The following is a 56860-nucleotide window of genomic DNA, read 5'->3' as shown; positions in this document are numbered from 1 at the left end:
TGGTCTTATCCCTGTCAAGTAGACAGTATTAAAAAAGACTAAGCAACCATCGCGATTCGATATTCTATCGGAGCTCGGTGGTTGAGTCGTTTTTGGAACCGTTTATAGTTATAAAAATAAATATACTCCTCAATTGCTTGTATTAAATCTGTTTCTGTTTTAAAATGATGCAAATACAACATCTCCGATTTTAAATGGGAGAAAAATGACTCGATACAGGCGTTATCATGGCAGTTTCCTTTGCGAGAGTRGCTGCCAATGATACCTAAATCTAAAAGTCGTTTGTTGTAGGCATGAGATGTGTACTGGAACCCCTGATCTGAATGGAGAATGGTTCCGCGCACATCTCTTTTTTGTGCCAACATTTCAATTGTATCTAATACAAGTTCATTATCATTGCGCTTGGAAATTTTCCAAGAAACAACTTCGTTATTATAAATATCTTGTACAACAGATAGATAACGGAATCCCTCTTGAAATCGTAGGTACGTAATATCTGTAACAAGTGCTTCATTTTGTTGGCGATTTTTGAACTCACGGTTTAAAACATTTGGAAAAGTATTGGAATACTCTCCTTTAAAGAAGCGACGCTTCTTTCGAATAATAGATTGCATGTTGAGTTCACTCATTAAGCGATACACCTTTTTATGATTCACAAAATAACCCTCTTCTTGTAAAGCAACTTTCATACGTGGATAGCCATATTCCTTGTGCTTTAAATGGATAGATTTTATCGCCTTTTTTAATTGTTGATCTAATTCTAGTCGCATGTTTTTCATACATTTTGTATGAATCCACTTGTAGTAACTTGAACGATGTATACCTGCAAATTTAGTAAGCCACGTAATCGGATATTCCTTTTTAATGATTCAATGATACGATATCTCTCTTTACATTTTAGTACGYCTCCATTTACAGATTTGGATATTGCTTTTTTAAATATTCAACCTGTRCCTTATAGTAATCCCGCTCTTCTTCAACAGTGCTGAAATGAACACGTTTCCCTTTTAAAGGATTTGGAATACCTTTCATGCCACTCTTCTTCCCACGTGTATCTGTAATTTCACCGCATTCTTTATATTTTTTCACCCAATTTTTCAGTTGTGTAGAGCTCTTAATCTGATATTTTTCCGTTATCATATCGTAGCTTCCTTCTCCATTTAAATAACTTTGAACAGCTGATAACTTTAATTCTTCCGAGTATGCATTGAATGTTGAACCTTTTTTAGCCATGAAAAATCCCCTCCAAGTAATAGTGTAACACCCATGTATGTACATGGTCTTTTTACACTGTCTACCTAAAGGGGATAATATCAANACCTTTTTTAGCCATGAAAAATCCCCTCCAAGTAATAGTGTAACACCCATGTATGTACATGGTCTTTTTACACTGTCTACCTAAAGGGGATAATATCAAGAGGCGTCCATTTTGATATGAGTGCTATTTTTAAGTAAGTAAGTGTCTATTGGTTTGAGCCAGAAGGTTTCTGTACATGTAATACAGAATAATGTAAAAACGTAAATTTAGGGGTGGCGATATGAAATATTTAGAGTGTTTAAGATCAGAAAAAGAAATAAAGCAAAACGAAATAGAAGTATTGAGTATATTTATGAAGAAATTCTTGAAATGAGGAGGATGCAAAAGTGGAAGCGTTGATTAAAGAGTACGATCACGGATACGTGATGTTGCGTGAAGCCATCGAAGGATTAACCAATGAGGTACCGTCAAGGAAATATGGTTTGACAACGCGAATTGTATTTTCCTAACCACTCCCAAAATAGGAATAGGTATACTTCCTTCTTAAAGTTTGGTATCTTTTAGCTTATACATGAAAATACTGAAAATGTTCTAAAGAAGGAATTACCTGAAATATAAATATAATTGAAAGGAGTGAGGTAATAATGGAGGTAAGTACCTTTTTAGGACTATTTTGGGGATGGGTGACAGTTATTATATCGGGAATCCTTTTTGTGCGCCCATCGGTACTACGTGAACTGAAAAAATTAGTGGTCGAGGACAGAGGGTTTGGAATTATGTATGGTTTTCTATCGATATTCTTAGGGCTAGGTACTGTAATTTTGCATAATGTATGGGAGTTTAGCTGGCAGGGACTTATTACAATTATTGCATGGCTCTCACTATTAAAAGGAATTTACATAATTGCATATCCTGAGCCATCTAAGAAAACAGACTTTGAAGTACGGATATTATCTACGCGTATAGTGCTTGCTATCCTTGCTGCTTTGGCTGTATGGATGCTTGTAGTAATCTATATGAAATAATTTGTAATTCAAAATATCGAAAGTCAAACCGCCAGTAGTGAATAGAGAGCCGACACGACACAAAATAAAGTGTCGTTTTTTTTATTCATGTATAATAGAAATATAAAAGAGTTCTTTTAATTAACAGGGTAGAACTTTTTAATAAAGATATAGTGTTTTGGATATTTTAAATTCCTTCAAGCGAGTTATTCGTCTATACAGATGAATAATAAAAATAATTTTTATTTAGAAATACATATATTGAATCAGCGCGCAGAGAGCCTGTCTTCGTGTGCTTTTTTATGATTGAGAGAGGTGTTCCTGGAGCATTTAAAAAGAATTGTTATATTCGTCTTTTGACCAGTTATCGTGTGAAAACGACCGATTATCGAAAATCCATTTACAGTATGTTAAATAGTTTTTATATTTATATCGAGTGAAAGGGATGTGATGAAGTGAAATTTGAATTGTCGATTGATCCATCGTATAAAGAGCCGAAAATCATTATCCTAACTAATAAAATGACAGATGAGATATCTGATATTATGAAGCGACTTTCGGAAACCTCTATGGATTCATTGGCTGTATTTTCAGATAGAGGTGTTGAAATTGTTGAATGTAAAGATATCGTCAGAATCTATGCGGAGAAACAGAAGGTATTTCTCCAAACTGCTGCTGGTATCTATACCGTGCGCTCAAGGTTATATGAACTGGAAGAGAAGTTAAATAGTCAATTTTTCGTTCGTATTTCAAATTCAGAGATTGTTAACATCAAAATGATTACGAATATGGATATTAGTATGACGGGAACAATTGGCGTGTTATTAACAGGGAATATCAAAACGTATGCTTCTCGACGCTGTGTTTCAAAAATTAAGAAACTGTTCGGAATATGAGGTGAAAACATCGTGAAAAATTTATTTAGTCGAGTTGTTGGTGGTTTTGTCATCGGCGTGATTATCGGACAAATCGTACAAATCCTTATTTCGCTCAAATTAGGACACGGAGAATATATGCCAGTTGTGGATCATTTTCGCTCTTTCTTTGTTAGTGAGATGACCGCTGTCATCGTGCAAATACTATTAACAGGGATTATTGGTGTCACATTCGCTACAAGTTCGCTTGTTTTTGACATAGTGAAGTGGAGTCTACTGAAACAGTACATCGTTCACTTTTGTATAACGACACTAGTATGGTTACCGATTGTGACACTCCTTTGGATGCCAAAAACATTCATAAGTACATTGTTTTTTTTCATTAGTTTTTTAAGTACGTATGTTGTTACGTGGGCTATTCAATATACGATTTCAAAGAATGATATTAAACAAATTAATGCTGCGATTCAATCAAAGCAATTAGAAGGGAAAGGTGACGAATAAATGGCCATTTCTATAAAAAATCTAACGAAAAAATTTAAAGAGCGCACAGCTGTCGACGATCTTTCACTGACGATTGAGAAGGGAGAATTTTTTGCACTGTTAGGACAAAATGCGGCTGGAAAAACAACAACGATTAAAATGCTTAGTTGCTTACTTACACTTACAAGTGGCGATGCACTGATGTTAGGAGATAGTATCGTCAAAAAACCTACGGCGGTAAAACAAAAAATAAACATTTCACCACAAGAAACTGCGGTAGCTCCGAATCTTTCTGTAAAGGAAAATTTAGAATTCATTGCGAGTATCTATGGAAGCAATAAGCAAGAGGTGAAGCGGAAAGCAGTGGAAATGATGACGAAGTTTGGACTTTCAGAGCGAGCAAAACATAAAGCAAAAACATTATCAGGTGGGTTGCAGCGCCGGCTTAGTATTGCAATGGCACTTATTTCATCTCCCCAAATCATCTTTTTAGATGAGCCAACGCTAGGACTTGATATTCGTGCTAGACACGATCTATGGAAGACTCTTCTTGAATTAAAGGGTAAAATCACGATTATTTTAACGACACACTATCTAGAAGAAGTAGAAGTACTTGCTGATCGCGTCGGCATTATGCATGGTGGTAAATTGCATGGGCTTGGAACGATTGATGAGCTAAAAGAAAATACGGGAAAAGCTTCTTTAGAAGATATCTTTCTTACACTAACTGAAGGAGGTGTCTAACTATGAGATATTTAGCATTTGCTTCACGTAATCGTAAAGAGATTTTACGAGATCCTCTTACACTCCTTTTTGGGATTGTACTTCCGATTATTATTATGTACCTTTTTTCAATCATGCAGAAAAATATGCCTTTTGACCTTTATAGTATAGAAAACTTAACGCCAGGCGTGATCGTTTTCAGTTTTTCTTTCATTACGTTATTTTCGGGGATGTTGATTGGTAAGGATAAAAGCAGTTCGTTTTTAATGCGGATTTTTGCTTCCCCTATGTCTGCGTTTGATTATATTATTGGGTATGCTCTTCCACTATTACCGGTTGCGATTCTTCAAATTGTCATTTGCTGTATTTCAGCACTCTGCTTAGGTCTATCTTTTAATGTGAATGTACTAGGGGCCGCTATTCTACTCATTATCATTGCAATGCTTTATATTGGATTTGGTCTACTACTTGGCACGTATTTTACTGATAAGCAAGTTGGTGGGATTTTTGCGATCTTTGTCAACCTTACAACATGGTTAAGTGGTACTTGGTTTAAGTTAGATATGATTGGTGGTGCGTTTAAAACGATCGGTTATGTATTGCCATTTGCTCATGCGGTTGATGCTACGCGATTTGCTTTATCTGGTGAGTATGGTGATCTTGTTGTACCTTTATCATGGGTAGTCGGCTATACGATCCTTATCTTCGTAATTGCTGTTTTGGGCTTTAAGCGGAAAATGAAAAGCTAACTAAATTGTATTCATATTTAAAACAATATAATTTTACGTAAGAACGTATGGTAGTTGAATAAATTACAAACAAATATATTATTATCTATATATAATAATATATTTGTTTGTAAAGTAATAGCATACATAATCATCAAAAATTTCCTATTTCTAAAAATTTAATCTATTGTATGAAAATTTCTATTTACTTTTCCTGAATAAAAGAGTATGATAATCGACAGTTTCAAATTTCTAAATCGCTGAAACCTTATGGTACGGGGGAACCGTTTTGTGGATTGATACATAATCCAAGGGGTGAATCCTTACAAGGTAGGGCTACTCAAAGGCCCGAATCCGACAGCTAACCTCGTAAGCGTTTTATGAGAAGGAAGGTGGAGCTTGTGCGACAAAAAAATTGATGTCTACAAGTTTATTTGTTATGAACTTGTAGGCATTTTTTTTGAAAATAAGTCTTTTAATCAGTTTTTTATTTAGCTAATAGAGAAATGAACGTATTAAATTATTGGAGAGTGGACATCAGTGGTTTCATCCATAAAGAGATTTTTAATTGGTCGACCGTTAAAGTCAACCGAATTAGGAGAGCAAAAACTTAACAAAACGAAAGCATTAGCTATTCTTTCTTCTGATGCTTTATCATCAGTTGCATATGGTCCAGAGCAAATATTGATTGCTCTATTTACAGTTGGCGCGTTAGCGTTCTGGTATTCTATTCCTATCGCAATTGGCGTATTAATTCTGTTAACGGCTCTAATTCTATCATATAGGCAAATTATCTTTGCTTATCCTCACGGCGGGGGAGCGTATGTGGTATCAAAAGAAAATCTAGGTATAAATCCAGGATTAATTGCTGGAGGCTCCTTGTTAGTTGACTACATTTTAACTGTAGCGGTAAGTGTATCTGCGGGAACGGATGCAATTACATCTGCTTTTCCTAGCTTACATGCTCATAATGTCGTTATTGCTATCATATTTGTGTTATTTATTACAATCTTGAACTTAAGAGGTGTAACGGAGTCAGCTTCTGTTTTAGCTTATCCGGTTTATTTATTTGTTTTAGCATTATTTATTTTAATCGGTGTAGGTATATACAACATTGTAACAGGTGAGGTTTCGCCTCATTTGCATACACCAATTGGTACACCAGTAGCAGGGATCAGTTTGTTTTTACTCTTAAGAGCATTTGCATCAGGTAGTTCTGCTTTGACAGGAGTTGAAGCCATTTCTAATGCAATTCCAAACTTTAAAGATCCTGCTCCCAATAATGCTGCTAAAACGTTACTTGCGATGGGTTCCTTACTTGCGCTGCTATTTTCAGGAATCGTATATTTAGCCTATTATTATGGTATTACTCCTAGTAAAGAAGTAACAGTTGTTTCACAAATTGCTGAAGAAACATTTGGACGGAACTTTATGTATTTCTTTATTCAAGGAACAACAGCATTGATATTAATCCTTGCTGCTAACACTGGCTATTCTGCTTTCCCTTTACTGGCAGTTAATCTTGCAAAAGATAAGTTTATACCAAGAATGTTTACGGTTAGGGGAGACCGATTAGGGTATTCTAATGGAATTATCATACTTGGAATTGCTTCAATTCTCTTAATTATTGCTTTTCAAGGGAAAACGGAGCATCTTATTCCACTTTATGCAGTAGGCGTGTTTATTCCATTTACGTTGTCCCAGTCTGGGATGGTGATGAAATGGGTTCGTGAAAAGCCTGAAGGATGGATTTTAAAATTAACTATTAATTCAATTGGTGCCATTATTAGTTTTATAGTTATGATCATGTTCTTTTTAACCAAATTCGCACAGGTTTGGACAATCTTAATCTTTTTACCTATCATAATTTTTGTTTTTCACCGAATTAAAAAGCATTATGAAGCGGTAGGTGATCAATTAAGTCTTACAACTTGTGAGCCAATTGTGCCGATTGAAGGGAATGTAATCATTGTACCTGTGGCTGGTATGACTCATGTAGTGGAAAACTCATTAAATTACGCTAAATCTCTTTCGCCAGATCAGATTATTGCTGTTTATGTTTCTTTTGAAAGAGAAGATGAGAAGAAATTCGAAGAAAAATGGAAGAAATGGCAGCCTGAGGTTAGACTGGTGACACTGCACTCTCATTACAGAAGTATTATTCAGCCGCTAACCAAATTTATTGACACAGTTCAATACAAAGCAAGTGAATCAAATTACCGGGTTACTGTAGTAATACCGCAATTTATTCCTAAGAAAGGCTGGCACAATATTCTTCATAACCAGTCTAGCTTACTGATTCGTGCATTCTTGCTTTATCGGAGAAATGTAGTTATTACGACTGTCCCATATCATTTGAAAAAATAAAGATTCAAAAACAAGAAAAGGTGGTTTTACGTATGTAGAGCTACCTTTTCTTGTGCTAAGAGGTTTTATAATTTATCTTTGTGTGTCCAATATTTGTTTTAAATTTGGTATTTCAAATCTTTTTACCACTCCAAAAGTTATTTTTCCTAACTCTGTTAAACTTCCATTCCATTTACTTTCAACAATTTTCTGAACGGCCCCACTTTTTTAGATTATCTACATCTTAGGGATGTCTTCAATACTATTAATACAATAAAGGTATATGTAGTTTTTTGATTTTTTCTTTAAGGATATTATTATTAAAGTGCATTTTCCACATTCTCCATTAAGTAAAATAGTGCAGTTTGTATCTGTTTCTCCATACCAATCTATAATTTTATGAGTATGCAAGGAAATCTCTGATTTATCAAGAAAAATTAAATTTAGAATGAATTATATAAAGAAGCTCCTTGGAGGGGATATTAAATTTGAATACATATCATATAGTAGGGAGTAGGTTTTAGTAAAAATTGAACAATACGATGGTTACTATACTTTCGATTAGGAAGGAAAAAACATGAAATTTCTGTCTCGTTTTGTTCGACATTTCCGCCGCTTGCAGTGGAAACTGACTTTGTTTTATGTGTTAACAACTATTGGTGTTTTATTAACACTTGAAATAGTGGGGTTTCTTATTTCACTTAGTCTAGTGAAATATAATGCAGACCGAATGTTTGAACAACAGATAAGTATACAAGCTCAAAATATATCTTCTAACTTTAACGGACCATTTATGAATCAAGGTCGACTGAAGAAAGCGTTAGAAGATTGGCCTATTGAAGTAGGAACTGAATTCGATGGATTTTCTATGGTCACTGATCCTGATGGGAAATTAATTGCAAGTGCTGGAGAGGGGGTGCCTCAGTTCATTGATTTTAAAGAAGAATTTCCTGCAAAAGTTTATCAACATATATATACAGCGCTGTCATTGAAACCATCTGAAGCACGTAAATTAAAAACATATAGCTATCATAAAGATGGGATTTTATATATTGTTTCTCCATTAGCGAATGAGAAAGATGTTCGTGGGGTATTAGTAGTTAAAGCAGAAAACATACATTTTTCTTTGTTCGATTTTTGGAAGGTTACCTTTCAGTTTTTTGGATTTAGTATTTTGGTTTTCTTGATTGGTGCAGCAATTGTTGGGATTACCTTTGGAATTATTACGTCTCGAAGTTTCGTTCGTCGTATTCAAAAGATATTAAATTCTACAGATCGATGGAGTCAAGGAGATTTCACAACATTTGTACATGATCCTTCAAAGGATGAATTGGGGCAGTTGGCACGTAAGCTTAATCAGATGGCGAAACAACTACGTACCTTACTTAGAGTACGGGAAGATTTAGCAACACTAGAGGAACGAAATCGATTAGCTCGTGAGCTACATGATAGTATTAAGCAACAACTGTTTGCTACATCGATCTGGTTGAATACTAGCAAATCTCTTATCGGAAAAGATGATGACACCGCAAAAGAACATTTGTTAAAGGCAGAAAACGTGTTACATCAAACGCAACGTGAATTAAGTGCATTGATTCGGGAATTACGTCCTGTTGCACTTGAGGGGAAGGATCTGGCACATGCATTAAAGGATTATGCGGGGATGTGGCAAGAACAAACTGATATCATGGTTAATTTGGAGACAAGTGGACAGCAACAAGTATCCCCTCTTATTGAAGAGACCTTCTTTCGTATCATACAGGAGGCGCTGAATAATGTTGCACGTCACAGTCAGGCGAATATGGTAAGGGTTTATTTAAAGTGTGAAGAAGTTGTAACACTTTCTATCCAGGACAATGGTTGTGGGTTTAATATTCAAAGGGTAGGTGGACAAGGAGTTGGTCTGTCTTCTATGCGTGAACGGGTTCGTGCATTAAAGGGGCATATTGATATCCAAAGCGAACTGGATAGAGGTGTGAAAATTACTGTCCAATGTAAACAAACAGATATTCAAGAAGATAACAAGCAAGATGCCAATTGTTATTCAGAAGAGGTGACAGAGAATGGAAAAGGAAGGTCAGATTTCGATTTTAATTGTTGACGATCATGCAATTGTCAGACAAGGATTGAATACCTTGTTCACAATTCAGCCTGACTTTCACGTGGTTGGAGAAGCAGATAATGGAAAAAGTGCTACGGCCCTAGCTGCTGAACTTGTGCCAGATATCGTACTCATGGATTTAGTGATGCCAGGTATCAATGGTGTAGAGGCGATTCGAAGGATTAAACAAGTTAGTCCTCGTTCGCAAGTGATTGTGTTGACTTCTTATCATGAGGACGAGTACATTTTTCCAGCATTACGTGCAGGAGCAATATCATATGTACTTAAAGACATTGAGCCTAATCAATTGGTTGAAACTGTAAGGAGAGGCGTGCAAGGTGAATCCATGATGCATCCGAAAGTGGCTGCGAGGGTTGTGAAAGAGATTCGTGTTACGAAACAGACTTCTTCAAATCCTTTTTCCGAACTTAGTGAAAGAGAGCTTGAAGTATTACGACTAATAGCTAGTGGTCTCACGAATGCTGAAATTGCTGAGAAACTTTTCATCAGTGAAAAGACAGTGAAAGGTCATGTTAGTAACATTTTAAGTAAACTTCATATGCTTGATCGTACGAAAGCTGCTGTTTTTGCATGGGAACAAGGGTTTATGCGCCTAGATTAGGATAGAAATTATGAATATATATTTAGAAGGTTTTCGAACCAATTCCTTTACATGGAATTGGTTTTTTGTTTTTTTGTAACATTTACGAGGAGGAGGACTATAATCTTGACCATTTCCCCCTTTTCTAAACGAATCTCTAGACCTGTTCATAAACAGTTCTGTGGGTTCGTTTCAAACTGGATTTTTTATCATAATATGAACGTATTCATCAATATACACTAGGGAGTTGAAGAATATGGTTTTTAAATTAAATCATATACGACAGTCGACTGACAACCACTTACAAAATACATTGAAAGGTGGGCAGGAAAATCAAAAAAATTTGCTGTCAGATTGGCATCGATGGGTTGCTTATATTTCTGCAATCTGGTCTTTCTTGTATGGAGTTTTGGGGATTTATTGGGCTTTAGGTGGTAATGGATTCCCTTTTGGTGAAAATGATCCCCGAGGGTTTATGATGGGGTCAGTTTTATCAAACATTCAATCAGATATGGGGGGAATGACAATTGCCTGTATAGGGTTCATTGGATCAATCGCTGCACTAGCGACAATCCGAATGTGGGGGAAAAGGATTCCCCGTTCATTCCTACTTATTTTCGCATGGGCAATGTGTATCACTCTAGTTATAGTGATTCCTGATGTCCGGATATTACAAAATTTCGCTTATTCCTTCATGCTACAGTTTCAACTAATCGATTGGCTTGTAATAAATCAACTTCTATGTATAGTAGGAGGAGTTTTGTGGGGAGCCACAGCCTTGGCTTATCAGCGTCGGAGCTTGAGGGCATGTGTGAACTGCGGACGCCTAAAAAACATGCAAAATAAATCAATTATCCGAAATAGGTGGGGAAAATATGCTACCTACATTGCTGTCATTATGGCACTTCCTTATGGTATCGTTCGTTTGGCGTGGGCTGTAGGTATTCCATTGGGAGTAAGTGATGCAACATCAATCAGTACTCAGCCCCTTATAGAACGAATGATTGAAGCTGTTCTCGGCGGATTACCCATATGTGGTGCCATCCTTACATTGGGACTCATCCAAAGATGGGGAGAAATTTTCCCAAGGTGGTGTTTAAGTCTATCTGGTAAACGAGTTCCGATTTGGTGTGCGGTTCTACCGGCAACATGTGCATCAGCTCTTATCACTCTTGCGGGATTAAAAATAAGTCCGATTATCATTTTGAAAATATTGGATGGTTCCATCAATACTGGAAATTGGGGAGAATTAGGGACTTCACTATTTTGGCTTCCTTGGGGAATAGCATTAGGAATGGCAACCATTGCTTATTATCAAAGAAGGAGAGGCCAGTGTAGATTTTGTAGAAGGTTTTAGAATTTTAACTTTCTAAGAGAAGGAGTTGTTCTTTCATGATGTTAAATACTGAGAAAAAAAGTGAAACCAGAATCCATATTTTTAGGTGGTTATCACTATGGCCAAAATGGATTGGGTATGTTGCGGGTGCGTGGTCATTGATCTATTTCATATTAGGTTTGTATTGGGGGGTGGGAGGAAAAGGTTTTCCCATTGGAATAGGGGATCCACAACCTGAATATTCAATGCTAGCTGGTTTAAAGCCAGAAATCGGCGCGCCTGTGATAGCTGCTTTTGGATTAATCGGAGTTGTTGTAGCTTTCATGATGATTCGCGGGTGGGGTGAAGGCCTTATACGGATTGTATTACTCATGTTTGTGTATATACTAGTGGTGATTCAGTTATTTGCAGTTATTGATTACCGTGTTTTAGTGACTGCGGCATATGGAATTGTCTTTTTTGTTGGAGCACCATTCGATTTTCCACATGGAGTTGATTATTTTGAGCGTATGATGTATTGGACGATTGTAAATCAATATATGAGTATGCTAGGGGCATTTTTATGGATTGCTACTGCGCTAGTCTATCAACGCCGAACACGAAATGTTTGTCAATATTGTGGTCGAAGCAGTATTCCTTCTAGATGGACAGCGCAATCCTCTGCAGCATCTTGGGGGAAATGGTGCACTTACATTGCTATTATTGTTCCTATCTGTTATTCCGTAACAAGATGGTGTTGGGCAGTGGGAATTCCACTCGGAACTACTAAAGAATTACTTGATTCCTTTGAACGTGATTCACCTGGAATTTGGTTAATGGGTGCGTTCTTGGCTACTGTAGCGCTCGGAGGGGCAATTCTTACACTAGGGCTTATTCAACGCTGGGGAGAACATTTTCCACGTTGGTTTCCATTCGTTGCAGGTAAGCGTGTACCTCTTTCATTAGCAATTATTCCTGCTTCACTGGTTTCTATTATGGTTACTTCAGCTGGTTTGATGTATATTCGAGGGGTTATTAATAAAGGCGGTCTAGATTATAGAGGATGGGCATTGGAAGGGCCAGAGTTATTATGGCCAGTATGGGGAGTGGCATTATTTGGCGCAACACTTGCTTACTACTATCGTAGACGTAATAGATGCAGACACTGTGGCAGTTTGTAGCTTATTTTGCTAATCAAAAAGTAGAAATGCAATAGGGCTTTTAGTAAATGTAAGAGCTATTCATTAATTTGAGAGCAGTAAGTCCTTGCTTCCAGAGAATGAAGATAGGAGATAGATAGAGGGATTTACTACTTATGAATAATAGAGGAGAAAGTGGATTTTTTTAGCAGGAGTATGATTAAGTAATTTTTTTCTTTCAATAAAAAAAGAAAGTAGGCTACTTTTTGCAGGGAGGAGAAGATTTCAAAGTAAGGAAATCTTTTTTGTGAAAGGAGTGTATGCATAATTGCATACACTTGAATTAATTATATTAAGATAATATTTCGTAAGGGGTTTTTTAGAGATAGATGTGCTTTTTAATGAGAGATATTCTTATTAATATTTTATAAAATTAATGTTATTTTATATTGAAATAAAGACAAGAAGCTATTGAAATAGCGCAAGGGAAAATACTGCTTTACGATGGGAAATAGCTGTGTTTAAATGACTTTACAGTATAAAACTTGAATTTAAATAACGAATCTTTTAGAAGTATCATGAAAAATGAATAATATTTTCTGTGTAATATATTCAATATCTAAATGGAATTTTCCTTCCAAGTACTATGGATAATTGGAAGGATTCTTATGGTATACAGTTTATTCATTACATAAAGGTATGATGAATGGTTGATGTGATTTGTTTTAAGTTCAAGTAGTACTGCATGTAAAATCTAGTTGAATGAAAGAGGTGGATATAGTAAATTATTATTCTATTTTTTCTTAAGATATTGTTGTTAGTTTTCTGCAAACAATGTAGTTTCCAAAATATTGATAGGGCAATAAAAAGCTAACAGCTAGAAATAAAGTTGACACATATCTGAAAAGGTTTAATAGGTATGGGAACGTTTCCGAAATTTACCTATTACAGCGAAATCAATAAAAACATATCAAATCTATATGGAACATAGTTAGTTACTAATACATTAGGAGGAATTAAAGTGAAAAAAACTTTAATTACAGGATTATTGGTTACAGCAGTATCTACGAGTTGCTTCACTTCTGTAAGCGCTTACGCGGAAGGGGGGCAATCTGAATTGAAACCAACATATGTGCAAAATGTAATGGCTGCGAATACATTATCAAACTCGATTAGAATGTTAGGATCGCAGTCACCTTTAATACAAGCGTATGGATTGGTCATTTTACAGCAGCCAGATATTAAGGTAGATGCTATGAGTAGTTTGACAAATCATCAAAAGTTTGCAAAAACGAATGTCCGTGAATGGATTGATGAATATAATCCGAAGCTAATTGATTTAAATCAAGAGATGATGAGATATAGTACAAGGTTTAATAACTATTATAGTAAATTATATGATTTAGCTGGAAAAGTGAATGAGGATGAACAAGCAAAAGTAGCTTTTGTAAGCACCTTTGGTAAGCTCCAAGGTCAAGTAGAAACGATTCAAGATAATATGGAACAAACTTTGTTGGAGTTAAATCGATTCAAAGCTTTATTAGTAAAAGATAGTGAAAGCTTATCTCAACAGGCTGAAATGGCGATTCAATCATTAAAGGGTTCAAATGGAGATATTGTACAGATAAGAGCCGACATTAAAAGAATTCAAGAAGAGATTCAAGCAGAACTTACAAAGATACTAAATAGACCAAATGAAATTATTAAAGGCTCTATTAATATTGGGAAGCAAGTGTTTACAATTACGAATACAACAGCTCAAACAAAAACGGTAGATTTTGTATCAATTGGATCTCTTAGCGATGAAATTGTAAATGCTGCGGATAGTCAAACAAGAGAAGCTGCTAATAGAATTCAGCAAAAACAAAAGGAATTAATTCCGCTTATTCAAAAGCTATCACAAACTGAAATTCAAGCAACGGAAATTACATTTATTGAAGATCAGGTGAAAAGCTTTACGGAGTTAATTGATAGACAAATTACTACTCTAGAATACTTGGTAAGTGATTGGAAGTCACTGAATGAAAATATGCTCCAAATGAAATCAAATCTTGAAACAGGTGTTCAAACAGATAGTAGTACACTCCAAAAGCAATTCAACCAGTTAAAAAAAGTCAGTGATGAGATGAATAAACAAACAAATCAATTTGAAGATTACGTGACAAATGTAGAAGTACATTAAATCTAAGTAAGTAATACATCATAATAATCGATGATATAGGGAGAGAAGAAAAATGACAAAAAAACCTTATAAAGTAATGGCTCTATCAGCGCTCATGGCAGTAGTTGCAGCAGGTAATATCCTGCCAGCACATACTTTTGCAGCAGAGAGTACAGTAAAAACGGCTCCTATTCATGCTACTATGGCAGATGCATCTGATAAGTACTCTGAGTATTCATTAGGGCCAGAAGGTCTTAGAGATGCAATGGAACGAACAGGTTCAAACGCCTTAGTAATGGACTTATATGCTTTAACAATTATTAAACAAGCCAATGTTAATTTTAATGGTATTACTGTAGTTGAGGATTCTTTAAAAACGAAAGTTGTTCATCATCAAGATGTGGCTAGAGGAAATGCGAACCAATGGCTAGATACAATTAAACCGCAATTGATTTCCACAAACCAAAATATTATCAATTATAATACGAAATTCCAAAATTATTATGATACGTTAGTAGCAGCTGTAGATAATAAAGACAAAGAAACACTAACAAAAGGACTTACAAGACTATCTACAAGTATTTCAGAGAATAAAGCAAAAGTGGATAAGCTAGTGGAGGATTTGAAAAAATTCCGAAATAAAATGACAACAGATACGCAAAACTTTAAAGGGGATGCAAATCAATTAACGTCTATCTTAGCAAGTCAAGATGCTGGAATTCCACTTATGCAAAACCAAATCACAACGTATAATGAGGCAATTGGTAAATATAACGCAATTATCATTGGATCATCAGTTGCAACAGCTTTAGGTCCAATCGCTATTATAGGTGGTGCAGTTGTAATTGCTACTGGTGCAGGGACTCCATTAGGAATTGGACTTATTGCAGGTGGTGCAGCAGCGATAGGAGGAGGAACAGCTGGTATTGTTTTAGCAAAGAAAGAACTTGATAATGCACAGGCTGAGATTCAAAAGATAACAGGACAAATTTCGCAAGCTCAATTACAGGTAGCTGGCTTAACGAATATTAAAAATCAAACTGAATACTTAACTAATACTATCGATGTAGCTATTACTGCACTGCAAAATATTTCAAACCAATGGTATACGATGGGATCCAAATACAACTCTTTACTTCAAAATGTTGAATCTATTAGTCCTAACGATCTTGTTTTCATCAAAGAGGATCTAAGTATTGCGAAAGATAGCTGGAAAAACATTAAAGAGTATGCTGAAAAGATTTACGCTGAGGATATTAAAGTAGTAGATACAAAAGCATAATATTAATTGTCTAGCATTACATATAGCTTTCTTGTTGAGCTTGTAAAGGTTCATAAGCCTAACCAAGTTCTTCGTATAAATGGGTAGCATGTGATGCGAATCTCCTGTTCAATCTTGAACAGGGGATTTTTTATCCAGATATTTGCGGATTCGGAGTGTCCATTTCTTACAACTGCAGTTTAGGTATGGGATAAATTGTATGTAAATACTTGATCTGTAAGAGGGGATTCATAAGCTGTTTATAGGTAAGCGTGGTATATGAGTATTACATATGAAAATGAGTAGGTGGAAAATATGAAAAAAAGTATGTATAAGAAAATTATTCTATCAATAATGATTGCTGGTGTGACAACAGGTAATCTATTACCTCTGCAACCTTATGCAGCAGAACAAAAAGAGAAAATACATTCATTGCAGGAAAGTAATAAAAATTATTCTCTTGGTCCAGCAGGATTCCAGGATGCAATGGTACAAACAACATCGAGTATATTTGCAATGGATTCGTATGCAAAAACAATTCGTAATCAACAAGAAACAGATTTGAGTAGAATAAGTTTAATTAATAGCAATTTACGAGAAAATATGGTTAAGCATCAAAAAGATGCAAAAGTGAATGCATCGTACTGGCTAGATGAAATGAAACCTCAAATTCTGAAGACAGATCAAAATATTGTGGAGTTTAATGATATATTTCAAGCATACTACAGCAACTTACTAGCTGCTATTGATCAAAAAGACAGTGGGAAATTGAAATCCGATTTAGAGAAATTGTATAATATCATTTTGAACAATCAGAATGAAGTGGACAGGCTGTTAGGAAATCTAAAAACGTTTCGAAATAGAATGGTAGAAGATACAAAAAGCTTTAAAGATGATTCCAATCAATTAACCTCAATTTTAGCAAGTACGAATGCTGGAATTCCACTTTTACAGCAACAAATCAATACTTATAATGATTCAATTAAAAAAAGTAATGATATGGTTATTGCGGGAGCAGCGCTTTGTGTGGCGCTAATCACTTGTCTTGCTGGTGGACCGATGATTGCTATTGCAAAGAAAGACATTGCAAATGCAGAGCGAGAAATAGAAAATTTAAAGGCGAGAATTTCTGGGGCACAGGCAGAAGTAGCTATTTTGACCGATGTTAAAAATAAAACAATAAATATGACAGAAACAATTGATGCGGCTATTACTTCACTTCAAAATATATCGAATCAGTGGTACACAATTGGAGCTAAGTATAATAATTTGTTACAAAATGTAAAAGGAATCAGTCCTGAGGAGTTTACTTTCATCAAAGAAGATCTGAATACAGCGAAAGATAGTTGGCAAGATGTTAAGAAGTATACAGAAAAATTACACGAGGATGTAAAAGTAAAATAAATAGAGCCTAAAGAAAATGTATATGTTTTAGCAACAACAAATAGAAAATTGTTAGTGAAACTCTTTCACGCTACGACTAGATTATTTCAAAATGAATGTTCCTGGTAAAGTTCGCTGTTAATTCAGATGGTCGAATTTTCTGGAATAAAGCGGTATAATGCTTGTAAGTACAATGTATGTAATGATAAAAGAATGTAAGAAAGGACACATAGATAGTTATTATGGATAAAGAGAAACAACAATTAAGCGTTGAAGTTGCAAGATTATACTACCAATCTGATTATAGTCAACAAGAAATAGCGAATAAATTAAATATCTCGAGACCAACTATCTCAAGATTGTTAAAGTATGCGAAAGAAAAAGGATTTGTTCAAATTAACATAGCTGATCCATTTGCCGATTTAGATAATGTAGGAAATTTACTAAAAGAAAAATATAATTTGTTAGAAGCACATGTTGTGTTTTCTCCGGTGCCAGAGTATGCGGCCATTACCGAATATATTAGTAAATATGCTGCTGAATATATGGAGAAAACTGTTACAAATGGTGATATTGTTGGAGTGAGCTGGGGAACAACGATGTATGAAATCGCTAGAAAAATTGTGCCCCAGCATGTAAAAGGTGTGGAAGTTGTGCAGCTAAAAGGAGGCATTAGCCATTCAAGTGTAAATACATATGCGAATGAAACGATCGCCTTGTTTGCAGATGCTTTTCAAACGACACCAAGAAATTTACCGCTTCCAGTTATATTTGACAATGCGGTTACAAAGGAATTAGTGGAACAGGATAGACATATCCACCATATTATTGAGATGGGAAAACAGGCCAATATTGCAATTTTTACAGTAGGAACGGTTAGAGACGAAGCTTTATTGTTCCGGTTAGGCTATTTAGATAAACAAGAAACAAATTTATTAAAAGAACAAGCTGTCGGTGACATTTGTTCACGTTTCTTTGATGGAGACGGCAATATTTGCAGTAAGGAAATTAATCAGCGTACAATTGGAATTGATTTAGAGGAGCTACGATTAAAGAAACGTTCTGTTCTTGTTGCTGGAGGTTCTAGAAAAGTAAAAGCGATTGATGGTGCATTAAGCGGAGGATATGCGAATGTATTAATCATAGATCAGCATACCGCAAAAGAGTTGTTACATTATCAAAAAGATTAGAATAAAAGGCTCTCTCAAAAGTATTACTTTGGGAAAGCCTTTTTGAATATATATATTTTTAGGATGAATAAATAAGGGTATAGTACCTCGTATAGTATTTATAAGAAACGCTCTTCGATTGATCTCCTTTTTCAAAAGTTAGAGAGTTAGCCATTATATCTCTTTCTACAAAACTCCAACCATCTTCTTCCATCATATTGATAAATGGTTCCATTTTTCCACGTTTCACTAAGTAAGGATATTTATTGTCTATTGGCTCGACTGCTACCATTTCTTTATCTTGAATAACCATTTTTGAAATAGCTATAGCAAAAGGTATGGGGTTCCCTTCTTGGAAAATTACTTTCCTTTTTTGAAAAATAAATATAGATAGTGCGATGCATATTACTAATGCTAGTATAAAGGGTTTCGATTTTAGCAAATGACTCACATCCTTTGTTTTCCATTTTATACTACAAATTAAGATTCGTTTTACTGGAGGGAATTTCCTTTTGAAAACATATGAACAAAATTTCAAAAGTGTGTTTACATTTGTTCAAACAAGAGTTAGAATGAAGTTGTTAAAAGATATGAGGAGTGAAGATAATGAATATTGCAAAGTTAATTGATCATACAGTTTTGAAACCGGATACTACGAAAGAAGATGTTGTAAAAATTTTAGAAGAAGCAAAGAAATATAATTTCGCTTCAGTTTGTATTAATCCTACATGGGTAAAATTAGCTGCTGAAGAATTAGCAGGACATGATGTTGATGTTTGTACAGTTATTGGATTCCCTTTAGGTGCAAATACGACTGAGACAAAGGTATTTGAAACAAAAGATGTTATTGCAAAAGGTGCAACTGAAGTAGACATGGTAATCAATGTCGGTGCTTTAAAAGATGGCGATAATGAATTTGTTGAAAAAGACATTTACGAAGTTGTACAAGCTGCAAAAGGAAAAGCACTTGTAAAAGTTATTATTGAAACTTGTTTATTAACAGATGAAGAAAAAGTTCGTGCTTGTGAATTATCTGTAAAAGCTGGTGCTGATTTTGTAAAAACTTCAACTGGATTCTCAACTGGTGGCGCGACTGCTGAAGATATCGCATTAATGCGCAAAACTGTTGGAGAAAACGTTGGCGTGAAAGCATCTGGTGGCGTTCGTACACGTGAAGATGCAGAGAAAATGATTGAAGCTGGTGCTTCTAGAATTGGTGCAAGTGCGAGTGTTGCAATTGTATTAAATGACAAAGAAGGCGCTTCGGATAATTACTAATCAATAAAAATTTAGGAGCAATAGATACACGAATCGCCCAAAAGCATAGTGTATCTATTGCTTTAACAATTGAAAAATATGTAAGCGGATACGGAAAAGGAGGGAGAGTTTTATGAAATATGTAATCGGTATTATAGGCTTAGTAATCGTGTTAGGTATTGCGTGGCTTGCTAGTAATAATAGAAGAAAAGTGAAATATCGTCCTATTATAACAATGATTGTACTTCAGTTTATTTTAGGTTTCTTACTTTTAAATACAAGTATCGGGAATGTACTAATTGCTGGGATTGCAGATGGTTTTGGACAATTGTTAAAGTATGCTGGTGATGGCGTTAATTTCGTATTTGGTGGTTTGGTAAATCAAAAAGAATTTTCATTCTTTTTAGGGGTATTAATGCCAATTGTTTTTATCTCAGCTTTAATCGGTATCCTGCAACACATTAAGGTATTACCATTCATTGTGAAGTATATTGGTTTGGCCTTAAGTAAAATAAATGGAATGGGGAAACTTGAATCGTATAACGCTGTAGCTTCAGCCATTTTAGGACAATCAGAAGTGTTTATTTCGGTTAAGAAACAGTTAGGTTTATTATCGGAAAGAAGATTATATACATTATGTGCATCTGCAATGTCGACGGTTTCTATGTCTATAGTTGGATCGTATATGGTGTTATTAAAACCTCAATATGTTGTAACCGCTTTAGTACTTAACTTATTTGGTGGATTTATTATTGCTTCTATCATTAATCCATATGAGGTTACTGAAGAAGAAGATATGTTAGAAGTGCAAGAGGAAGAGAAAAAGAGCTTTTTTGAAGTATTAGGGGAATATATAATAGATGGTTTTAAAGTTGCTATTACAGTAGCTGCTATGTTAATTGGATTCGTTGCTTTAATTGCTTTCATTAATGCTATTTTTAAAGGAGTAGTTGGTATCTCATTCCAAGAAATTCTTGGCTATGTATTTGCGCCGTTTGCATTTATTATGGGTGTTCCTTGGCATGAAGCGGTTAACGCAGGTAACATCATGGCGACAAAACTTGTATCAAATGAATTTGTGGCAATGACAGATTTAGCAAAAGGGAACTTTAATTTCTCTGGAAGAACAACAGCTATTATATCCGTATTCCTTGTTTCATTTGCGAACTTCTCTTCAATTGGAATTATTGCAGGAGCTGTTAAGAGCTTAAATGAAAAACAAGGGAATGTAGTAGCAAGATTCGGTTTGAAATTACTTTTCGGTGCAACGTTAGTAAGTTTCTTATCAGCAACTATTGTTGGTTTAATATATTGAGAGTTTAAGAGCGTGACTTATTAAAAATAAAAAGGACTGGTGATTAAGATGAGAATGGTAGATATTATTGCAAAAAAACGTGATGGTAAAGAATTAACAACAGAGGAAATTGGATTTTTTATTAAAGGCTATACAGATGGAACAATACCGGATTATCAAGTGAGTGCTCTTGCAATGGCTATTTTCTTCCAAGATATGTCTGATCGTGAACGTGCCGATTTAACGATGGCTATGGTTCATTCTGGAGAAACAATTGATTTATCGGAAATTGAAGGAATTAAAGTAGATAAACATTCAACTGGCGGTGTTGGGGACACAACAACATTAGTTTTAGGACCATTAGTAGCTGCTTTAAATGTACCAGTTGCTAAAATGTCTGGTCGAGGTTTAGGCCATACAGGTGGTACAATTGATAAATTAGAAGCAGTAGAAGGATTCCATGTTGAAATTACGAAAGAGCAATTTATTGATTTAGTAAATCGTGATAAGGTTGCAGTTATTGGACAAACTGGGAATTTAACACCTGCGGATAAAAAAATATATGCACTACGCGATGTTACTGGGACAGTAAATTCGATCCCACTAATCGCAAGTTCGATTATGAGTAAAAAGATTGCAGCTGGTGCTGATGCCATTGTCCTTGATGTTAAGACGGGCGCTGGTGCATTCATGAAAACAGAAGAGGATGCGAAAGAATTAGCACATGCGATGGTACGAATTGGAAATAATGTCGGTCGTCAAACAATGGCTGTTATTTCAGATATGTCACAACCACTTGGCTTTGCAATTGGTAATGCTCTTGAAGTGAAAGAAGCGATTGATACATTAAAAGGAGAAGGCCCAGAAGATTTAACGGAACTAGTGCTTGTATTAGGAAGTCAAATGGTTGTACTTGGTAAAAAAGCCAATACATTAGAAGAAGCACGTAACATGTTAATAGAAGTTATGAAAAATGGAGAAGCAATTGAAAAATTCAAAGAGTTCTTAAGTAATCAAGGTGGAGATAGCTCAATTGTAGATCATCCAGAAAAGTTACCACAAGCTAAATACGTAATTGATGTACCGGCTAAAACTGCAGGTGTAGTTTCTAACATTGTAGCAGATGAAATTGGGATCGCTGCCATGCTCCTAGGAGCAGGTCGTGCAACGAAAGAAGACGAAATTGATTTAGCTGTTGGTCTAATGCTACGCAAAAAAGTTGGTGAAGCTGTAAAAGAAGGAGAACCATTGGTTACGATTTATGCAAATCGTGAAAATGTGGAAGATGTAAAAGCTAAAATTTATGAAAACATTTCTGTATCAGAAAAGGCTGAAACTCCTAAATTAATTCATACAATTATAACTGATTAATGATTCGTAGAATGGAATTTACTTTGAGGAGGAAATAATATGGATAAAAAAAGATATATTGAAGAAGCGACAAAAATGTTAGAAAAAGCTTATATTCCGTATTCTAAATTTCCAGTTGGTGCAGCGTTAGTTACGAAAGAAGGTAAAATTTATACAGGTTGTAATATAGAAAATGCTTCTTACGGTTTATGTAATTGTGCTGAAAGAACAGCTATATTTAAGGCTGTATCAGAAGGAGAACGCGATTTTAGTTATTTAGTAATCACAGGTAAAACAGATGGACCCATTTCACCGTGTGGGGCTTGTAGACAAGTCATTGCAGAGTTTTGTGAGCCTAAAATGCCAGTATTACTGACAAACCTAAAAGGCGATGAAAAAGAAGTGACAGTTGAACAATTGTTGCCGGGTGCATTTTCGATAGAAGACTTAATCTAATAAAATACAAGTGATATACACTTTGTCAGTTATAAATGCGTAAAAAAGAAGCGATTCTCAAAAATATAGGAGGATTGCTTCTTTTTTTACAATATAGATAAATAGTTTGAATTTATATCAATAATGAATTGAAGTACTTTTATTTTTTTACGTTTTTTGTACGAGTTGTAAAAGTACATAAAGATTCTTCTAATAATTTGTTGGATAATCTTATGTCATTTAATGAGAAATCATTAAGCACTTGAAGGAAGTCTGCCTTTTAGAGCCGTGTGTATTATTAAATCTAGTACATACTGAAAATCACTAATTAGCTAATTAGTGATTTTTTTGATTCCATCAATTTAACAGAATAATATTTTTATTTAAGTGAAAGTAACAAACTTCTAAAAATAATACCATAAATTTGTCAATGGAATATATATTGTTTTGGAAGTAGGTAACATTCTAAAAAAAGCACAAAGGAGGAGGTCAGCATTTTTTGTTTCATAATTGTGAATGTTACTTGAAAAATTACTGCTTTATAAAACGTATATGAGTTTGAAAAGGGGGAAAAGGAGAGACAGCAATGAGGAAAAATGTATCTGTATGGATGATAGTTCTTTTGTTATTGCAGTTACTCTCACCGGAGTTGATATCTTTTGCTGCATCACCAGTAAAAGATATAGAACATAAATTGCAAACAAAAGAAACCGTTAATATGTGTTTAAGAGAGCATGAAGGACAAATCAAATTTAAGTGGCCCTACAACAAAAAGAAAGTTGATTTAGTAATCGTGCAAGATGCAAGTGGGAGTTTTAAGGATTCAATCGGCAATGTAAAAACTGCACTTAAAAACATTGTTGGTGAATTAGATTCGAATAATGACCGTGTTATGGTAACGAGCTATCAAGATTACAAAGGTTATAAAGGTGTAAACGGTCAATTGTTGAACAATAGTGGGCCAGGGATAAAAACAATTTTGCAGTCAGGTTTAAATAACGGATTAGAGTCCGCAAAAAATGGGATAGACAAAATCAAACCAGATAGTGGTACCCCAACTGCAAGTGGTCTTCAGTTTGCCCTGCAACAATATGAACAGGCGAAAGGAAAAAATGATCCGGATCGCGAGACAATTTTTCTACTCGTAACAGATGGTGTTGCAAATGCCCAATTAGATGGGTATATCTATAAGGAAACAAATAAAGTGACAGATACAGGATCAGGGTATCTGTCTAGTGAATATGGTCAAGATTACAAAGGTGCATTATCTCAAGTTACAAATCTAACAAACCAGGTAAAAGGAAAAGGATATAAATTAGTTACAGCTTTCTGGGAAGATAAAAAAATATTAGCTGCTCCAAATCAATATTATACAAAGTACGATAAGGAAGTAGGTCCGTATGCGAGAAACGCGCTTCAAGAAATGGCAACGAAACCAGAATGGTTTGTCTTATCAAATGATATTGAAGAGTTTTCAAAGAAATTAATTGAGACAGTAACCAAAGTTACAAAAAAAGAAAAAGATAGAATGATTTTAGATTTTTATAAGGGTTTACAGGTAGAAGATGTCCAGGTCTCTGGGCCAAAGGGTCTCAGTACTAAGCCGGTTATAAAAAATAATCAATTAACGTGGGATTTAGAGGAACAGCCAGAAGGAGAATACATTCTTACTTATAAGGTAAAAGAAGTCAAACCACAGTTAAATGGATTTGATGTTGCAGGTGGATACTTTATTTCATTTGACGAAAAGGTTGAAATTCCAAATGTAAAAGCAAGTCCTAATCCGAATGCAGTGAATTGCTCGAATGCGGTAACGAAGAAAGTATCGGATTTAGATGAAAAATTGGTAGATGCGGCAACGTTACATGCGATTGATGAAGAATTTACATATGATGTGAATTATAAATTCGGATATGATGTAGCATCAAAAGCAGAAATTAAGTTGCAGGATGATTTAGAAGACATACTAGACATTTTAGATACCACATTAACAAATGCTAAGGGGGAAATCATTTCAGTCAAACCAACGATTGATAAAGAAAAATCTATTGTGACGTACAAGATTCCTCTGAAAAATGACTCCTACGATTACCTAGCAGGGCAACAATATAAACTAACCATTAAAGCAAAAATTAAGCCCGATACAAATATTGACATATTGAGCGGTTTATTAAAAATGGAGGGATTCCAAATATGGCAAATCTTATCTTAGATGATAAGCCATTGGAATCAAATAAAGTTACGGTTACTCCTCCAATTGAAGAGCCAAAACTTCATAAAACCGTTTCTGATAGCGATGAAGTCGATGTAGAAAAGGCAACTTTATCAAACAGAAACGAGAAGTTTACTTGGAATGTAAAATATGAATTTGGAAATGCAATAAGTAGTTATAATTCCATCATATCTTTATTTTAACTATAAATTAGTAACTTACTAATTTATAGTTATTTTAATGCTATTTCTTATTGATGTCAATCGTTGTAAATAAAAAAATAGACACCTCTGCTATCCAAGAGGGGGGTGTCTATTTAGATCATATTTAGCGTTACTTCTGTATTACTTGAGACTTAATTGATTTAGATGCTGGACAAGCTCTGGTGTTTTAGAAAAGAAAGGTGAATGATCAGCTTCCATAGTAATTATTTTGTTACAAGGAGTTTCCGTGTTCATTTTACGCTGAAAATCAATCGGAATAGCCTGGTCTAAAGTTGTTTCAATATAGATACGATTTACACTTCCAAATTTCGCTTCTGATATTTTGAGCTCTTGTTGAAAGGGATCTAATGGTTGAGGGCGCATTCGCTTAAAAGCGATTTGTTTAATGGCATCATCTTTTGTAGCATTTAAAAATGTTTGTTCGATAAGTTCTGGTACAAGCTCTGCAGTCATGTTGTTCTCATTTAAAGAAAACTGTGGTCCTTTTTCTCCTGCTGATTTGCCTCCAAGACTCTCGCCATTTTGTGGCAAAAATGCACAAAGATATACTAATTTATCAATTTTATCAGGTACATACTCAGCTGTTTGAGTAATAACGATTCCGCCCATGCTATGTCCAACAAGAATGACTTTTTCATTTTGTTGATTAATGACATCGACTACTTTATCAACATATAAATCCAAAGTTATATCTTGCGGAGGGGTCATATCTTTCCCACTTCCAGGTAAGTCTAGTGTAACAACCTTATGCCCGAATGATTCTAATTCAGGTTTCACTAATTCCCATGCCCATTCTCCTTGCCATGCTCCATGTACTAAAACGTAAGTACTCATTTTAACCAACACTCCTTTAATACGTATAAGTTTCATCTATTCTCGCGATAAATGAAGTATAATCAGTGTATACTAAGCGGATTGATAAATATAATGAAGATAATTTATAGATGATATAAATATCTTTTATATAAGGAGAAAAGAATGAATCTTTTTGATTTTAAAGTTTTCAAAGGTGTGGCTCATTTGAAAAGCATTAGTTTAGCGGCAAAAGAATTACATATGACACAGCCAGCTATTACGCATATCATTAACAAATTAGAGAAGCGATATTCTTTGACTTTATTTGATCGATCGAGACAGGGGACGGTTCTAACCGAGAATGGAAAGGAATTTTTAGTGTGTGTGAATCAACTTCTAATTGAGTACGAAAATCTTGAAAATATAGCTTTTCAACTAAAAAACAAAAGTCTTTATAAAATAGTATTAGCTACATATCCTTCAGTCACGGTATACTGTTTAGCGGAATGCATAGAATTAGGGAGCTTCGATCAAAGTAAATATGTTCTTGCGGTTCGAGAAGGAAGTTATCAAGAAGTTTTAGAGTGGATGTCTACCGGTAATGCTGATTTTGCTATTTCTATAAAAGAAAATTTAATTCCTGGATTCCAGTATCGTTTTATTGGTGAAGATCCTTACGTTTTGGTTTCTGCAAAATCAGTTCCATCTAATCTTATAGCTGCTGATTTAAAAAAATATCCATTTATCATGCCTCTTTCTGGTTGTAAAGAGGTACTTGAACCTTATTTGAAACAAAATGAAATAACAATTAATAAAGTGATGGAGTCTGAGACAATTAGTTCTACGTTAGCTCTCACATTGCAAATTAACGGTATAACAATTGTTCCTTTATCAGGCTTAAATAAACAAATTATTAATGATTTCCTCATTCAACCATTAGAAATTAAAATACAGCGTCAACTCATTATGCAATGGTCTCTTAAAAAAGAGAATGACCCCTTGTTTATTTCTTTCATAGATAATTTGTTAACTCAATTACAAAAAAGAAAAGCGGATTCATTACGTTGAATGGTCTAAAATAACACAAAAAGGTAAGCTGTCATTAGGGATGACTAAGCTTACCTTTTTTAAATAAAAATCTTGAAAACAGGATAACTTCTGTTTGAGCCTATCGATAGGTGATTAATTGACGGAAAATTATAACGATAATACAATTAAATAAACTGGATAGACAGTTTTAAAGGGATTCATAGAACTTAAGGGGGATTGTTATGAAGCAATCATTTTTTATTCAAAATCGAAGAAGATTAGTAGAAACATTGCCGGATGAATCTGTTACCATTTTATTTGCTGGACAGGCACCTTATAAGTCGGCTGATGAACATTATAAATTTGTGCCAAACCGAAACTTCTATTATATGACCGGCATAGATGAGCCTAATATCATTCTTATGTTAAAAAAAGTAGGCGATATAGTGGAAGAAGTACTTTTCATTGAAAAAGCGGATCCGGTTCTTGAAAAATGGATTGGTAAAACAGTTTCAAAGGAAGAAGCACAAACGACTTCTGGTATAAAAACGATTGTGTACTTAGAAAGCTTTGAATCATCAATAGCACGGACATTTTTTACAGAACATGTGAAGCATGTGTATTTAGATTTGGAACGCCGCGATTGGACAGGAACGCAGACACGGACGTTGGCATTCGCTAAGCATGTAAGAGAACATTATCCACACCTTTCAATTGGTAATGTTTATCCGAATATTTGTGAATTACGAGTATTCAAAACTAATGAAGAGATTGAAAAGATAAAGGAAGCTATTATGGTGACAAAAGAGGGCATTTATAATGTGCTCAAGCAAGCCAAAGAGGACATGATGGAATATGAATTGGAAGCTCACTTTGATTTTAAGCTGAAATCATCCGGTATTAAGCATCATGCATTTAATACGATTTTGGCGAGTGGAAAAAATGCAACTGTACTCCATTATGAGGATAATGATTCCAAAATTGATAAAGGTGATTTGGTGCTTATGGACCTTGGTGCTCAGAAAGACTACTACAATGCTGATATTAGCTATACGTTCCCTGCGAGTGGAACATTTTCGAATCGCCAAAAAGAGATTTACAATATTGTGTTAAAAGCATTGAGGGAAACAATTGAGCTTGTGAAGCCAGGATTAAAATTTGCTGCACTAAATGAGCATACAAAAAAGGTGCTGGCGGAAGAGTGTAAGAAAATCGGTTTAATTCAAGAAAGCGAGGAGCTTTCCAAGTATTATTATCATGAAGTGAGCCATTTCCTCGGTTTGGATACTCATGATGTAGGATCGTACAACGACAGAGTTCTGGAAGCTGGTATGGTCATTACAGTGGAACCGGGTTTGTATATTGAAGAAGAGGCGATTGGAATACGTATTGAAGATGACATTCTTGTTACCGAAAAAGGGTATGAAAATTTGTCAAAAGACGTGATGAGAACGGTTGAAGAGATTGAGAATTTCATGGGATCATACAATCTATACGTGAAGGAAAGACAGATTGTTGCAAAATAATAAGAACGAAGGCGCTCGATTTTGGGCGTCTTTATTCATGTGGTTTTAGAATTTTAACAATTAAATCAGTTTAGTGTAAAGAAACATATTACAGTACTTTTATACAGGGTACTGTATTGTTGAATAGACTTTTGGAAGTGTTATTGATGGACTAAGATATTCTATTCATCCAACCGTTGTATAGAAAATGTGTAAATAATATTTGAGAAACGTAAAGCAGGGAACAGAAAATAACATGTATGATATATAATGAGTTCCTATTGTGAAGGTACTGAAACTAAGCGTATAATATTATAGGTCTGAAACATATAAGACAAATCGTGAATGATAAAAATGATAGATGTTTTTTCATCGCTAATAAAAAATAGATAAAATGAAAGTAACACTGGAATTCAGATAGGGAGTTATAAAATGAAATTAATTATTGCCGAGAAACCAGATCAAGGTTTGGCTCTTGTTTCTCAATTTAAATATCGAAGGAAAGATGGCTATTTGGAAGTGGAAGCAAATGAACTGTTTCCAAATGGAGCGTACTGTACGTGGGCAATTGGTCATTTGACGCAGTTATGTAATCCAGAACATTATCACGCCGAGTGGAAAAAATGGTCACTAGATACATTACCAATGATTCCAGAGCGTTTTCAATTTGAAGTAACAAAATCAAAGTATAAGCAATTTAATGTTGTGAAACAACTGTTACATAATCCGCAAGTGACGGAAATCATTCATGCGGGTGATGCTGGTCGAGAAGGGGAATTGATTGTACGAAATATTATTAACCTCTGTAATGTTCAAAAACCGATGAAACGTCTTTGGATTTCTTCCTTAACAAAACAAGCTATTTATCAAGGGTTCAAAAATTTACTTGATGAGTCAGATACAATTAATACGTATTATGAAGCATATACAAGGTCTTGTGCTGACTGGGTAGTAGGCATGAATGCATCACGTGTCTTTAGTATTTTGTTAAAGAAAAAAGGAATGAATGATGTGTTTTCGGCTGGTCGGGTTCAAACGCCCACATTAGCTTTAATTGTGAAACGTGAAAAGGAAATTGAAAACTTCAAATCAGAGCCATTTTGGGAAGTATTTGCAACCTTTCATATAGAAGGAAAGAAATATGAAGGAAAGTGGGAGAAAGATAACGAGTCCCGTTTAACAGATCCGGATATGGCAAATAAAATCGCTGCATTTTGCCAAAATAAACCGGCCGAAGTAAAGGAAATGAAAACAGAGCGGAAAGAGTTTCAACCACCGTTTTTATTTAACTTATCAGCACTGCAAGCAACGGCGAACAAAGCGTTTAAATTTTCTCCAAAAAAGACACTTGATATAACGCAAGCTTTATATCAAAAGGGGATTGTTTCTTACCCACGTTCGGATTCTAACTATGTGACACAAGGAGAAGCAGCAACGTTTCCTGATATTTTACAAAAGTTAAGCCAGTTTGATGATTATAAAGATTTGTTACCGGCACCGATAGATTCTATTATGAACAATAAGCGCTACGTGAATGAGAAGAAGGTTACGGATCACTACGCTATTATTCCAACTGAACAGGTTACAAATCCAAGTAAACTATCTGGTGATGAAAAGAAAATTTACGATATGATTGTTAGAAGATTAATTGCGGCGCATTATGAGGTTGCTATTTTTGACTATACAACAATTACAACTCTTGTAGATGAGCGTGCTGCGTTCATTTCAAAAGGGAAGCAGCAAATTCAAGAAGGATGGCGTAAGGTTATCTTCCAAGATGATAAAGATGATGAAACGATTCTTCCAATCGTAGCAGAGGGCGAACAAGGAAAAGTTGTAAAGGTAAAAGTGAAAGAAGGAAAAACGCAGCCACCAAAACGTTATACAGAAGGACAACTGATTACATTAATGAAGACGGCTGGGAAGTATTTAGATAATGAAGAGCTTGAAAAAGTTTTAAAAAAGACAGAAGGTTTAGGGACTGAGGCAACCCGTGCAGGTATCATTACAATGCTGAAAGACCGAAAATATATTGATGTAAAGAAGAACCAAGTATACGCAACGGATAAGGGGAAAGTATTAATTACCGCAATTGGTGATAAAATTTTAGCCTCTCCAGAAATGACGGCAAAGTGGGAGCAGCGCCTTGCTGAAATTGGAGAAGGAACTGCTTCACCAGCGACATTTATGGAACAGACAAAGAAACTATCGGCAAAAATTATTGAAGATGCGGTTGAAATGTCTGAGAAATGGGATTTTACAGGGTTGCATGTGGAGTCAATTGAACGAAAAGGTTCGAAATTTACAACAGGTAAAAAAGTAGGGAAATGTAAAAAATGTGATGGTGATGTAATCGATAAATCTACTTTTTACGGTTGTTCGAACTATAATACAACGCAATGTGATTTCACGATTTCTAAGAAGATACTAGGGAAAACGATTTCGCAAAAGAATATGGGTAAGTTATTAAAAGGTGAACAGACAGACTTAATTAAAGGCTTTAAGAAAAATGATAAAACGTTTGATGCGAAGCTAGAATGGAAAGAGAATAAAATGAATTTTGTGTTTGAGAAATGAGAGAAGGTGTTGCGATTGTGCGCAACACCCTTTTACATATTGAGGTAAAATTATACAATAATAGGAATTTCGATTTGCTACTAGTATATAAATAAAGATTCGTTTATTCTATAGCGTTCAGTTATTGGGAATATTTGTATGTTAAAAAAATAAAAGAAAAGTTTGAAAATAATATTGCACTATATTATCTTTCGAACTATAATAAGTAAAAGAATAGTTGGTTCTTAAGTTAAATATTCAGAATCTTCAATTAGTTAAAAATGGAAATAAGATAAGTTATTTTTGAATGGAGGTTTTATTATGGCGAACAAAGTACCATTTTCGTTCATAGTAGTTATTGGATTAATGTTATTTGCTCTCTTTTTTGGGGCAGGAAATTTAATTTTCCCCGCGATGCTTGGTCAATCGGCTGGAACAAATATTTGGTCAGCAAATGCAGGATTTTTAGTAACAGGGGTTGGTCTACCATTACTTGGCGTATTAGCATTTGGAATTTCAGGTAAAGAGGATTTACAATCACTGGCAAGCCGTGTTCATCCTGTTTTTGGAGTTGTGTTTACGACGACTTTATACTTAGCGATTGGTCCTTTATTTGCTATACCGAGAACAGGTAATGTTTCTTTTGAGATTGGGGTTAAACCTTTCTTGTCAGAAAATTTCGGTTCTATGCCTTTAATCATTTTTACAATTATATTCTTTAGTATTACGTGTTTTTTTTCGCTCAATCCCGCGAAAATTGTCGATATTGTTGGAAAAATCTTGACGCCAATTAAATTAACATTCATTGGAATTCTAGTAATCGTTGCTTTCATTCATCCAATAGGGGATATGCAAGCACCTGTTGAAACGTATACGTCTAACGCATTCTTTAAAGGTTTTCAAGAAGGATACTTAACGATGGATACGCTTGCATCTTTCGTATTTGGCATTATAATCATTAATGCAATTAAAGAGAAGGGTGCGAAAACGAAAAAACAGATTATGATTGTTTGTGCAAAAGCAACGATTATTGCAGCGACAGTATTAGCGATTATTTATACAGCGCTTTCTTATATGGGAGCTTCAAGTGTAGCGAAACTTGGACACCTAGAGAATGGTGGAGAAGTATTAGCAAAAGTTTCAAATTACTACTTTGGTTCATATGGTGGGGTACTATTAGGATTAATGATTACAGTAGCTTGTTTAACGACTAGTGTCGGACTTGTCTCAGCATGTTCTTCATTTTTCCATAAACTATTTCCAAAGGTATCTTATAAAAAGATCGCTATTATGTTATCTGTTTTTAGTGCAATTGTTGCGAATGTAGGATTAACACAATTAATTTCTATCTCTGTTCCTGTATTAACAGCTATATATCCATTAGCGATTGTATTAATCTTTTTAACATTTTTCCATCCGTTATTTAAAGGCAGATCCGAAGTTTATCAAGCAAGCTTACTGATAACATTTATTATAAGTTTATTTGATGGACTTAGTGCAGCTGGAGTAAATATTCAAGTAGTGAATCAGCTATTCACTCGAATTCTTCCCATGCATGAAGTAGGACTAGGCTGGATTTTCCCAGCTATTATTGGTGGATTGATTGGATATGGTATTAGTTATTTACGAATGAAAAATGAAATTCATTCTAGCGCAGCAAGAGTAAATAAGTAGTTATATGTAACAAAAAAGTTATAGAATTTATTTCTATAACTTTTTTGTGACTATAGGAAATAAATAGCGGGAGTTTTCATGATGGTTAACTGTATAATAGATGTAGCTATCGGAATCATTTATAGATAGCTATTCGGTTAGATATCTTTTAGAAGAGAAGTAAAAATGAAACTAGGAGAAATGAAATGAATAAAAAAATTGATCATATCGGTATTGCTGTTCGTGATATAGATAGTAGTATACGTTTTTATGAAAAAGTCTTATCAGGAACACTAATAGATCGTTATATAAGTGAAGCAACAGGTGTTGAGAGTGAAGTGGCCATTCTTGAAGTACATGGAGATAGAATTGAGTTACTTGCACCGACTAATAATACAACTTCTCCAATTGCACGGTTTATAAAGCAAAAAGGGAAAGGTGTACACCACATAGCTTATTGTGTAGATGATTTGGATCAAGCTTTAGAAGAATTAAAACAACAAGGGATTCGAACATTAGAGCACACACTTCGTACAAACAAGCATGGTAGAAGGTTAATTTATCTTAATCCAGCCGATACAGAGGGGACAATTATTGAATATTGTGATTATCCTGAAGGGCTGTAATCTAAAAAAGTGTTACGCAAAAGGCGTAACACTTTTTTCATTAGAAATAGTGAAGTGACATAGAGAAATATCAGGAAGGAGCAGGTGAAATGATAGGCTCCGTTCTTCGGAAGCGTATCAACATTTTTTAGGTTCAACAGATTGTTTTATCATGAGCGATTTCGGTTTTATATTTACAAAGCAAATGCTTACGACAATAAATAAAAGTCCGATGAATAAGCTAATTGTAATAGCCTCATGTAGAAAGATTGAACTTACAATAATAGCAATAAGAGGAATGAGAAATGTATAGGCTCCAACTTTACTTGCCTCTCCAGCTCCGACAAGTGTAAAGTAGGCGAGCCAGCCCATTGCAATAACAAAGATTGAAATGAATAATAGAACGATTACAAATGGTATGCTCCAAGCGATGCTAGACCAGCTTTCAAATTCTGAACCAAATCCAATTAAGCAAAATCCTCCGATAATAAGTTGAAGTGTAACCATCCAAATTGCATTTACACGGTTTCCAGTCTTTTTGATGAATACTGTACCAAGCGCCCATCCAACTGCACATCCTAAAGCAAGAAAGATACCGATGATAGAAATATGTCCGGTTAAGCTACTAGAGCTAATAACTGCTACGCCCATAAATCCAAGAATAAGACCGAAGATTTTTAAACCATACATTGATTCTTCAAGCCAGATCCAAGAGAAAATGCCGAGTAAGACAGGTTGGAGAAATACGATAGCTGAAAAAAGTCCAGCGGGCATATACTGAAGACCTACAGTTTGTAGTCCATAAAATAAAATGATGTTGAGTAAAGCAGAAATAAAGTATAAATGCCACGTTTCTTTTAAATGTAATTGCTTGTATTTCGGTAATGCGAAAATAAGTAGAATAAATCCTCCTATTACCGTTCTGATTCCTGCAAATAATACGGGTGGTGTATAATGCAGAGCAAATTTAGATAAAGGCCAATTAATCCCCCACATAAGAACGAGAAATGAAAGAATCATGGCTGCTTTTGTTCGAGAAAGCTGTGTCAAAATAAGACCTCCTTGTTGTATTTCATTTCACTATGATATGATATTGAACATGATAAATAAAATGAATCTTTTTTATAAGGAGTATAAGTAATTCGTTATGACCATTACGCAACTTCAAGTTTTTATAAAAGTAGTTGAACTGGGGAGCTTTACGAAGGCAGCTCGAATTTTGAATATGACACAGCCTGCTGTGAGTCATGCGATTTTTAGTGTGGAATCAGAATTAGGCGTGACACTTATCATACGCGATAAACGAAAAGGGCTAATTCTTACTGATGTAGGAACTCGTCTTCTTGTTCATTTTCGGGAAATTTTAAATGGTGTTGAGAAGGTAGAACAAGAGGTTGCAATGGAGAAAGGGCATGAAGTTGGAACGATTCGTATCGGAAGTTTTCCAAGTGCATCGGCATATTTTTTGCCTAAAATGATTAATATATTTCGTGAAAAATATCCGAATTTAGAGCTGGTTCTCCATGAGGGAACACTTAAAGAAGTAGAAGAATGGTTATTATCACGTGTAATTGATGTAGGAATTGTTATTTTGCCAAATAAAGAAATGGAGATTGTACCTTTAACTAAGGGGAAGATGGTTGTTGTTTTAAGGGATGATCATCCTTTGTGTAAGAAAGAAACGATTACAATAAAAGACTTAGAAGATGAGCCAATTATTATTTGTAAAGGTGGGTATGAACCGCCAATTATAGAGATGTTTAAGCAAGCTTTTGTACCACTTTGTATTGAATATGTTGTTTCTACTGTGACGACATCATTAAATATGATACAAGAGGGATTGGGTTTAGCTATATTAGCTGAATTATCCCTATCAAATTTACCACCGAATGTTCAGACAAGAGAGTTGGAACCACAAGTGTGGAGAGAAATTGCATTAGCTGTGCCTTCATTAAAAGAATCTTCACTAGCTGTGCAACTCTTTATTGAAGAATTTCAAGGATTGTTTGCAGAGTAGTAAAAGGCATCTCGCTTGTGAGGTGTCTTTTTATGTATCGTTATCAAATGTCAAAAAGTTTTATAGAAAGGGTTGACTTCTATTCTCGTTGTAACTATAATGATTACATCGAGGTGGTGATCATGATGAAAATTAGTAGCCGCTTTTCTATAGCTGTTCATATTTTATCTATTTTGAAAAATAATCCATCATCTATTTGTACTTCAGAATTTATGGCTGAAAGTGTAAATACAAATCCGGTTGTAATTCGGAAAATAATGTCTTGCTTAAAACAGGCTAAGTTTGTTTATGTGAATCGAGGCCCAGGTGGAGCAGGATTATTAAAGGATTTAAATGAAATCACGTTATTAGATGTGTATCATGCAGTGAATGTAGTTGAGGAAGATAAGTTGTTTCACATTCACGAACAACCGAATCCAGATTGTCCAATTGGAGCGAATATTCAAGCTGTATTAGAAGTGATTTTGGTTCAAGCACAATCTGCAATGGAAGAAGTTTTGAGAAGTATAAATATGGCACAGTTATTTGAATCTTTACAACATAAAATGAAGGGTTGAAATAAGGATTGAGGAATGCAAGTCTCTATAAAAAAGAGAATGCATATTTTTTTCTTAGTGTTGTAACTTAATGCGTTACAACGAATAACGATAAAAGAAGGTAAGGTGTAATACTATGACTGTAAAAATGAAAGTGTATTCTGATTTTATCTGTCCGTTTTGTTTTTTAGCAAAAGGTCCGCTAGATGAGGTAGCTAAGGAGAAAAATGTAGAAATTGAATGGATGCCATTTGAATTACGTCCAAGTCCATATGCAAAAATTGATCCATGGCAAGAGCCAGATAAATTAGGATCATGGGATTCCTTTATTCTTCCTACTGCAAAGAAATTAGGAGTTGAAATGTGCTTGCCACGTGTTTCGCCTCACCCATATACGCATTTAGCTTTTGAAGGATGCCAATTCGCGAAGGAATATGGATTGGGAAATGCTTTTCATCATCGAGTGTTTACAGCGTTTTTCCAAGAAGAACAAAACATTGAAGAGATAGATGTATTAACGAAGTTAGCGGTTGAAGTAGGACTTCCTGAAGTTGAATTTAAAGATGCTTTAGTAACTCGTAAGTATAAAGAAAAACATCAGCAAGCGATTCAACATGCATATGATGAAGCTAATATTATGGCTGTTCCAACTGTCATGATTGGAGATGAAGTCATTCAAGGGCTTGCTAGTAAAGAAACGTTAGAAAGAGTAATTGATAAAGAAATCGAAAAGGATAAAACAAATTCATTTGAAGGTATGCAATGTAATACGGATGGATATTGCTAATCCATCTTTCATTGAAGAATCAACTTGATTTGTTTAAATAAATTATAAAACTTATACATTCGGAGGAATTAACATGTCAGTAACTACAACAAACTTAAAAGAAGCAATCGTGAACCGTCGTTCAATTCGTAAAGTAACAAAAAATGCTACAATCACAAAAGAAAGAATCAATGAAGTTTTAAAAACAGCTTTACATGCACCAACATCTTTCAATATGCAAAGTGGTCGTATGGTCGTATTAATGGATGCAGAGCATGAAAAGTTTTGGGATATCGTAAAAGAAACGCTTAGAGCTCGAGTGCCAGCAGAAAACTTTGAAGCAACAGTAGAAAGACTTAAAGGTTTCCGCGAAGGAGTAGGAACAGTACTATTCTTTGAAAATCAAGCCACAGTAAAACAAATGCAAGAAAATGCACCATTATATAAAGAACAGTTCCCATTCTGGTCTCATCAAGGAAATGCAATGCTACAACATACTGTATGGATGCTATTATCTGCAGAAGGAATCGGAGCATCATTACAACACTACAACCCAATTGTAGATGCTGAAGTGAAAGAAACTTGGAATATTCCAGCAGAGTGGAGCTTAGTAGGACAAATGCCATTTGGTGAGCCAAATGAACAACCAGGTGAAAGAACGTTCCTACCTACTGAAGGTGTAGTAAAGTTTTACTAAAATATACTTGGAAGTGTAGGGATTAGTGTATGAAAGAAAGTACAAATTTACAAATTATTCGTAGCACGTATGAAAGTCCAGGCCGTTTAGTAGAAGCACTTTCACAACAGGTGGAATGGACAGAAGCGGTAGGTTTTCCATATGGGGGCACTTATATTGGTGTAGAAGCTGTAATAGAAAATGTTTTTAGCCGTCTAGCATCAGAATGGGATGATTTTAGAGCGAGCGTGCATACGTATCATGAGTTGAATGAAAAAGAAGTCGTTATTGCTGAAGGGATATACTCTGGAATATATAAAAAAACAGGTAAAGCATTTCAAGCTGATTTTGTACATGTTTGGGAATTGCGTAATAAAAAAATTGTAAGGTTCAAACAATATGTTGATAGCTATACTGTTCAACAAGCGCTACTACCTTCTTAATAGTAAATAGAGAGTGAAAAGAGAAGCTGTTTAAGAAATAGCTTCTCTTTTTTGCGTGCTTTTAAACAAAGGTTTGTTATGGTAGGAGTATGACGGCTTCGTTTAGGGAAGTAATATAACAAAATAATATATTGGGTCGATTCAATGAACAGTTATCAAAGGATGTGTTGTAATGAATAATGAGAAGAAATATACAGTAGTGGGTACTGATATTAATGAAGTGAAGCGTTTAAATAAAAATTCAGGGTTAACGTATAATCAAGTAAAGGAATTGTTAGCGAAGCAAATTGACAAGGGGAAGCGTTAAAATTTAAAATATAGGTTATAATTTGAATTTGTGTCTAAAGAGAGTTGCAAAGAATTGTAACTCTCTTATTTTATTTGATGAAGAAAATGAAGTTGAATAGTAAGGGGGAAATAGGAGAATACATCCTTGATTTCGGCTGCAAACTTATAGTTTATGTATAGTTCATATAAAGCTAATATTATATGCCAATGCAGTATAAAATAGAAATATTTTTGCTATGGTAAAATAAAGACAAGTACATACCATTTAACTTTTAGTGTAGGAGGAAACAGCATGAAAAAGTGAAGGATAAAGAAAAAATTGATTATGTAAAAGATTTACCGGTAGAAGGATTAAAAGGAAAGAAGATAGGAATTCTTTTCTCGATGGATCAACAAGATAAAGCTAGAAAAGCTGTAGCTGAAAAGATAAAACAAGATCTTCAAAATGCAGGTGCTACATTGACTGAGGGAATAAAGCTGAATCACGATGGTGTAGATAATTTGTCAATCTTAGAATATGACTTTAAACATAATCTGAATTCTTTTCTTGCCAACCAAAAAAATGTGCCAGTAAAATCGTTAAAAGAAATAATTGAATTTAATAAAAAAGATGAAAATCGCCGAAAATCTAGAGAACGAGTAAAAGCTCGATTGGTGAAAGCTAATAATCAGTGGGGGGTGAAGAAAACCCCACTGATTAAAGTTTCACTTTATGTTCCTTTGTACAAATGTAAAGAGGGATTATACGATTTAGCAAGAAGACAATGTACATAAGGGAATCATGAATTGAAAGGTAAATTGTACTCTACCGCTATAGATCATATGAAGCGGGAGAGTGTTTAATAGAACTGATAAGAGTGTGAAGTAAGAGTTTTAGAAAATTGTAAGTATATTCGAAGCTGAAGCTGTTTGGAAATTTTACAATACAGATGGAAAAACGAGACTTTTGAAAGTTAAAAGAAAGATTGATGAAAATGATTCATAAGATATTGTAAAGAGAGTTTTATTTATAGTGTATAGGGAACGGTAGAACTATTTATGATTAATAAGATAGAGAAACTGGAAGGAGGAGGTTTGAAATTAATGATTCAAATGAAAAGTTTCTTTCAAAGTAGAGGGTTCCAGAGGCTACTTGTATTAGTGGTTTTAGCCCTTATATTGTATGGGCTAAAAAGTATGATTAATTTAATATTAATTACTTTTATTCTTACTTTTTTAATGGATCGTTTTCAAAGATTTATTTCTGAAAAGCTGAATCGCTTTGTACCAATAAATAGGAAAATGATTATTGCTTTTTTGTATATTGTATTGGTGACATTTATTGTTACTACGTTATATAAGTATTTACCTGTACTTACGGTGCAAATCTCGCAATTAATTTATCAGTTTAAATTATTTTTCAAGAACCCACCTGATAATGAAATGATAAGGTATGTGCTTTCGGCAATTAATCAGATGGAAGTATCAAAATATATTGAACAAGGTGTAGATGTAATCTACCAATCGTTAGCTAATATTGGAAAAGTGAGTTTGCAAATTTTACTTTCTCTTATTTTAAGTTTGTTCTTCTTATTAGAAAAAGAGCGTATCATTAGGTTTACCTCTAAATTTAAGGAGAGTAAATTAAGCATCTTTTATGAGGAAATCTCATATTTTGGCCAAAGATTTGCTCGATCATTTGGAAAAGTTATTGAAGCGCAGTTTTTAATTGCTGTGGTAAATTGTATTCTTTCTGTCATTGCCCTTGTGTTTCTAGGGTTCCCACAGTTACTTGTATTAGCAGTAATGATATTCTTGCTTGGTCTTATTCCTGTTGCAGGTGTTATTATTTCGCTATTTCCACTTTGTATCATCGCGTATAATATTGGTGGGATTGTGTATGTCGTATATATATTAATTTTCATTACAGTCATTCATGCAATTGAAAGCTACTTTTTAAATCCAAAATTTATGTCTGCTAAAACGAATTTACCAATCTTTTATACATTTATGGTTCTTATATTTTCAGAGCACTTCTTAGGAATATGGGGGCTTATTATTGGGATTCCAATTTTTATTTTCTTACTTGATGTGCTTGAGGTACACGAAGGAGAGAAAACCCATACAAATATTGAATGAGTTTTCGAAGTTATGTAAAAAGCAATCCAATATTATTGGATTGCTTTTTTGTAGGTCGACAATAAGCCTGTACCTTATAGTACAGGAGCCATTGTTTCTTTCAGAACTTGAACAGAGTGATCGAATTTTAATTCTTCTTCTTCACTTAATTCAACTTCTAAAATTTCACGAACACCTTGACGATTAAGGACTGCAGGGACTCCGATATAAACATCTTTTTGTCCATATTGACCATCAAGATATGCTGATACCGTTAATACGCTGTTTTCATTGTTTAAAATTGCTTTTGTTACACGTAAAAGTGACATGCCGATGCCGTAGTATGTTGCACCTTTTCGTTCAATAATGTGATAAGCAGCATCACGTACATTAACAAAGATTTCATCTAGGTCTTTTTGGTTATGCTCATTATCTTTTTCAAGAATCGTTTGCAACTTTTGAATACCAATTGAGACATGACTCCAGACTGGAAGCTCGGTATCACCATGCTCGCCGATAATGTAAGCATGAATATTATGAGGACCGATATTGAAATATTCTCCTAGCATATATCGGAATCGTGCAGAGTCAAGAGTCGTACCAGAACCAATTACACGTTCTTTTGGTAATCCAGATTCTTTCCAAGTCACATAAGTTAAAATATCGACAGGATTTGTAGCAATTAAGAAGATGCCATCAAATCCGCTATCCATAATATTGCGAACAATTTGTTTAAAGATTTTAGCGTTTTTCTCAACTAAGTCTAAACGTGTTTCACCTGGTTTTTGTGGTAACCCCGCAGTGATTACAACAAGGTCTGCCTCTTTACAATCTTCATAACTACCTTTCCAAACTCGTGTTGGAGCTGGTGCAAAGGGAACAGCATGACTTAAGTCCATTGCTTCTCCTTCTGCTTTTGCTTCGTTTACATCAACTAGTACAAACTCTTCTGCAACACCTTGGTTAATCATACAGTAAGCATAGCTACACCCTACAGCTCCAGTTCCTACTAATACGACACGGTTAATACCCTTTTTCATATGACAGTTCCTCGCTATTTCATTAGTTTTTATATGTACGAATAAATAGGTCTTACTTCTATAACTCTAATCCTAGTTTATTACATTTTATAAAAGATATTCAAGTCTTCAAAATGCATCCCCTAATGTTAGGGGTAATCATAACGAATGAAACATAGGTATCTTTTTCATTGAATATAATGCAATGAAATCCTTATGAAGAGGAGCAAATTAGGATGCCTAATCCATTAACAATAGAACAAATGCTTCATATTATTAATGCAGGACTTGTGAAAACAGAGAATCCTAAGCGTATTATTATTGTCGGTGCAGGGCTAGCAGGATTAGTTGGAGGTTCGTTATTAAAAGAAGCTGGACATAAAGTAACTATTTTGGAAGCCAATAAGAGAATAGGTGGAAGAGTGTACACGATACGTGAGCCGTTTAGCCCTGGATTATACTTTAATGCAGGTCCTATGCGTATTCCGGATACACATTCCTTAACGTTAGCTTATATTCGGAAATTTAAGCTAGCGCTAAATCTTTTTATAAATAGGACTCCGTCAGATATCATTTACACAAATCATATTCGAACAAGACTAAGTATATTTGAACGTGATCCAAGTGTATTAAATTATCCAATTAGAGTAAATGAAAGAGGGAAAACGGCAGAAGATTTAATGCTTTTCGTACTAGAACCTATTCTTCATTTTATTAAGAAAGACCCTGTTAGAAACTGGACTATTATAGAAAATCAGTATAAAGCATATTCGTTAGGTTCTTTTTTAAGCTATTATTATTCAGACGGAGCTATTGATATGATTGGGGTACTTCTTGATATGGAAGCCTATATGGGGATGTCACTAATCGAAGTGTTGCGTGAAATGATATTTTTTACCTCAACAACGAAATATTATGAGATAACTGGTGGCATGGACGCATTACCAAGTTCATTTTTACCACAGCTTAAGGAAGACATATTCTTTCATTATAAAATGACTAAAATAGTGCAACAAGATAACTCTGTTATGATTCAAGTGAATCATGAACAAACATTGGAACAGTTTATGATAACAGGTGAATTAGCGATTGTAACAATCCCTTTTCCAGCATTTCGTTTTGTGGAGGTGGAACCATATCATCTATTCTCTTATTATAAAAGGCGTGCTATTCGTGAACTGAATTATATTGCCGCAACAAAAATTGCGATTGAATTTAAAAGTAGATTTTGGGAAAGAGAGGGGCAATACGGTGGTAAATCAATCACTGATTTACCGATTCGTTTTACGTATTATCCGAGTTATGGTATTCATACATCAGGACCGGCTGTCGTTTTAGCAAGTTATACATGGGCGGATGAAGCATTGATATGGGATAGCTTGTCCAATAGAGATCGTATTCGATATGCATTAAAAAGTTTAGCGCAAATATATGGCAATCAAGTCTATAAAGAGTTTGTATCAGGAGCATCTTTTAGCTGGAGTCAAAATCCATATTCTTGCGGGGGATTTACAGCTTTTGAGCCAGGGCAAGAACTTGAGTTATTCCCTTATATCACACCGCCAGCTGGGAGAATACATTTTGCAGGGGAACATACGACGCTAACACATGGATGGATGCAAGGAGCAATTGAATCTGGAATAAGGGTTGCTTATGAAGTGAATCAGTAAACATATTAGGAATGATTACAACACAGTCGGAGTGATTTGTTTACAAATAGCAGTGATTTTAATAAAATAATAAATATAAATCGTAATAATTACGCTTTAATTTATATAAGAAGCATAGAAATGGATGGTCGGTCATATGAGTAAAGTAGAAATTCATATATTAGGTGGTTTTTTAGGTAGCGGTAAATCAACATTGCTGCAAAATTTATTATTAACGGAAAAGAAGAAAAATCGAAAAGTTGCTGTTTTGATGAATGAAATAGGCGAATACTCAGTAGATACAGATATTATAGGTAGAGAGAATATTTTAAGAGAACTTCTAAAGGGCTGTATTTGTTGTACGCTAAAAGAGGAGCTTGAGATTCAGTTGCATTCTTTATATCAACAAGAAAAACCAGATGTAATTTATATAGAAACAACTGGAGTTGCTCATCCGATTGAAGTATTAGATGCTTGTTTATCACCTATTTTAGCCCCATATATTGAAGTGAAGTCCATTGTTGTTGTGTTAGATGCAATGAGATGGTTAAATCGAGATACATTAAGTAAAAATATTCAACAACTTTTAAATGAGCAAATCAAATACGGAAGTCATATTCTCATTAATAAATCAGACTTATTAAAAGAGGAAGAGAAGAAACAGGTTTTAGAAGAAGTAGCATTGATAAATAAATATGCGAAATTGTATGAAACAAAATATTGCAATATATCTTTAGCAGATATAGAAGGCGTGAAATTAGAAGGTAATGAAGAACATGAAACATTACATGTGAAGCAGCATTTACATATACAAACGATGACATATCAATTTACAAAATCAATTGACCAAGATCAATTATACGAATGGCTTTCAAATTTACCGCAGAAGATTTATCGTGTAAAAGGATTTGTGAAATTTCATGGAGATAAATACCCGCACTTATTACAATATTCATTTGGTGTTCCAATTTTAATGGAACAGGATTTTGGATTCCCTACAAACCTCGTGATTATTGGTGAGGATTTAGATAAGAAACAATTAACAGAAGGATTAGAGCGCGTAGAGAATAATTCAATTTAATGATTTGTATGGATATACAATAAACAGCGTAGAATGACAGATTCTACGCTGTTTGACATGTGTTAAAACGATAGTGATTGGCCAGTTAACATGTTGTCACTTTATTTAAAATACATTGAATTTTAAAGGTTCACTTGGTTGAAAAGACTAACTCGTTTTTTTGGAATAGTCTTTTTAGGGCATAATCAACATCAGAAGTTTGTCGGATTTTGCCTAATTAAAATTATTGTAAAATTCAGTAAAATATTTATAATGAAACCTAAGAGGTGATTCGGGTGTCAGAAAAAATAATAGTGGATGTAAAAAATTTAACATCAAAAGGATTGGAAACAAGGGAAAAACTATTATGTGCTGCGGAAGAAGTATTTGGTAGCAAAGGATATTATGAGGCTTCCATTGTGAATATTACACAGGAAGCAAAGGTAGCGCATGGTACATTTTATAATTACTTTCTAGCTAAAAAAGATATATTTGATGAACTAATTCGTAGATTCAACCGTGAATTACGCTTGACGATTAAAGAAGAAATGAGGGGAGTAAACAGTCATGAAGAAGCGCAGCGAAGAGGATTTCAAGCGTTTTTTCATTGGGTGAAAAAACGCCGGAATTTATATAGTATTGTGCAACAGGCGGTTGTTGTTGATGAAGAGATATACAGGTGGTATTATGCTAAACTTGCAACTGGATTTTTAAAAAGCTTGTCAGCTGGTATGAAAACAGGAGAATTTAAAGAGCTTGATCAAGAAACGATTGCATACTGCTTCATGTCCATTGGTCAATTCCTTGGCATGCGCTGGGGATATTGGGAGGAACAAGATGTTCCTAAAGAGGTTTTTGAAGCAGCAATGTCATTAATATTTGAAGGGTTGAGAAAAAGATAGGGAGGCGGAATATATGCAAGGCATTGCTTATTGGATCGAAAAAAGAGCGAACTTACATCCAGAGCACATTGCCATTATTACAGAAGATGAAAAAATAACCTATAAAGGGTTAAATCAATATGTGAGGGTAGTATCTTCATATTTGAAGCATGATCTAGGTATGAAAACAGGAGACCGAATTGCTATTTTGTCACAAAATAGATTTGAGTATATTGTTCTTTTATTTGCGATAGCGAAAATAGAATGCATTGCTGTGCCTCTTAATATACGACTAACGAAAAATGAACTCATTTTTCAATTACAAGATAGTGGAACTACTGTTTTATTTGTGGAAGAAACATTTCAAGATATTGCGAAGGAATTTAGTATAGAGAGGGTTATTCCTATTGCATGCTTAAAAGGATTAGAAGAGAACATAACGTACTTTTTTGATGAAGTAAATGAAAGCGCTTCCTTTATTATATGTTATACATCTGGAACAACAGGAGAGCCGAAGGGAGCAGTACTAACACAAAAAAATATGTTTTGGAATGCACTTCATAATATGTTAGCGATTGATTTAACTTCTAAGGATCGTTCCATTGTCCTACTTCCTCTATTTCATATTGGAGGAATTGGCTTATTTGCTTTTCCGACTTTATTTGTAGGTGGGACAATTATTATTTCAAGAAAATTTGAGCCAGCTAAAGTTCTTTCTATGATAGAAGAACATAAAGTAACTGTTGTGATGGGAGTACCTACCATTCATCAAGCATTGCTCCATTGTTCAGCGTTTGAAACAACAAATTTACAATCCGTTCGCTGGTTTTATAACGGTGGAGCCCCGTGTCCAGAAGAATTGATTAAAAGATTTATGGATAAAGGATTTTTATTTGGGCAAGGGTTTGGTATGACGGAAACATCACCTACTGTATTCATGCTTTCTGAAGAAGATGCAAAACGTAAGATAGGTTCAATTGGAAAACCTGTGCTGTATTGCGATTATATGCTTGTTGATGAAAATAGAAATGAAGTAGGAGCAGGGAAAGTTGGGGAATTAATTATAAAAGGACCAAATATAATGAAAGAATACTGGAATAGGCCAGAAGCGACTGTAGAAACAATTCAAGATGGCTGGTTGTATACAGGTGATTTAGCAAGAGAGGATGAGGAAGGGTTTCTATACATTGTAGGGAGAAAAAAAGAGATGATGATTTCAGGTGGGGAAAATATTTATCCCCTTGAAGTAGAACAGATCATTGGTAAACTTTCGGAAGTGAATGAAGTGGCAGTTATTGGAGTACCCGATAGCAAGTGGGGGGAAGTGCCAATTGCTTTTGTAGTAAAAAAGTGTGGAAGTGAATTAACAGAAAAAGAAATAGTAACTCATTGTTATTTATTTCTAGCAAAATATAAAATTCCAAAAGAAATTGTATTTCTAAAAGAATTACCGAAAAATGCGACAGGTAAAATTCAAAAAATGAAGCTAGTAAATAAATTGAAAAGTAGGTGAAGAGATGACAATGTATTCAATTGGACAAAAAGCATCATGTAGTAAAACGATAACGGAAACGGATTTTGTGCTTTTCGCTGGTTTAAGTGGTGATTTTAATCCAATTCATATCGATCGTGAGTATGCGAAGGAAACGAGGTTTAATGAGCGAATTGCACATGGATTATTAACTTCAAGTTTATTATCACAGCTGTTAGGTATGCATTTACCAGGAAGAGGCTCTGTTTATATGGAACAAACAATTCGCTTTACAGCTCCTGTTTTTATAGGGGATACCATTACAGCGACAGCTACTGTCCAAGAGTTTTTAATAGAAAAGAGAATTTTAAAATTAGTAACAGAATGCCATAATCAAAAAGGAGATTTAGTATTAACAGGCTTGGCTACCTTAATGGTTCCAAAAGAAGGAGGAGTAATATGATGAATATTGGGATTGAATCCACAGGTGTTTTCTTCCCAAAATCAATTGAAACAGCGGCTGATTTAGCAGTAAAAACAGGGATTCCCGAAAATGTTATTATAGAAAAGTTTGGTTTATATGAAAAACATGTAGCTGATGACACGATGCACGCCTCAGATTTAGCTATTGCCGCAGCAAAAACAATTTTAGCGAAAGTTGACCCCTTATCCATTGATGTTGTCATCTATTTTGGTAGCCCGCATAAAGATTACCACGTATGGTCAAGCGCTTCAAAAATTCAATACGAACTTGGAACGAAAAAAGCTTATGCTTTTGAAATAATGAATGTTAGTTCTTGTTTTCCTATTGCCTTAAAAGTCGCAAAAGATATGCTGAAATCTGACGAGTCAATTGAAAATATTCTTCTCGTAGGTGGATGTAAAGAGTCGCAAATTATAGATTACGATAATCCGCGTTCTCGTTTTATGTTTAATTTCGCTGATGGTGGTAGTGCCGCATTAGTAAAGCGAGGAGCCAGAAAAGGTAGGATTTTAGAAAGTAAAATAATAACAGATGGCTCTTTTCATGAGGATGTTCGCATTCCAGCCGGTGGATCAAAGTACGTTGCTAGTTATGAGACTGTTGAAAAAAGGCAACATTATATTGATGTTATAGACCCGACTAGTATGAAGGAGCGTCTTGATCCTGTTTCAATTCCGAATTTTGAAAGTGTTATTCGGCAAGCTTTGAAAAAAAGTGAATTAACTCTTAAGGATATGAAAGTATTACTACCGCTACATACAAAACGTTCGATGCTAAAGGAGTTATTACATTCATTAGATTTAGTAGAAGAACAAGTTGTATATTTGGATCATTATGGACATATGTCAGCACTTGATCCTTGTATTGGTCTTCATTTTGCGAGTGAGCAAGGGAAATTACAATCTGGTGATATCGCGGTGGCAGTTAGTGCTGGTACTGGATATACTTGGGCAGCTACTGTGATTAGATGGTAAGAATGAAGGGATTAAAGCGAATTATATGGTGTTTTCTAATAGGTGTTGTGAGTATGGTTGTGTTAGTACCTAAGACAAATGCTTCAACTGTTATATACGAAAAGTCATGGGGAAGTGAGGTAGACAGTTCTAATCTATTTCGAACTCCTGTTGCAATGGCAAGAGATGCAGGGGGTTACTTATACATTGTTGACATGGGAAATCATCGGATTGTGAAGATAGATGCAGAAGGGAAAATTGTTAACACTGTCGGAAACCTTGGAGAAGGTCCGGGTCAGTTTAATATGCCTTTTGGAATTGCAATTGATAAAGAAGGAAATATTTTGGTTGCTGATACAGCAAATTATCGTATTCAAAAGTTTAATGCACAATTTCAATTCATCAAAAGTTGGGGAACAAAAGGGAAAAAAAACGGTCAATTTGGTTTTCCAAGAGAAATTGCAGTGGATAGTAATAATGATTATTATATTACGGATGAGTATAATCATCGTATTCAAAAGTACAGTTCAGATGGACAGTATCTTCAAACAATTGGGGAATATGGAAAAGGAAATGGCCAATTTGCTTTACCGCAAGGAATTGCTATAAATAAGCAAGATGAGATTTATATTGCGGATACGTATAATAATCGCATTCAAGTGTTTAGTCAAAGTGGAAATTATAAGCGGGAAATTGGAAATCTTAATGCAGGTGTGGATCCGTATCAATTCTATCATCCAAGGGGAATAAATTTTGATCCGGTATCTGGAGCACTATATGTAGCTGATACCTATAACAATCGAATCATGAAGTTTACTAATAAAGACCAATTTTTATATACAACAGGTATTTTTCCACAATTTGTTTATCCAAATCAAATTTTACCTGATGGTCAAGGTAGTATATATATTACAGATACCGGAAACAATCGCTTGCTTGTATACAAAGAGGTAGGCCTAACAGCTGTTATGAAAAAGTCTATTGGTAATGAAAGATCTAGTAATACACAATATTCAGGGCCTTATGATGTTGAAAGGGACTCTAATGGAAATATTTTCATATCGGATTCTTTCAATCATCGAATTCTAAAATATGACACTACCGGAAAAATTATTAATAAATGGGGGGATTTTTTTGGCGGTGGTGGACCGCTGGGCTTTGGAAGCCTTCCAGGGCAGTTTTTTGTTCCAAGACAAATTGCAATTGACCGCTATAATAATGTATATGTAGCTGATTCTGTTAATCATCGTATTCAAAAGTTTACTAATTTAGGAGTATTTCTTGCTTCATACGGTTCATTTGGATCATTAGCTGGTTTTTTTCAATTTCCATCTGGGATAGCAATAGATAGCAAAGGGAATATATTTATAGCTGATTCAGAAAATAACCGAATACAAAAATTTAATCCATTTTTTGTATTCGTAAAAGACTGGGGAAGAAAAGGAAGCGGGGAAGGAGAATTTTCTCAACCAATGCAAGTAGCGATTGATTCAAAAGATAATGTATATGTTGTTGATCGCATTAATAATAGAGTTCAAAAATTTGATAACAATGGTCATTTTCTTACTAAATGGGGTACAAACAACGGAGAAGGAAATTTGGATCCATTAGAAAATTGGAGAGAGGGTTCAGGAGATCTCTTTTTACCGATAGGAATTGCAATTGATGCAAATCATAATGTTTATGTTACAGACACTTCTAATAATCGTGTAAATGTTTATGATGAAAATGGAAATTTTTTAGAGTATTTTGGAAGTTTTAGTGGTACGTCAGGAAATTTCTTTTCACCACAGGGGATAGAGGTTGATAATCAAGGGAATATCATGGTTACAGACGGTTTACTTCAGCGCATTCAATTTTTTAAGAAAGCTAATTAAAGTTAAGAATGTAAGAAGTAGTAGAGAGGTTTCAAGTATATGTATTCAAAGATATAATGTTCATATAAATTTATCGGAAGGGATTTGGAAATATATGGCGAATGTAGAAGTACTTCGAGAAATTTCTATTGTTAAAAGCAAAAAGTCATAATTGCGGATGGATTACTTTGGCGAATTTGATTCTATCAGAAAGTAAAGTGCGGGAGGAATCACAATGTCAGCAAAAAAACCTAAGTGGCTAAAAATGGTGTTTACGGGATGTATTCTTAGTTCATTGTTAGTAACAGCAGGTTGCTCAGGAAAGAAAGCAAGTACAGGTGATGAGAAAACGATTAAGGTAGGTGTTCTTGCTTCGTTAACAGGTCCGCTCGAATCGTATGGGAAACAAACAGTAAATGGGTTTGAACTGGGACTCGATTATGCAACAGGTGGAACAGGAAAAGTGGAAGGAAAGAAGATTAAGTTTGTTGTAGAAGATACCGAAACGAAAGCGGATGTAGCAGTTAAAAAAGCTACGAAACTATTAGAAGAAGATAAGGTTGACTTTCTCGTTGGATCTTCGAGTTCAAGTGATACATTAGCAGTATTACCAATAGCCGAGGAGTATGAAAAAATAATGGTTGTTGAACCAGCAGTTGCAGATAGTATTACAGGTAAGAACTGGAATAAATATGTTTTTAGAACAGGAAGAAATTCATCTCAAGATGCAGTTGCTGGTGCGGCATCTATCGCTAAGAAAGATGTGAAAATTGCAACATTAGCGCAGGATAATGCTTATGGTCGAGAAGGAATTGCTGCATTTAAAGCTGGAGCAAAAAAACTGGGTGCGAATATTGTAAATGAACAGTATGCTGATACAAATTCTACTGATTTTACCGCAAATATTCAAAACATTATTAGTTCAAAACCAGATTATTTATTTATTGTTTGGGCTGGTGCGAATTCACCATGGAAGCAATTAAAGGATATGAATGTGGAAGCGCAAGGGATTAAAATTTCCACTGGCGCGCCTGATATACCAGCATTAAAAACGATGGATGCATTAGTAGGCATGCAAGGATTTTCAGTATATTATCATACATTGCCGAAAAATAAAGTGAATGATTGGTTAGTAGAAGAACATAAAAAACGTTTTAATGGAACCGTTCCGGATTTATTTACAGCTGGAGGAATGTCAGCGGCAATCTCTATCGTTGAGGGTCTAAAGAAAACGAAAGGCAATATAGATGTGGATACGCTCATTAAGAAAATGGAAGGAATGGAATTTGAAACACCGAAAGGTAAAATGAAATTTAGAGAGAAAGATCATCAAGCATTGCAAACGCTTTATTCTATAACGTTAAAAAAACAAGATGGTGTTGAATATCCAGTGCCTGTTTTGGAGCGAGAGTTAACGATGAAAGAAACAGAGCCACCAATTCAAAGTAAATAAACTGAATATTTTTAAAATTAACTGATATAAAGAGAGAAGGATCACTCTCTTTACATCAGTTTCTCCTTTAACCCTAAAAATAATATTTTTATAGGGAGGGCATAATGTGAAAAATTTATTAGAGACTAGGGATCTGTGTGTGTCATTTGGAAAACACCATGTTATTAAAAATGTGAACTTGACGATACAAAAAGGAAAACTTATTTCTATTATCGGACCAAATGGAGCAGGGAAGACAACGCTATTTAATTTGTTAAGTGGACAGATTTTTCCCACAAAAGGGGAGATTTATTTTAAAGGAAGAGACATTACAAAGTTATCGATTCCAGAGCGAACGCGCCTTGGGATGGGACGCTCTTTTCAGCTTACAAATATTTTTCCGGAACTAACAGTGATTGAAAATGTACGCTTAAGTGTACAGTCATTTGTTCAAGATTATTATAGTTTTTTTCCAAATTTATCTCGATTAAAGCAACAGATGGGAGAGGCAAGACGTCTTCTAAAGACGGTATTGCTTCACGAAAAAGAGGAAGTGCTAGCAAAAGATTTAGCGCATGGGGAAAAACGGAAATTAGAACTAGCTATGTTGTTAGCGTTAAAGACAGATGTATTACTATTAGATGAACCAACAGCAGGTATTTCTGTCGAGGAAGTTCCAGCTATTCTACAAGTAATAGAGAATATAAAGAAAAATCGTGAGAATACAATTGTACTCATTGAACACAAAATGGATATGGTTTTGGATTTGTCAGATCATCTTATTGTATTATTTCATGGTGAGCGATTGGCTGAAGGTTTACCGGAAGAAATTATGAAGGATGAACGTGTGCAAACTGCATATTTAGGAGGTTTGTATGGTGACACTATTAAAAGTGGATAATATAGAAACGTATTTAGATCAGTTTCATATTTTACAAGGTGTTTCCTTAGGGGTTGAGAAAGGGACAATCACAGTGTTGTTTGGAAGAAACGGGGCTGGAAAAACAACAACTTTACGTTCTATCATGGGATTTCATCGGATTTCTAATGGAGAGATTTATTATTGTGATAAGAAAGTAAATGGATTATCCACTCATCTGATTTCCCGAAAAGGAATGGGCTATGTACCAGAAAATCAAGGGATATTTCATGATTTAACGGTAGAAGAAACGTTTGCCCTCGCACAAACAAAAAAAGGAACAGAGACTACAGAAAAGATGGAATGGATGCTGGATTTATTTCCGGACTTAAAAGAATACTGGTATAAAAAGAGTGGACTATTGAGCGGAGGGCAAAAACAAATGTTGGCGATTTCAAGGGCATTCATTAATAGTGATGGATTGTTGCTTATTGATGAACCAAGTAAAGGATTGTCACCGATTATGATTGAAAAGTTAATGTTAGCAATTTTGAAAATGAAAGAGAAAACAACTGCCTTACTTGTAGAACAAAACTTTATGATGGCAAGCCAGATAGGTGATTATTTTTATATTATGGATAATGGGAAAATTGTGCATAACGGTCCAATGAATGAACTGAAAGAAGATAAGGAAACATGTCATAAGTATTTAGGGATTTCTTAACATTGATACGGAGGAGGCATAGAGCGTGGATGTGTTAGTTAACTTGTTTGTAAACGGAGTCTCGACAGGTATGCTTATTTTCTTATTAGCATCTGGACTTTCACTAATTTTTGGTTTAATGAGTGTGCTCAATTTTGCTCATGGTGGATTGTTTGCATGGGGAGCCTTTACAGGTGTTTGGTTATTTAATATGACCGGTAGTTATATCCTTGCATTAATTGGAGCAGTTGTGATGGGAATGTTTCTTGGTTTCGTTTTAGAGAGATTTCTCATTCGGCCTGTTTATGGAAACCATGTTCGTCAGCTTCTTGTGACACTTGGTGGAATGCTCGTACTTAGCGAATGTATAAAAGTATTTTGGGGACCGAATCCAATTGGAGCTAAATTACCAGTATGGTTGCAAGGGAGCTTTACATTTGATGGGATTATATTAATAAAGTATCGCCTATTTGTCATTATTGTTGGGGTACTTATCTATATTGGTTTGATGTTGTTACTACGTAAAACAAAAATTGGCCTTATGATTCGTGCCGGTGTAATGGATAAGGAGATGGTTCAAGCTCTTGGTATTAACGTAAAGGCTATATTTTCATTTGTCTTTTTATTAGGAGCTGGAATGGCGGCATTAGGTGGGTTTCTTCTTGCACCATATTCGGGCGTTATTTTTGCAGAGATGGGAATGCAGTATGCTATTTTAGCTTTTATTGTTGTCATTATTGGAGGATTAGGTAGTGTGCAAGGTTCAGCAATTGCATCTTTAATTGTTGGGTTGGCTGGAGCTTTTACGGCGTACTATATACCTGATTTATCACTCGCGATAAATATGCTAATGTTGTTATTCTTCTTAATAGTCAAGCCGACAGGGCTCGTTGGTGAAAAGGGGTGAAATGGTGAACAACACATTTAGTCGAGTAGGGGTGTATTTTGGGATAGCTGTATTGATTTGTTTAAGTGTATTCCCTTTCGTAAATGATTCCCGGAGCTTACTCATTTTGTTCACGCAAATTTTCATCTTTGCAATATTTGCGATGAGCTTTGATGTTCTTTTAGGATATACCGGTATTGTTTCATTTGGTCATTGTATGTTTTTTGGAATAGGTGCTTATTGTGTTGCACTCTTATTAGATCGACAAGAGGCGTCTATATCAAGTTTTTTAATCGGTATTGCGATAGCGGTTGTATTATCAGCGATAATTAGTTATATAATCGGCTTGCTCTCTTTACGATTAAAAAGTCATTTTTACGCCATGCTAACACTTGCTATTTCCCAGCTGTTCTTTGTACTTGCTGAAAAATGGCGAGCAGTCACCCATGGTGGAGATGGTTTTACATTCCGTGTACCCGATATGTTCCGTGACCGTTTTACATTTTACTATATTACATTAATATGCCTAGTCGTCATTTTTCTATTACTGCAACTCTTTACGAAATCTTCTATTGGAAAAGTTTTGAAGGCGATTTCGCAAAATGAACAACGTGTAGAAGCGCTTGGATATAAGGTTCTTCACTATAAAATAATTGCGAGTGTGGTAGCTGGAATAGTGGCAGCGATTAGTGGTGGATTGTTTGTTATCACATTGCGTTTTGTAAATACGACTGTCTTTTCAATTGAAATGACTTTAAATGCATTATTAATGACAATGATTGGCGGAGTTGGAACCTTAATAGGTGCAATTGCCGGTGCTGGGATTATCGAATCTTTAAAGTATTATTTATCAGAACTTGCCACGCAGTATCCAATCTTTGAGAGATGGACGATTTTCCTAGGATTATTGTATATTATTGTGTTATTAGGTTTCCCGACAGGCTTGGTTGGAACGGTTAAAAAAATAAGGAATATAACAAAAAAGAAGAAGGTAGAGAAAAGTAAGGAAATTGAGCATAGTGTATGATGCTTTTCAATAAAGTGAAACTTTAATTAGTGGGGGGTTTCTTCATCCACCACTAATTATTAGCCTTCACCAATCGGGCTTTTACGGGCAGTTTATCTCCCACCTAACTTCTTTGCTTTCGTCGAATTTTGAGGTGGGAGTATTACTGCCCGCAAATAGCGGGATAAAAGGAGGTTTGCGTTTTTATCCCAATAGTTCTGGAAAAAACCTACCTCAAGATGTAGAGAAAAGTGTGGAAGATAGGTGAGAGCTAACCATCGGTGGAGGAGAATCTTCCACTGATGGTTAGCTCTCATTTTATATTTACTTGCTATTTTATCAATTGAGTAGTAAAGTGATAGTGAGATTAGTGATGAGGAGGGGTTTGAAATGCGTGAAAATACGATAGGAACGTTAATCTGGCTACGCTTAATCCGTTTTACGAATCAAAGTAATCAGATGTCAAATGAATTTTTAAAACGCTTTGATTTAACGACTGCTCAATTCGATGTACTCATGCAAATTCGAATTTATCAGCCACTCACGCAAATGGAGTTAGCCGAAAAAGTTACGGTTACGCAAGGTGGTATTTCGCGTATGCTAGTACGTCTTGAAAAAGAAGGTTATATTGTACGTAAGCAAGATTGGAAAACGAAAATGATCAGCCTTACAGAGAAGGCTGAATGTATTTTAGAACAAGCATTGCCTGAACAACTTGCATTTCAATCATCATTTTTTGATGATGTATTAAATGAAGAAGAAAAAAACACACTATATACGCTGATGACGCGTGTTCATAAACATAGTGAAAAAAAAGAATTGCCGTCTGAGTAATTTTTTTACACTATCACTTGATTAGTCAAATGAAAAGAGGAGGAATAATAATGTATAAGATTCCTGGACATCACCATATTTCAATGATTACGAAGAATGCTCAAATGAATAATCAATTTTATCACAAAGTATTAGGGTTACGCCGCGTGAAAAAGACTGTTAATCAAGATAATCCTACTATGTATCACTTGTTTTATGGGGACTTAACAGGCAGCGCAGGCACAGAGTTGTCATTTTTTGAAATGCCTATGGCAGGAAGAACAACTCGTGGCACGAATGCAATCACACAAATCGGGTTACTTGTCCCATCATTTGAAAGTCTTGTATTTTGGAAAAAACGTTTTGAGCTATTAGATGTAAAGCATAGTGAAATTACAACATATGTTGGCCGAGATGCTTTACATTTTGAAGATCCAGAAGGCTTACGATTGGTTCTATTAAATAATAAAGGTGAAGAGGTTCCTGAATATTGGGCGGCGTGGGAAGACTCAGCTGTGGAGCAAACGCATCGCATTTTAGGAATGGGCACAGTCGAAATGACGGTGCGTAATTTAAACCAATTAGCAAAAACATTAAAAGATATGTTTGGTTATGTAGAAGTATCTCGCTCTGATAAAGAAGCAATTTATCAGGCTGTTAGTGGACAGTCATTTGGAGAAATTGTTGTGAAACAGGAAGAAGGACCGAATGAAAAGCCTGGGAGAGGAAGTATTCATCATTTAGCAATCCGTGTGAAAAACAAAGATGAATTGCGTTATTGGGATGAGGTTGTTAAAGAAAATAGGTTTTATTCAACGGGGATTGTAGATCGTTTTTACTTCCAAAGTTTATATTTCCGAGAATCAAATGGTATTTTATTTGAAATTGCAACAGATGGTCCTGGATTCACTGTGGATTCAACAGCCGAAGAGCTTGGCAAAGCGTTAGATTTACCTCCATTTTTAGAAGAACGACGTACAGAAATTGAAGCCAAGTTAGTACCGATTGATTAAAAAGGGGAGAATAGATATGGAACAATATCGTATAGATACAAGTAAAGGAATTGAATTTGGTTTATATTCGATTGGGGATCATATCCCAAATCCACATACAGGTTCAAAGATTAGTGCAGAGCAGCGTATTCAAGAATTAATTGAGGCGAGCAAGTTAGCTGACGAGGCAGGACTTGATGTATTTGCTGTCGGTGAAAGTCATCAAACGTACTTTACAACACAGGCGCATACAGTCATTTTAGGGGCAATCGCACAGGCAACAAAAAATATTAAAATTGCCAGTTCGGCAACGGTAATAAGTACATCGGATCCTGTTCGTGTGTATGAAGACTTTGCTACAATCGATTTAATTTCAAAAGGCCGAGCTGAAATTGTTGCTGGACGTGGTTCACGTGTAGGAGGATATAGTTTACTTGGTTATGATTTAAATGATTATGAAGAATTATTCGAAGAAAAAATGGAGCTTCTAATGAAGTTAAATAACGAAGAA

54 protein-coding genes, 1 pseudogene and 1 riboswitch (1 of these 56 running past the window's edge) are annotated in these 56860 nt (G+C 34.9%); of the genes and pseudogenes, 49 read left to right on the top strand and 6 right to left on the bottom strand.

The genetic code is table 11. The features are described 5' to 3' along the window. Positions 1 to 38: 38 nt before the first annotated feature. Both AZF08_RS21010 and AZF08_RS32260 read right to left on the bottom strand, forming a co-directional pair. Positions 39 to 821: an IS3 family transposase gene (locus AZF08_RS21010; RefSeq protein ID WP_407639498.1), complete on the bottom strand. Its 783-nt coding sequence runs from the start codon at positions 819 to 821 to the stop codon at positions 39 to 41. 91 nt (positions 822 to 912) lie between these two features. Beyond that, complete coding sequence (locus AZF08_RS32260) at positions 913 to 1233, bottom strand: helix-turn-helix domain-containing protein (RefSeq protein ID WP_063177354.1); 321 nt, start codon at positions 1231 to 1233, stop codon at positions 913 to 915. Positions 1234 to 1644: 411 nt separating this feature from the next. Between AZF08_RS32260 and AZF08_RS31840 the strand changes: the two genes are divergently transcribed. The 15 genes from AZF08_RS31840 to AZF08_RS20935 all read left to right on the top strand — a co-directional run bounded on the left by AZF08_RS31840 (position 1645) and on the right by AZF08_RS20935 (position 18568). After that, positions 1645 to 1767 (top strand): hypothetical protein, encoded by a 123-nt coding sequence (locus AZF08_RS31840; RefSeq protein WP_265182903.1) that lies wholly within the window; start codon positions 1645 to 1647, stop codon positions 1765 to 1767. A 135-nt stretch (positions 1768 to 1902) separates the two neighbouring features. Beyond that, complete coding sequence (locus AZF08_RS21000) at positions 1903 to 2283, top strand: hypothetical protein (RefSeq protein ID WP_033674713.1); 381 nt, start codon at positions 1903 to 1905, stop codon at positions 2281 to 2283. Between the two features lie 434 nt (positions 2284 to 2717). After that, positions 2718 to 3158: a LytTR family DNA-binding domain-containing protein gene (locus AZF08_RS20995; RefSeq protein ID WP_033674714.1), complete on the top strand. Its 441-nt coding sequence runs from the start codon at positions 2718 to 2720 to the stop codon at positions 3156 to 3158. A 12-nt stretch (positions 3159 to 3170) separates the two neighbouring features. Beyond that, entirely contained in the window at positions 3171 to 3641 is a 471-nt protein-coding gene (locus AZF08_RS20990; RefSeq protein ID WP_033674715.1) for a DUF3021 domain-containing protein, read from the top strand. Further along, positions 3642 to 4364, top strand: coding sequence for an ABC transporter ATP-binding protein (locus AZF08_RS20985; RefSeq protein WP_033674716.1), 723 nt, complete (start codon positions 3642 to 3644; stop codon positions 4362 to 4364). It begins immediately after the preceding gene. A gap of 2 nt (positions 4365 to 4366) precedes the next feature. Beyond that, complete coding sequence (locus AZF08_RS20980; protein WP_033674717.1) at positions 4367 to 5092, top strand: ABC transporter permease; 726 nt, start codon at positions 4367 to 4369, stop codon at positions 5090 to 5092. 227 nt (positions 5093 to 5319) lie between these two features. Then, positions 5320 to 5463, top strand: a riboswitch (cyclic di-AMP (ydaO/yuaA leader). A gap of 148 nt (positions 5464 to 5611) precedes the next feature. Further along, the gene (locus AZF08_RS20975; RefSeq protein WP_033674718.1) at positions 5612 to 7438 is read left to right on the top strand and encodes an APC family permease; all 1827 of its coding nucleotides are present in this window, start codon (positions 5612 to 5614) and stop codon (positions 7436 to 7438) included. A 556-nt stretch (positions 7439 to 7994) separates the two neighbouring features. After that, positions 7995 to 9518, top strand: coding sequence for a sensor histidine kinase (locus AZF08_RS20970; RefSeq protein ID WP_033674719.1), 1524 nt, complete (start codon positions 7995 to 7997; stop codon positions 9516 to 9518). Continuing rightward, positions 9481 to 10140 (top strand): response regulator, encoded by a 660-nt coding sequence (locus AZF08_RS20965; RefSeq protein WP_033674720.1) that lies wholly within the window; start codon positions 9481 to 9483, stop codon positions 10138 to 10140. The genes AZF08_RS20970 and AZF08_RS20965 overlap by 38 nt, the downstream gene beginning before the upstream one ends. A gap of 235 nt (positions 10141 to 10375) precedes the next feature. Then, complete coding sequence (locus tag AZF08_RS30555; RefSeq protein WP_033674721.1) at positions 10376 to 11476, top strand: hypothetical protein; 1101 nt, start codon at positions 10376 to 10378, stop codon at positions 11474 to 11476. Positions 11477 to 11514: 38 nt separating this feature from the next. Beyond that, positions 11515 to 12615, top strand: a complete 1101-nt coding sequence (locus AZF08_RS20955) for a hypothetical protein (RefSeq protein WP_033674828.1) — start codon at positions 11515 to 11517, stop codon at positions 12613 to 12615. A 979-nt stretch (positions 12616 to 13594) separates the two neighbouring features. Next, positions 13595 to 14755 (top strand): non-hemolytic enterotoxin subunit A, encoded by a 1161-nt coding sequence (gene nheA, locus AZF08_RS20950; protein WP_033674722.1) that lies wholly within the window; start codon positions 13595 to 13597, stop codon positions 14753 to 14755. Between the two features lie 52 nt (positions 14756 to 14807). Further along, positions 14808 to 16016 carry a non-hemolytic enterotoxin subunit B gene (gene nheB / locus AZF08_RS20945; protein WP_033674723.1) on the top strand — a complete coding sequence of 403 codons (1209 nt, stop codon included), beginning with the start codon at positions 14808 to 14810 and terminating at the stop codon, positions 16014 to 16016. 294 nt (positions 16017 to 16310) lie between these two features. After that, positions 16311 to 17399 (top strand): non-hemolytic enterotoxin subunit C, encoded by a 1089-nt coding sequence (gene nheC, locus AZF08_RS20940; RefSeq protein WP_033674724.1) that lies wholly within the window; start codon positions 16311 to 16313, stop codon positions 17397 to 17399. Between the two features lie 221 nt (positions 17400 to 17620). Then, on the top strand, positions 17621 to 18568 hold the full coding sequence (locus AZF08_RS20935) for a sugar-binding transcriptional regulator (RefSeq protein WP_033674725.1): 948 nt from the start codon (positions 17621 to 17623) through the stop codon (positions 18566 to 18568). A gap of 58 nt (positions 18569 to 18626) precedes the next feature. Here AZF08_RS20935 and AZF08_RS20930 read toward each other — a convergent pair whose 3' ends face one another. Next, the gene (locus tag AZF08_RS20930) at positions 18627 to 18989 is read right to left on the bottom strand and encodes a hypothetical protein (RefSeq protein ID WP_033674726.1); all 363 of its coding nucleotides are present in this window, start codon (positions 18987 to 18989) and stop codon (positions 18627 to 18629) included. Positions 18990 to 19153: 164 nt separating this feature from the next. On the opposite strand from AZF08_RS20930, the gene deoC reads away from it, so the two are divergent. The 6 genes from deoC to AZF08_RS32255 all read left to right on the top strand — a co-directional run bounded on the left by deoC (position 19154) and on the right by AZF08_RS32255 (position 25298). Further along, complete coding sequence (gene deoC, locus AZF08_RS20925) at positions 19154 to 19825, top strand: deoxyribose-phosphate aldolase (protein ID WP_033674727.1); 672 nt, start codon at positions 19154 to 19156, stop codon at positions 19823 to 19825. Positions 19826 to 19937: 112 nt separating this feature from the next. After that, complete coding sequence (locus tag AZF08_RS20920; RefSeq protein WP_033674728.1) at positions 19938 to 21119, top strand: NupC/NupG family nucleoside CNT transporter; 1182 nt, start codon at positions 19938 to 19940, stop codon at positions 21117 to 21119. Positions 21120 to 21167: 48 nt separating this feature from the next. Continuing rightward, positions 21168 to 22469: a pyrimidine-nucleoside phosphorylase gene (locus AZF08_RS20915; protein WP_033674729.1), complete on the top strand. Its 1302-nt coding sequence runs from the start codon at positions 21168 to 21170 to the stop codon at positions 22467 to 22469. A 39-nt stretch (positions 22470 to 22508) separates the two neighbouring features. Next, entirely contained in the window at positions 22509 to 22904 is a 396-nt protein-coding gene (locus AZF08_RS20910) for a cytidine deaminase (RefSeq protein ID WP_033674730.1), read from the top strand. A gap of 565 nt (positions 22905 to 23469) precedes the next feature. After that, positions 23470 to 25095 carry an isopeptide-forming domain-containing fimbrial protein gene (locus AZF08_RS20905; protein ID WP_051725743.1) on the top strand — a complete coding sequence of 542 codons (1626 nt, stop codon included), beginning with the start codon at positions 23470 to 23472 and terminating at the stop codon, positions 25093 to 25095. Further along, on the top strand, positions 25077 to 25298 hold the full coding sequence (locus tag AZF08_RS32255; RefSeq protein ID WP_051725745.1) for a hypothetical protein: 222 nt from the start codon (positions 25077 to 25079) through the stop codon (positions 25296 to 25298). The genes AZF08_RS20905 and AZF08_RS32255 overlap by 19 nt, the downstream gene beginning before the upstream one ends. 141 nt (positions 25299 to 25439) lie before the next feature. Here the strand turns inward: AZF08_RS32255 and AZF08_RS20895 are convergent, their stop codons facing one another. Beyond that, positions 25440 to 26153, bottom strand: a complete 714-nt coding sequence (locus AZF08_RS20895; protein WP_033674731.1) for an alpha/beta fold hydrolase — start codon at positions 26151 to 26153, stop codon at positions 25440 to 25442. A gap of 144 nt (positions 26154 to 26297) precedes the next feature. On the opposite strand from AZF08_RS20895, the gene AZF08_RS20890 reads away from it, so the two are divergent. From AZF08_RS20890 to AZF08_RS20870, 5 genes are all read left to right on the top strand, one after another. Further along, entirely contained in the window at positions 26298 to 27182 is an 885-nt protein-coding gene (locus AZF08_RS20890; RefSeq protein ID WP_033674732.1) for a LysR family transcriptional regulator, read from the top strand. Between the two features lie 203 nt (positions 27183 to 27385). After that, a complete protein-coding gene (locus AZF08_RS20885; RefSeq protein ID WP_033674733.1) occupies positions 27386 to 28669 on the top strand; it encodes an aminopeptidase P family protein in 1284 nt (427 codons plus the stop codon). 411 nt (positions 28670 to 29080) lie between these two features. Further along, entirely contained in the window at positions 29081 to 31225 is a 2145-nt protein-coding gene (topB, locus tag AZF08_RS20880) for a DNA topoisomerase III (protein ID WP_033674734.1), read from the top strand. 300 nt (positions 31226 to 31525) lie between these two features. Further along, a complete protein-coding gene (gene brnQ, locus AZF08_RS20875) occupies positions 31526 to 32878 on the top strand; it encodes a branched-chain amino acid transport system II carrier protein (protein WP_033674735.1) in 1353 nt (450 codons plus the stop codon). A 185-nt stretch (positions 32879 to 33063) separates the two neighbouring features. Next, positions 33064 to 33483, top strand: a complete 420-nt coding sequence (locus tag AZF08_RS20870; protein WP_033674736.1) for a VOC family protein — start codon at positions 33064 to 33066, stop codon at positions 33481 to 33483. Between the two features lie 117 nt (positions 33484 to 33600). Here AZF08_RS20870 and AZF08_RS20865 read toward each other — a convergent pair whose 3' ends face one another. Continuing rightward, positions 33601 to 34512 carry a DMT family transporter gene (locus AZF08_RS20865; RefSeq protein WP_033674737.1) on the bottom strand — a complete coding sequence of 304 codons (912 nt, stop codon included), beginning with the start codon at positions 34510 to 34512 and terminating at the stop codon, positions 33601 to 33603. Positions 34513 to 34609: 97 nt separating this feature from the next. Between AZF08_RS20865 and AZF08_RS20860 the strand changes: the two genes are divergently transcribed. From AZF08_RS20860 to AZF08_RS20825, 8 genes and pseudogenes are all read left to right on the top strand, one after another. Beyond that, positions 34610 to 35479, top strand: coding sequence for a LysR family transcriptional regulator (locus AZF08_RS20860; protein ID WP_033674738.1), 870 nt, complete (start codon positions 34610 to 34612; stop codon positions 35477 to 35479). 125 nt (positions 35480 to 35604) lie between these two features. After that, positions 35605 to 36036, top strand: coding sequence for an Rrf2 family transcriptional regulator (locus AZF08_RS20855; RefSeq protein ID WP_033674739.1), 432 nt, complete (start codon positions 35605 to 35607; stop codon positions 36034 to 36036). A gap of 115 nt (positions 36037 to 36151) precedes the next feature. Then, a complete protein-coding gene (locus tag AZF08_RS20850) occupies positions 36152 to 36802 on the top strand; it encodes a DsbA family oxidoreductase (RefSeq protein WP_033674740.1) in 651 nt (216 codons plus the stop codon). Between the two features lie 73 nt (positions 36803 to 36875). Beyond that, positions 36876 to 37478: a nitroreductase family protein gene (locus AZF08_RS20845; RefSeq protein WP_033674741.1), complete on the top strand. Its 603-nt coding sequence runs from the start codon at positions 36876 to 36878 to the stop codon at positions 37476 to 37478. A 29-nt stretch (positions 37479 to 37507) separates the two neighbouring features. Then, entirely contained in the window at positions 37508 to 37900 is a 393-nt protein-coding gene (locus AZF08_RS20840) for a nuclear transport factor 2 family protein (RefSeq protein ID WP_033674742.1), read from the top strand. Between the two features lie 172 nt (positions 37901 to 38072). Beyond that, complete coding sequence (locus AZF08_RS31835) at positions 38073 to 38207, top strand: hypothetical protein (RefSeq protein WP_033674743.1); 135 nt, start codon at positions 38073 to 38075, stop codon at positions 38205 to 38207. 275 nt (positions 38208 to 38482) lie between these two features. Further along, positions 38483 to 38812, top strand: a pseudogene (locus AZF08_RS20830) (amidase family protein); the annotation flags it as partial. A 459-nt stretch (positions 38813 to 39271) separates the two neighbouring features. Then, entirely contained in the window at positions 39272 to 40306 is a 1035-nt protein-coding gene (locus AZF08_RS20825; protein ID WP_033674745.1) for an AI-2E family transporter, read from the top strand. A gap of 74 nt (positions 40307 to 40380) precedes the next feature. On the opposite strand, the gene AZF08_RS20820 is transcribed toward AZF08_RS20825, so the two are convergent. After that, the gene (locus AZF08_RS20820) at positions 40381 to 41325 is read right to left on the bottom strand and encodes an L-lactate dehydrogenase (protein WP_033674746.1); all 945 of its coding nucleotides are present in this window, start codon (positions 41323 to 41325) and stop codon (positions 40381 to 40383) included. 215 nt (positions 41326 to 41540) lie between these two features. Between AZF08_RS20820 and AZF08_RS20815 the strand changes: the two genes are divergently transcribed. The 15 genes from AZF08_RS20815 to AZF08_RS20745 all read left to right on the top strand — a co-directional run. Next, complete coding sequence (locus AZF08_RS20815) at positions 41541 to 42974, top strand: flavin monoamine oxidase family protein (protein ID WP_033674747.1); 1434 nt, start codon at positions 41541 to 41543, stop codon at positions 42972 to 42974. 136 nt (positions 42975 to 43110) lie between these two features. Next, entirely contained in the window at positions 43111 to 44034 is a 924-nt protein-coding gene (locus tag AZF08_RS20810) for a CobW family GTP-binding protein (RefSeq protein ID WP_033674829.1), read from the top strand. 275 nt (positions 44035 to 44309) lie between these two features. Continuing rightward, positions 44310 to 44915, top strand: a complete 606-nt coding sequence (locus AZF08_RS20805; protein ID WP_033674748.1) for a TetR/AcrR family transcriptional regulator — start codon at positions 44310 to 44312, stop codon at positions 44913 to 44915. 13 nt (positions 44916 to 44928) lie between these two features. Next, positions 44929 to 46407, top strand: coding sequence for an o-succinylbenzoate--CoA ligase (locus AZF08_RS20800; protein ID WP_033674749.1), 1479 nt, complete (start codon positions 44929 to 44931; stop codon positions 46405 to 46407). A 4-nt stretch (positions 46408 to 46411) separates the two neighbouring features. Continuing rightward, positions 46412 to 46828 (top strand): MaoC family dehydratase, encoded by a 417-nt coding sequence (locus tag AZF08_RS20795; protein WP_033674750.1) that lies wholly within the window; start codon positions 46412 to 46414, stop codon positions 46826 to 46828. Further along, the gene (locus tag AZF08_RS20790) at positions 46828 to 47823 is read left to right on the top strand and encodes a 3-oxoacyl-ACP synthase (protein WP_033674830.1); all 996 of its coding nucleotides are present in this window, start codon (positions 46828 to 46830) and stop codon (positions 47821 to 47823) included. The genes AZF08_RS20795 and AZF08_RS20790 overlap by 1 nt, the downstream gene beginning before the upstream one ends. Positions 47824 to 47876: 53 nt before the next feature. After that, entirely contained in the window at positions 47877 to 49679 is a 1803-nt protein-coding gene (locus AZF08_RS20785; RefSeq protein ID WP_033674751.1) for a 6-bladed beta-propeller, read from the top strand. Between the two features lie 214 nt (positions 49680 to 49893). After that, entirely contained in the window at positions 49894 to 51111 is a 1218-nt protein-coding gene (locus AZF08_RS20780) for a substrate-binding domain-containing protein (protein WP_033674752.1), read from the top strand. Between the two features lie 106 nt (positions 51112 to 51217). Further along, positions 51218 to 51991 (top strand): ABC transporter ATP-binding protein, encoded by a 774-nt coding sequence (locus AZF08_RS20775; RefSeq protein ID WP_033674753.1) that lies wholly within the window; start codon positions 51218 to 51220, stop codon positions 51989 to 51991. Next, positions 51969 to 52673, top strand: a complete 705-nt coding sequence (locus AZF08_RS20770; RefSeq protein ID WP_033674831.1) for a branched-chain amino acid ABC transporter ATP-binding protein — start codon at positions 51969 to 51971, stop codon at positions 52671 to 52673. Before AZF08_RS20775 ends, AZF08_RS20770 begins: the two co-directional genes overlap by 23 nt. A 25-nt stretch (positions 52674 to 52698) precedes the next feature. After that, complete coding sequence (locus tag AZF08_RS20765; protein ID WP_033674754.1) at positions 52699 to 53559, top strand: branched-chain amino acid ABC transporter permease; 861 nt, start codon at positions 52699 to 52701, stop codon at positions 53557 to 53559. A gap of 1 nt (position 53560) precedes the next feature. Continuing rightward, positions 53561 to 54565, top strand: coding sequence for a branched-chain amino acid ABC transporter permease (locus tag AZF08_RS20760; RefSeq protein WP_051725748.1), 1005 nt, complete (start codon positions 53561 to 53563; stop codon positions 54563 to 54565). A gap of 369 nt (positions 54566 to 54934) precedes the next feature. Next, positions 54935 to 55378: a MarR family winged helix-turn-helix transcriptional regulator gene (locus AZF08_RS20755; RefSeq protein ID WP_033674755.1), complete on the top strand. Its 444-nt coding sequence runs from the start codon at positions 54935 to 54937 to the stop codon at positions 55376 to 55378. A 50-nt stretch (positions 55379 to 55428) separates the two neighbouring features. Further along, on the top strand, positions 55429 to 56370 hold the full coding sequence (locus tag AZF08_RS20750; RefSeq protein WP_033674756.1) for a ring-cleaving dioxygenase: 942 nt from the start codon (positions 55429 to 55431) through the stop codon (positions 56368 to 56370). Between the two features lie 16 nt (positions 56371 to 56386). Further along, positions 56387 to 56860, top strand: the 5' end (the start) of a protein-coding gene (locus AZF08_RS20745) for an LLM class flavin-dependent oxidoreductase (protein ID WP_033674757.1). It continues 585 nt past the right edge of the window; only the first 474 of its 1059 coding nucleotides appear in the window; it begins with the start codon at positions 56387 to 56389; its stop codon lies off the right edge, out of view.

Source organism: Bacillus gaemokensis, from assembly GCF_001590835.1.
Lineage (GTDB): Bacteria > Bacillota > Bacilli > Bacillales > Bacillaceae_G > Bacillus_A > Bacillus_A gaemokensis.
Note: the sequence above shows the minus strand (reverse complement) of the source record. Positions and strands in the feature narration are given on the sequence as shown.

Coding starts and splice junctions, on each gene's coding strand:
- AZF08_RS20750 (WP_033674756.1), top strand. CDS start 55,429: ATGTATAAGATTCCTGGACATCACCATATTTCAATGATTACGAAGAAT.
- AZF08_RS20820 (WP_033674746.1), bottom strand. CDS start 41,325: ATGAAAAAGGGTATTAACCGTGTCGTATTAGTAGGAACTGGAGCTGTA.
- AZF08_RS20780 (WP_033674752.1), top strand. CDS start 49,894: ATGTCAGCAAAAAAACCTAAGTGGCTAAAAATGGTGTTTACGGGATGT.
- AZF08_RS20795 (WP_033674750.1), top strand. CDS start 46,412: ATGACAATGTATTCAATTGGACAAAAAGCATCATGTAGTAAAACGATA.
- AZF08_RS20810 (WP_033674829.1), top strand. CDS start 43,111: ATGAGTAAAGTAGAAATTCATATATTAGGTGGTTTTTTAGGTAGCGGT.
- AZF08_RS20755 (WP_033674755.1), top strand. CDS start 54,935: ATGCGTGAAAATACGATAGGAACGTTAATCTGGCTACGCTTAATCCGT.
- AZF08_RS32255 (WP_051725745.1), top strand. CDS start 25,077: ATGGCAAATCTTATCTTAGATGATAAGCCATTGGAATCAAATAAAGTT.
- AZF08_RS20980 (WP_033674717.1), top strand. CDS start 4,367: ATGAGATATTTAGCATTTGCTTCACGTAATCGTAAAGAGATTTTACGA.
- deoC (WP_033674727.1), top strand. CDS start 19,154: ATGAATATTGCAAAGTTAATTGATCATACAGTTTTGAAACCGGATACT.
- AZF08_RS20785 (WP_033674751.1), top strand. CDS start 47,877: ATGGTTGTGTTAGTACCTAAGACAAATGCTTCAACTGTTATATACGAA.
- brnQ (WP_033674735.1), top strand. CDS start 31,526: ATGGCGAACAAAGTACCATTTTCGTTCATAGTAGTTATTGGATTAATG.
- AZF08_RS21000 (WP_033674713.1), top strand. CDS start 1,903: ATGGAGGTAAGTACCTTTTTAGGACTATTTTGGGGATGGGTGACAGTT.
- AZF08_RS31835 (WP_033674743.1), top strand. CDS start 38,073: ATGAATAATGAGAAGAAATATACAGTAGTGGGTACTGATATTAATGAA.
- AZF08_RS20935 (WP_033674725.1), top strand. CDS start 17,621: ATGGATAAAGAGAAACAACAATTAAGCGTTGAAGTTGCAAGATTATAC.
- AZF08_RS30555 (WP_033674721.1), top strand. CDS start 10,376: ATGGTTTTTAAATTAAATCATATACGACAGTCGACTGACAACCACTTA.
- AZF08_RS20985 (WP_033674716.1), top strand. CDS start 3,642: ATGGCCATTTCTATAAAAAATCTAACGAAAAAATTTAAAGAGCGCACA.
- AZF08_RS20965 (WP_033674720.1), top strand. CDS start 9,481: ATGGAAAAGGAAGGTCAGATTTCGATTTTAATTGTTGACGATCATGCA.
- AZF08_RS20890 (WP_033674732.1), top strand. CDS start 26,298: ATGAATCTTTTTGATTTTAAAGTTTTCAAAGGTGTGGCTCATTTGAAA.
- AZF08_RS20895 (WP_033674731.1), bottom strand. CDS start 26,153: ATGAGTACTTACGTTTTAGTACATGGAGCATGGCAAGGAGAATGGGCA.
- AZF08_RS20910 (WP_033674730.1), top strand. CDS start 22,509: ATGGATAAAAAAAGATATATTGAAGAAGCGACAAAAATGTTAGAAAAA.
- AZF08_RS20850 (WP_033674740.1), top strand. CDS start 36,152: ATGACTGTAAAAATGAAAGTGTATTCTGATTTTATCTGTCCGTTTTGT.
- AZF08_RS20790 (WP_033674830.1), top strand. CDS start 46,828: ATGAATATTGGGATTGAATCCACAGGTGTTTTCTTCCCAAAATCAATT.
- AZF08_RS20845 (WP_033674741.1), top strand. CDS start 36,876: ATGTCAGTAACTACAACAAACTTAAAAGAAGCAATCGTGAACCGTCGT.
- AZF08_RS20840 (WP_033674742.1), top strand. CDS start 37,508: ATGAAAGAAAGTACAAATTTACAAATTATTCGTAGCACGTATGAAAGT.
- AZF08_RS20860 (WP_033674738.1), top strand. CDS start 34,610: ATGACCATTACGCAACTTCAAGTTTTTATAAAAGTAGTTGAACTGGGG.
- AZF08_RS20870 (WP_033674736.1), top strand. CDS start 33,064: ATGAATAAAAAAATTGATCATATCGGTATTGCTGTTCGTGATATAGAT.
- AZF08_RS20800 (WP_033674749.1), top strand. CDS start 44,929: ATGCAAGGCATTGCTTATTGGATCGAAAAAAGAGCGAACTTACATCCA.
- AZF08_RS20920 (WP_033674728.1), top strand. CDS start 19,938: ATGAAATATGTAATCGGTATTATAGGCTTAGTAATCGTGTTAGGTATT.
- AZF08_RS20970 (WP_033674719.1), top strand. CDS start 7,995: ATGAAATTTCTGTCTCGTTTTGTTCGACATTTCCGCCGCTTGCAGTGG.
- AZF08_RS20815 (WP_033674747.1), top strand. CDS start 41,541: ATGCCTAATCCATTAACAATAGAACAAATGCTTCATATTATTAATGCA.
- AZF08_RS20915 (WP_033674729.1), top strand. CDS start 21,168: ATGAGAATGGTAGATATTATTGCAAAAAAACGTGATGGTAAAGAATTA.
- AZF08_RS20885 (WP_033674733.1), top strand. CDS start 27,386: ATGAAGCAATCATTTTTTATTCAAAATCGAAGAAGATTAGTAGAAACA.
- nheB (WP_033674723.1), top strand. CDS start 14,808: ATGACAAAAAAACCTTATAAAGTAATGGCTCTATCAGCGCTCATGGCA.
- topB (WP_033674734.1), top strand. CDS start 29,081: ATGAAATTAATTATTGCCGAGAAACCAGATCAAGGTTTGGCTCTTGTT.
- AZF08_RS20825 (WP_033674745.1), top strand. CDS start 39,272: ATGATTCAAATGAAAAGTTTCTTTCAAAGTAGAGGGTTCCAGAGGCTA.
- AZF08_RS20855 (WP_033674739.1), top strand. CDS start 35,605: ATGAAAATTAGTAGCCGCTTTTCTATAGCTGTTCATATTTTATCTATT.
- nheC (WP_033674724.1), top strand. CDS start 16,311: ATGAAAAAAAGTATGTATAAGAAAATTATTCTATCAATAATGATTGCT.
- AZF08_RS20760 (WP_051725748.1), top strand. CDS start 53,561: ATGGTGAACAACACATTTAGTCGAGTAGGGGTGTATTTTGGGATAGCT.
- AZF08_RS20955 (WP_033674828.1), top strand. CDS start 11,515: ATGTTAAATACTGAGAAAAAAAGTGAAACCAGAATCCATATTTTTAGG.
- AZF08_RS20905 (WP_051725743.1), top strand. CDS start 23,470: ATGAGGAAAAATGTATCTGTATGGATGATAGTTCTTTTGTTATTGCAG.